Source organism: Paenibacillus sp. J22P51 (assembly GCF_059692215.1).
Map to the genome: position 1 here is coordinate 57,672 of NZ_JCAUAZ010000010.1, position 57,671 is coordinate 115,342.

Genomic DNA, 57,671 nt, shown 5'->3' on the forward strand with positions numbered 1-57,671 from the left:
ATTTAACTCGGGAACCGAAAGCCTAATGGTAATGGAAGGCTGAAATCGGCTCAACCATATTGGGAATTTCCCACATGTAACGTCCGAACAGCTGCAATTTGCAGTGATTTTTGGCATCGTCGTACCGTATACCAATATGATTGCGCCACATGAGCCATTTATTGACAGACCCGTGTTCGTCGTTCGGTGCACTTATTTGTTTTGTTTGGGGATTCATCCAGAATTGTACCCACGGAAATGAGATAGCATCCGCTTCTTTCTGGGCCATAAGTCGGGGCAAGGCATCACGGAAGCTTTCATCCATGATCTCATTCGCATCAATTGCCAGAATCCAATCTCCTACAGCTTGATCGACCAGGAAATTCCTTGCGACAGACTCGTTCCAATCTTCGGAGTAGGGTAAGCCGGACTGCTTATTATGGAACAGCCGAATATTCGCGCGGTTTTTCCACTCATTGATGATGTCTACACTGGCGTCGGTGCTACCTCCGTCCACGATCAGAATTTCATCCGCATAGGAAGCGACACTTCCTAGAAACAGTGGGAGAAACTGTTCCTCATTCAAGATCGGCACAATGACCGAAAGCTTGGGCTTCGGCTCCAATAGCGGAGCGTGCGGAACAGCCACCGGTTCATAAGCTAACCGTGCGTCTATGAAAGGAGGTTGCGGCTGCTTAGCCGGAGGAGTAGAACGTAAAGTTTTACGTTTGCTTCTTCGCATACGTTTTTTATAATTCCGCAGCGGACGCTTGCGGAATTTGACTGTTCTCCGCGTTCGTTTCATGTTAAGCCCAATTTTCCTGCGGCTTCTCTTACGAAGCTTTTGTTTTCGGTATGCTTTTGCGGACTTTCTAGCTACCTGCCGGAGAACTTTTTTCATAGAGGACCTCCTTCGTGGTATGGTTGAAACGATTTAGAATCACAAATTGTTTTACATGGCCATTCCTGTAATCCAACTTAGTATATTCAGCCGTCTCTGCCTACGAATGGACGAATAACTACATTTGAGTTTTTGCCAAATGTAGTTAGAAATTAATTTTGCACGTCATTCTCCCTATGTTCCATATAACGGATCTCCGCTCCAAATAACTTATCGGCGATTAAGTTGCCTTTCCTGTCAAAGGCTCGGATCGTCCAATTATCCTCTGTGTATGCATCTATTACGAATAAAGCATAATTCTTGCTAACCGTAGCGATGTGATAATGATCACGGTTTGCTTTCACATCATCCAAAGTCAATTTGTATGGAACCGATGGGGTTAATCCTTGTAAGTGATTCCCCAGCACGATATAGCTAATCGCTGATTCTGGTGCGGTTCTCACCCCTACGAGAAAACTGTCCACGGATCTTGACCCCGTCGATATTCCCGTTGCTAGAAAGGGTTTGCCTTCTTCAATGAAATTACCAATCGAACCTCCACCATATCGATAGAAGACCCCCAAAGATTTCTCTACTTTAGCAACACCAAATGTATGAGTAAGCGCATCTTCAAATAGCACTGCTTTTCCATATACCGTTTTGTCGGACATGACGATTTGAACATTGCCTGGCAGTGTGCTGGTTGGGGTTAAGCGATAACCGGTTAACAAACAGAACAGGGCAATCCCCGTTACAAAAATAGCGCCTATTACGAATAGCTTCTTCAATTTCTCCCTCGCTATCTTTGATTTTCTCTGTCAGGTAATTGTTGCGGCTTATTCAGGGATATGTTCGTTGGAGCTTTCGTAAGCATTTAGGATCGCATTGAGCAGACCTGGGAATCTTTCTTCTAAATCATCCTTTCGTAATGACAAGAAGCGTTGAGTCCCATGCACGCGGACGTTTACAACGCCGGCTTCACGCATCGTACGCACATGGTGGGACAAGGTCGACTTCACGATGGCAACCTCTATGCCACCACAGGTGCATTCTCCTAATTTGCGGATTTCCGAGACGATGGATAACCGGACGGGATCGCTTAACGCATAGAGGACGGACGAGAGATGCATATCTTTTTTGTCCGGGTGATATAGTATCTTCAGGATGCTTCCTCCTCGTGTAGGCGTAGTGATTGCATTTTAACATACTCCATGCTATATTTCTATTGTTCGATAATAATCGAACAAACGAATTAAATGCATTGAACGTATGTCATTTTGTAACCCTATAGAAAAATATGGAGTGGAGGAACAATCATGACGATTTCCAATACAAATCAAGAGACTCATTCTATCGAGGCGTTGTTCAAGCCTTTTACACTAGGAAATCTTAGCTTAACGAATCGAGTCGTGATGGCGCCGATGACGCGAAGCTTCTCACCGGGAGGCGTGCCTGGAGCGGATGTGGCGGATTATTACCGTCGTCGTGCGGAGAATGGCGTTGGCCTTATCATTACAGAAGGTACACTGATCAATCATCCTGCGGCAACCAACGATCCGCGAATCCCTAACTTCCATGGGGAAGCGGCGCTGGAGGGCTGGAAACGTGTTGCTGATGCTGTGCACGAAGCGGGAGGACGTATCATGCCTCAGCTCTGGCATATCGGGATGACTCGCCCGAATGGTTCACTTCCGCATCCGGAAGCACCATCGATTGGACCATCAGGCCGTAATTTAGCTGGTGAACAAGTGAATGAGTCGATGACACAGGCGGAAATCGAGCAAGTCGTGCAAGCTTATGCACAAGCAGCTGCTGATGCGAAACGGATTGGTTTCGACGGCATCGAGCTCCATGGCGCCCATGGCTACCTAATCGATCAATTCCTATGGGAGAAAACGAATCAACGCACGGATAAGTACGGTGGCAGTCTACTGGCTCGCACGCGGTTTGCCGTCGAAATCATCGAGGCTTGCCGCCGCGCGGTTGGCCCCGACTTTCCGATTATGATTCGGTTGTCACAGTGGAAATCCAGCGAATATACGGCCAAACTCGCCGCCACGCCAGAGCTGCTCGGACAAATGCTGGCGCCGCTCGTCGAAGCAGGCGTTGATATATTCCACTGCTCGACTCGGAGGTTCTGGGAACCAGAGTTCGAAGGATCTAACCTCAATTTCGCAGGCTGGGTGAAGCAGTTAACGGGTAAACCTACGATCACGGTTGGGTCGGTCGGTTTAGATGATGAATTCTTGGGTTCCTTCAGAGGGAAAAGCGCAGGCACGGCTGACATCAATGAGTTGCTTGTTCGCCTAGAGCAGAATGAGTTCGATCTCGTTGCGATTGGACGCGCGCTGTTGGTTGACCCTGCTTGGGCTGACAAGGTTCGGGGCGGTCGGTTCAATGAATTACTGCCGTTTTCACCTGACGCGCTGAAACGTTTGTACTGATTCGGATCTATGTATACAGAGAAAGAGATGACATTGCTGTCATCTCTTTTTGCATCTACTTAGTAATTCGTACGCGCAAACGTCGCATCACTCTTCACGGTTGCTGTGCTTGAAGCGTTGATGACCTCCACGCGCAGCACATAGTTGTAATGGCGGATGTAGTAGGTAGGTGCGCTGTAGGATTGGAACGAGACTTTGCTGCTGTCTGCCCAACCAGCAACGAGGTTGAAAGTAGCATCTTGATTAAAGGCAGTCGTGCCGTCAAATTGAGCAAGGACGATCTGATTACTGGCGTTTTTCCGGATGAAATAGCCCGGGAAATTAATGGACTCCAGTGAAACGCTAGACGCATTAGCTAAACCTGGCACCACACGGAACTGAGAATCCAGAGCAGGTGTAACGTTAGGATCGATTCGAAGCGTGTAGTTAGAGTGACGTATGAAATAAGTTGGGAAATTGTGAGAAGCAAATTTGCTGTAGCCTGTGGCATCGGCCGTCGATGGTCCGAAGAGACGAACCTCGTATAAGGTTGGCGTATACCAATTGCTCGGATTGTTGAACAAGACAGCATTCACGAGGTTAATCCGTACATACCGCGCCGTGAAATGTACCTTATCGGTCGTAAAGCCATAGGCGGTATTCGTTGTGCGATCAATCGTGGCGTAGTTCACGCCGTCGTTACTGATCTCGATTTTATACTTGTGATAGCCTTCCGAGCCTTTGTATAAAAACCAGGAGATATCGACCTCCGTAACCGTCTTCGGTGCTCCGAAATCGACCTGCCACCATGCTGGCCATGTGCTGCTGGAAGCGGCCCATGAGCTTTGGGCATTGCCATCCAGCGCATTGGCCGCGGAAGAACTGGCTGCTGTTGAGCTTGCCGTTGCTGTTTTGCCCGTAGCGTGATTGACGTGAGTTGGCAGTGTGACGGTGCCGGTTACGGCGTCAATATTCCAAGAGCTGTACCAGTTCAACGTGGCTGAGGCGCTCGTATCATTCAATGTCAGCGGCAGCCAAATGTATTTATGGTCACTCAAGTTCAGCGGGTTCCAACGGTCAGCCATATAAATGTAGCTGGTCGTCGAGCTGCCGGAGACCGTCATAATGTTTTCGATTTGCGTGGCGTAAGCCGCAGGGTCTCCAAACGGCGAAAGCGCAGACCAAGTGCCCGTCATGGATGAAGCCGTCGCATAAGCCCCTTGATTTGGATACCAGCCAGAGGCCTGTGAGGTGAACAGGTAGTAGGTATTGTTCTTTTTCACGACAGCAGGTGCTTCCCGATAGCCGTTCTCGAAAATCCAGCCGACGAAGGAAGACACGTTTGTATAGCTGGCGTTGAGCTGGAAGATAGCCATTGTGTCGTTGGCGCCGCCGTTTTTGCGAGAAGCGGTCACAAGGTAGGCTGAACCGTTGGTGTCAGCGAACACCGTCATATCACGGGATTCATAGTTAAGCGGGCGGAAGCTGCCTTGGTAGGTAAAGTTTCCGTTTGGTGTAGAGCTCGTAGCAACGGCCACTCGGCCTAAGCTATAATCGGTGCCATTTTCATAATGGGCCCATAAGACATACATGCCAGTTGAGGCATTGTAAATGACTTTCGGACGCTCGATTTTACTGGAGTTTAGCTCGGTCGCTGAATTTTTTGTGAGGATAGCATTGCTGAAGGTCCAATTCTTGAGATCCGTAGAGGTATACACGTTTACACTATCAAACGTTCCGCTCACCGCATGCTCGCCGTACCAGTAATACGTCGATCCCACCTTTAAAATATTACCGCTTCGCGCTTGAATCTCGTTGCCCGCCGTATCGGTCCAGGCCGTGCCATTCGTTATCGTGACACTTGCAGCGCTTGCTTGATGCGGGACAAGGGCAAGAAACAAGGCAGCCAACAGTGCATACATCAGTGCGGTGAGCGTCCGTCTTGTGTAGATATTCATTCGTTAATTTCCTCCTTCAATGTTTGGGATGACCGTTCTCAATATTTCTTGAGGGCTGGTCTCTACTTTATCGTACGCACTTATGTAAGCGGTTACAACTGAACGAAAGTGATATTCATGAACAATGTTGCGGAGCAGGGAGTGAATTTTTCATAGGTACCTATAAATAACTGATTTGTTGTCATCCTTCCCAGCCATGAATAACTCAATAGTCAACTAAACCATCCCTCGCCGCCAGGAATACTCAATAGTCATCCTCCCCAGCCCTCAGCCGCGATAACTGGAAAAACTACATCTATTTTTATAGTTTCCATAGGTTTATATCAAATAACTGGAAAATATGAAGTTAATATCAGCCAATCTCTCACTTTTCGCCGCATCAGACAGAATTAGCTGTATAATTTCCATCTAGTCCCAATTTATGGAGCGCTTCACCCGAATTAACTGTAGATTTTCCATCTAACTAGGGGAAGAGGGGCAGGGAGCAGGCTCGGTACGCTGTTACACCTATGGATAGCCATGCTCACAGACAAGATACTTCTCAGATTCAGGCCAGGCAACGCTTCTGAAATTCTCAGAACAATACTGCTGCCCAATACGCACGCCGGCTCCCTCCAAATAATCCCCTGAAAACAGATATATTCCAAGACCTTTTGGAAATCTATCTAGTTCTTTGGTTTCCTGCACAAATTTCCAAGTCTTTACAATAAAATAGCAAATTTCGCAATTATCCTATGGTAGAATAAGGTGGTTCTTAGATAGCTTGTCTGTCCGATAAGCTGCTGCTTATGTAGAAAGGTTTTGACTCAGCAAATAGGCTAAGGAGGAATTGTAATGAGTAGGCTCAAAGGATGGAAATCAAGATTATGGAAGACAACATTGGCGTTGACTGTAGCAATACCGTTCCAAGTGCTGGCAACAAGCAGCTGGCAGGCGGTGATGGCGGAGGGACCAACAGATCCAGCGCCGTTCATCGAAGCCAAAGTTGTGAATGGAAATGCAGGAAAGAAAGTACTCTTCGATAACACACACGAACAGACGGCAGGAGCAGCAGATTGGGTCATTGATGGGGCCTTTTCGGATTTCGGCAACGCGTTAGCGAATAATGGTTATTATGTAAAAGAACTGCGCAAAACGACGCCAATTACGTTGGCCGATTTGAGCGGTTATGATGTTTTTGTGGTAGCGGAGTCCAATGTTCCGTACAAAACAAGTGAGCAAGCAGCACTTTCCCAATATGTGCAGGGTGGCGGCAGTATTTTCTTCATCGGCGATCACTACAATGCCGACCGTAACAAAAACCGCTGGGATGGCTCCGAGGTTTTCAATGGATATCGTCGAGGTGCCTGGACGAATCCAGCAGCAGGGATGAGTGCGGAAGAGGCGGCCTCCTCAGCTATGCAGGATGTAGCAAGCTCGGATTGGCTGGCGACGCAGTTTGGTCTGCGTTTTCGATATAACGCATTAGGTGATATTAATGCGAATAACATCGTTGCGCCTGCGCAAGCTTTTGGCATCACGACAGGTGTCTCCAGTGTAGCGATGCATGCCGGATCCACGCTGGCTATTATCGATCCAACGAAAGCGAAGGGCATTGTGTACTTACCGCAAACGAATGAAGCTTGGGCGAGTGCAGTAGATCAAGGTGTCTACAACGGAGGCGGAGTGGCAGAAGGACCTTACGCAGCTGTTGCAAAAGCAGGCGCAGGGAAGGCTGCCTTCATCGGGGACTCCTCGCCGGTAGAAGATGCGACGCCGAAATACGTACGTGAAGATACAGGCGCGAAGAAGACGACGTATGATGGTTTTAAAGAAGTGGATGACGGAACGCTGCTTGTGAACATGGTGAACTGGCTTTCTACCAAAGAAAGCTATATCAGCTTCTCCGAAGTAAGCGGCTTGCAGCTTGATCAGCCGACAGCTTTGCTGCCTTTTGAAGCTCCAGCGGCATCGACGGAACCACAGCCAGAGCCTTGGGCGGCGCCAAACGCGGGCTACAAATGGTACGACCGCAGCACGTTCAAAGCCGGCTCGTATGGCGGACCTGCAGCTACAACGAATACGACTTACAGCTTCGTGAAACAAGCGGTATTGCCGAATGCTGTGGACTTCCCGATCAGAGTCGTTGTGGATAACTTGCCACCTTCGACTACGGTTACGGGGTTCAGCCTTGGGATCTATCTGGTCAGTGGCGGCTCGCAAATCGCCAAGGTGCAGAATGCAGACGGCACTTGGCCGACAGCTTATGCGTATAGCTCCACATTTAGTGTAACTGCAGATATCAATGGTCACGCGACGAAGGATTTGAATGTACGTGTTGTTCCAGGAACGACGGCTCCAGCGAATCTGCGTTTGCGTCTCAACGGTTCAAATATCAAAACCGAAAGTGTCACACTAGGAAATGTGCCTGCCGAAAACTTGCCGGAAGAGCAGAATCCGATTCCAGCCAAAATCGCCGTCTCCGAAGCACGTGCGAAAGCAGCAGGTACGTTGGTCACGGTTGAGGGTGTTGTTACGACGGAGCCGGGGGCTTTTGGCGGACAGGCTTTCTACTTACAAGATGCGACTGGCGGCTTGTATGTGTTCCAAAGCTTGAGTGGCTTCCACAAAGGCGATACAGTAAAAGTGACGGCGTCTACCGCACTTTTCAACACGGAGTTTGAGCTAACAGATCCAGTTGAAATCACCAAAACCGGTGTCGCTGAGCTCCCAACCCCAACCCCAGTATCCGCTGTGACTGTGGACAATCAAGGGCAGCTGCTCACACTTAGCGATGTGACGATCAGCAATATCATTACGGCGTCACCAACGGGTTCTTTTGAATTCGACGCTGTCAAAGACGCCGTAAGCAACCACATTCGTGTCGATACACGAACAGGTTTATCTTTAAGCACCTTCCCATACACAGCCGGGCAAAAGGTGACGATTCAAGGTGTTGGCGCTATTTTCAAAGGTGTCTATCAATTGAAGCCAAGGGGCTTGAGCGACTTCAGCATGACGGCTGATACCGCAGCACCTGTAACTACAGCTGCTTTATCGAGTTCTCCGAATGGAGCGGGTTGGATCAAGGATGACGTAACCGTTACGTTAACTGCAGTAGATGATCAAGCGGGTGCAGTAGTCACCCAATATGCCATTAACGGTGGAGCTTCAGCTGCCTACACAGCGCCAGTGGCTATCGGGAGCGAGGGCACAACAACGTTGAGCTATTCCTCTACGGATGCTGCGGGCAATGTGGAAACAGCGCAATCCCTGCAAGTGAAGCTGGATAAAACAGCGCCAGCAGCTACCCTAACCGAGTCGGGGCATGCGGTAACGGATGTGACGAACACGACGTCGTTGAGATTCGATTTGGTTAGCAGTGATGCACTTTCGGGTGTTGCGGAGCAAACCTTGACCTTGGACGGCAATGCGATTACAAGCGGTCAGACAATTGCCGCAGGTAGTCTGGCAGTAGGTCCACACACAGTGGTATACCTCGTAGTGGATGCAGCAGGTAACGCGACAAGTGCATCGCAGATATTTAACGTGGTTAAGCCATTATCCCTTGGCGCGCCTGGTCAGCCTGTTTTATCCTCCAATAACGGCTATTCTGGTCTAAAAGATGGCAACTACACGGTCACTATGAACATGTGGTGGGGAAATAATGGTACGATTTTCAAACTTTACGAAAACGGCGTTCTTATCAGCACGAAAACACTAGCAGATGCCTCCCCAGCGGCTCAAATCGCCAAAATGGATGTATCTGGTAAACCTAACGGCACCTACACCTACACAAGCGAACTTATTAATTTCTTCGGAACGACAGCTAGTCAGCCCCTCGTTGTAACCATCACAGATGCATCCCCAGGTAAGCCAGTCTTATCGCAGGATAATTGGGATGGAGATGGCACCTATCAAGTGAGCACGAATATGTGGTGGGGGACAAATGCAACAGGATACCGCCTCTTCGAGAACGGAGTGCTTATTGATAGCAAAAGCCTGCAAGCAGCTTCTCCTAGCGCACAGTCTGCAGTATCAGCCATTGCCGGTCGCGGCATTGGAGCTTATCAATATCGCGTGGAGCTATTCAACGCCGCAGGCGTGACAGCCAGCGATGTGTTGACAGTGACGGTTACGAAGTAACCGCGTAGAAGTGCAGCCCCTCAGGTCGTAGACCTGGGGGGTTGTTTGAATTCTGCGGCGGGGATAGTCTGCGTATGCGAACACGCATGCTGGAGGGGGAATACGAGCGAAACGGGAGCGCGAACCCAAGCCCAAGCCCAAGCCCAAGCCCAAGCCCAAGCCCAAGCCCAAGCCCACCCTCACCCGAAACCTAGGTCCCCCTCGCGAAAGGGAACTACAGGGCGGAATTACCTGAAATAGGAACTCCTTGAGTTCTTATTTCAGGTAGAAGCGGCACTTTTCGCCAGATAAGACCATGGCGAGTTCTTATTGGCTGTAATTTGGTGTTATTTCGCGGAATTACCTGAAATAGGAACTCCTTGAGTTCTTATTTCAGGTAGAAGCGGTACTTTTCGACAGATAAGACCATGGCGAGTTCTTATCTGGGTTTTTATGCTGTGTTTGAAGCCGAAATCGCACAAATAGCGCCCCACAGTTCCCTTACTTGTCCCCGCAAGCCTTACAATTTGCAGCTTCTCCCTTCACGCAGAACCATCTAGACAAAACCCTATCCCAGTGGTAGGTTAAATGAATTACTCAGGAAAGTTTGTGATCTCTTATGTCTATTGCTTCACAATCCAAAGAAATAGCGAGCGGCAACCGATTATGGATGGTGCTAGTGCTCGGTCTACTCGCATCCTTCGGGCCGCTTTCTCTAGATATGTATCTACCTGCGCTGCCCGTCATTGCGGATGATCTTCATACGACAACTTCGCTCGCACAAATGAGTCTAACCGCCTGCATGCTCGGTCTCTCGCTAGGCCAGCTCGTTGCTGGATCGGTGAGTGATGTGCGTGGGAGATGCTTGCCTCTATTAGTAGGACTCTTGATTTACGGCGCTGCTTCCGCACTTTGTATGATTGCTCCGTCCATCTGGGTATTCCTCGTCCTGCGCTTCGTGCAAGGGATGGCGGGAGCCGCAGGAATCGTGATTTCCCGAGCTATCGTTCGTGATATGTATGAAGGCGTGGCGTTGACGAAGTTTTTTGCGCTGCTGATGCTCGTGAATGGTTCGGCTCCTATTCTTGCTCCGATTATCGGGGGCCAGCTGCTGCAATTCACCTCATGGCGCGGTGTGTTCCTGGTGCTCAGCTTGATCGGTGTCGTAATGCTCATTATTGTTGTCCTTGGGCTAAAAGAAACCCATCCACCTGAACGCCGTACCAAAGGTGGGCTCACGAACACGCTGCGTATATTCCGCGGCCTGCTCACAGACCGTTTGTTCATGGGCTATGCGTTAACGCAGGGGCTCGTTTTTGCCGGTATGTTCGCTTATATTTCGGGGTCGCCGTTTGTTTTGCAGGATATTTTTGATGTTTCCCCACAAATGTTCAGTGTCATCTTCGCCGTGAATGGCGCAGGCGTGATCCTTGCTGGTCAAATAACGGGAAGACTAGCTGGCAAAGTAAGCAATCACCGTCTGCTAGCTGGAGGCTTAGCAGTAGCAGTTCTAGGAGGACTGCTGCTGCTCGTAGCAACGCTTAGCGGGGTAGGGCTCTATCTGATTTTGCCGGCATTTTTCCTCATCGTGTCCTGCATAGGTCCAGTTTCCGTATCAACCTCATCTCTGGCTCTGCAAAATCAAGGCAAAACAGCCGGCAGCGCCGCAGCCCTGCTAGGCTTAATGACCTTCGTCATCGGTGGCTTAGTAGCGCCGCTTGTTGGTCTTGGCGGTAGCCAGACAGCTATACCATTAGGTATCATCATAGCAGTTATGGAGCTTGGCGCCGTGCTTTGCTTCGTTCTCTTAACGCGAGAAAAAGCGTGAATCGGATCACTTTATTTTCAAAAATTCAAAGATTTTTCACAATTACCGTTTATACTGAAGAAGAATCGACCAATTATTGAAAAAGGTGGGTAACTCGCATGAAGCGCATTCATAAAACGTGGCTTATCGGCACACTAGCAGCTGGATTATTGATCAGTGGCGGCTTCGTACTTCAGCATAATCAAGCATTTGCTAACGACACAGACACGACGACACCTGCACCTAAGAAGTTTCAGGATAAACATAGATTTGAGAAGCATCCAGCGCCACCAAGGGGCGGTTTTGATTTCGGTAAGGGCGGCATCGGTGGAGCGCTGGATTTTGCATCCATCCTTGGCATCGATAAGAGCGTCCTTAAAGCGGAAATTGATGCGGGTAAAACCCTCGTTCAAATCGCGCAGGAGAAAGCCAATCTCAGTGAAGAAGCGCTGCTTGCCAAACTCACAGAGGCGGAAACGAAGAAAATCGATTCAGCACTTAGCGCGGGTAAAATCAAACAAGAGCAAGCGGATAAGCTGAAATCAGGTCTCGCCGATCGCTTGAAAAAAATCGTAGAAGCTAAGCCTCATGCAATGAACTTTGATAAAAAGCCTATGCCTCGCGGCGGCAATATGCCTAACATGCCTATGCCTGGCGGTGTATGGGGTGCTCCGCACGAAATCGCTGCGATTCTCGGCATCACCGAGGAAGAGCTGGCGGAAGCGCGTAAAGCAGGAAAGTCCCTTGCTGAGATCGCTGAAGCTAAAGGCATCACCGAAGATCAGCTAATCGCTAAGCTCAAAGACAGCATGACGGATAAGCTGAAAAGCTTCGTTGAACGCAAAGGCGGCGAACGCCCTGTGCCACAACCTCGTGGCGACGGCGGTTCGTTCAAAGGTAAGCCCGGCCGTGGCGGGGAGCACAGATCAGCTCCATCCGCTCCGCCGACGACGCCTTCAGCTACGTAATACATTGCTGGATTAGTAATTAAGCCAATATAGGAATAGCAAAAGGTTGCCACATTCGATAACATCGAGCGAGGCAACCTTTTTTGGTGACGAGTGGTGGAGCTGGAGGGAAGCAGCTAGGGAATGTAGAAGTTTTTCGCAAGCATATCGTGGTACACAGAATAGTTACGGAGGAGGATGAAATCGGATGGAGGAGCTCATCGGTCATTGTCGCATATGTGAGAAACCCATTTATTGTAAAATGGGATTTCTGGATGGCATCGTGCAGGAGGACAAGTCTTTATTATGCTTTGATTGCTCGGAGGAAGGACTTGAGGAAGCATTAGTTGTGGAACCGAGAGAGTGAAAGGCAACTTAATCCCACCACCTACCTCCCCCTCATCATTAGATGGAAAAAGTACATCAATATCCTAGTATTTTCGCCGAAATGAGCACTTAACTGGAAAAAGTACATCTAATAACCTCCGTTTTGCTCAAAAGAGTAGAATGCAGAGAAATTAACTACATAAAACCCAGTTAACGGGCTCAATAGCTGAAAATCGCCGAAAATAGCTGCATAAAATCCAGCTATTTTTCGCGAGGATCGTTTGCGCCGCCTCGATGTGGCAGGATCTGTGCCCGCGACCGGTGGCCAACGCCGCGGCGATCACGCCTCAGCGGCTGAAACCCGCGGCCGTCGCGGTGCCGCCGGCAACACCCCTAGCGCCGCGTCAATCAGCCGCGGCTAATACAGAACCCGCCACAAGTAAAACGTGGCGTAAGCTTCCCAGCCCTGCCAGCCCTCCGCAAGCTGGCGGATCTCTTCAAGCGAGGGCTTCGCTTCGAGCCCGAGCACATGCTTCAGCGCGTTATGCAGGCCGACGTCTGCCAACGGGAACGCGGCGGGGTTGCGCAGACAGCGCATCAGCACATAGTTGGCCGTCCAGGGGCCGATGCCGCGAATGCGCAGCAGGTCCTTTTCCATGGCCTGGAAATCGCTCATTCCAAGCAGCCCGGCTTTGGATAATGATCCTTCCGCCATGAGATTGGCAACGCCAATGAGGTATTCCGCTTTTTTACCCGTGAATTGTAAAGCGGTTAGATCCTCGGTCGTGAGCGCAGCGATCCGCTCCGGCGTTGGGAACGCCCAATACGTTCGATCCTCCCAATCTAGCGATGTACCGAAGGTTTCGACTAGACGCCTTTTGAGCGTATAGGCAAAAGCCAAATTAATCTGCTGCCCCATAATCCCCCAGCTCATCGCCTCAAACAAATCTGGAATCCCCATCAGGCGCAGCCCCCGGAACTCTTCCGTCACTTGACGCAGAATCGGATCCTCCATCTCATAAAAAGGCCTCAGATCCGTCGCCAAATCAAACCACTCCCACACATAGCGAGCGATATTTTCGCGGACCACAGAGGTTAGACTAGATCCACTATAGTGGATAATTCGGATGTGAAGTTCCACATCATCCTCACTGTGGACAGCAATAAGCGCTAGGTTATCCCCAATAGGCAGCAGCTTATAAATGCTGGAGTTATCCACAGCGAATAGGCACTCATTGGTGGAGCGACTTAAATATCCAATATTTTGCTCATATCGAAAAGGTTGCGGTAGAGCCAGCGTGAGCGTGCTCGTTTGTTCGTGCCATTTTAGGCTGGACGGGGTAAAAACTTGCAGATGTGGCATCGTCATTCTCCTTATCAATAGGAAGTTGTTACATGCATTATCGCCGAGAGTGGCTTTTGTAATCTTGCTTTCTCATCTCCCAATACTTACAACCGCAGGCCTGTTTGGGTATACTGAGCTTATAAAAGGTACACAAGGAAAGGGGCACTCGGTATGCAGGAGCGGTTTTGGCAAGCGATCGTTACAAATGATGCGGCGTATGATGGGACGTTTTATTATGCGGTGGCGACGACAGGGATTTTCTGCCGGCCTTCCTGTAAATCCAGGCTTCCGAAGCGGGAGCATGTACGTATTTTTCATCACAGCCACGCAGCCATTGCGGAAAGCTTTCGTCCTTGCAAAAGGTGTCGCCCTGACGGCATCAGGCTTCCCGATGAGGAATGGATCGAGCAAATGAAGGCGCATATCGAAGAACATTTCGCTGAGCCGCTGTCGTTAGCGACGCTTGCGGAGCATTTTTATGCGAGTACGTATCATCTGCAAAGGACTTTTAAACGAATAGCAGGCGTGACGCCGCTTATGTATATGCAACAGGCCCGTCTGGAGGCGGCTAAAAAGCTTTTGATCACCTCGGATACAGCCGTAAATGTGATCGGAGCGCAGGTGGGGATGGCGAATGCTGCTCATTTTGCTACGTTGTTCCAGAAGAAAACTGGGCTTACGCCCACAGAATTCCGTCAAAAGTTCGTTCATTAACCATAACCGACAGGGGATCGCTGATGCAACTTGTTGTTGGGGTATCGGAACTGAGCTGTGCGGTGGCAGACGGGATTGCGAGAGAGGAGTGGTTAGGCGTGAATACTGTGAGTAAGAAGAATGAGACGGAAGTCATTTACTGGGCAATGGTACGTTTAGAGGGAAGTGACTTTATGATGGCAGCGACTGAGCAAGGGCTTGGTTATTTGCAGTTTCAGGAGGGGCAAGCGGCTGAGGGTGTTGATGATGAGGCATGGCTGCAATTCAGCAAATGGGTCAATAAGAGCGGGCCGCAGGCTAACTTGATAAAAGATAGAGAAGCCCTGAAGCCATATATTCAGCAGTTGGAGGAGTATCTGAAAGGGGAACGGAGTGCGTTCTCGCTTCAAGTAGATTTACGCGGGACGGATTTCCAACAGGGGGTGTGGGCCGCTTTGAACGATATTTCACATGGTGAAACGATGAGTTATTCACAGGTAGCCCAGTCACTAGGGAGATCAAGTGCTGTGCGAGCTGTTGGGACCGCCATTGGCGCAAACCCGGTGCTTATTGTTGTGCCTTGCCACCGAGTTGTGGGGAAGGACGGGGCGCTGACTGGCTATCGCGGTGGACTGGCGAATAAGGAGAAGCTGTTGCGGTTGGAGCGGGAAGGGAAATAAAGAAGCGGCGGAACTAACTGGAAAACCTCCATCTATTTTCGTCTGAATTCACTCTTAATGAAAAATAACTGGATTTCCTGTAGCTAATTTTTCACATTATCGAATAAGTAGCCAAAAACAATGAAATTAACTACAGATTTTCCATCTAATTGTAGCTAGAAGGCGAAATGGGGAAGATTAACTGTAGTTTTTCCAGTTAGTGCTCGGGATGCTGCTTGGAAACACGTGTTGATGGGATGAGCATATTGAAGGGACAGTGGGAATGAGGCAACAGTGGAAGTTGAGGGGGAAGCAAGGGTGGTAAAGTAGCATGGTGGTGAGGAGATAGTTGCGATAAGTGAGAAGTAAGTAGATTGTAAGTAGAATGTAAGTAAAGATAGTAAGTAAAGATAGTGTAAGTAGCAATAGTGAGTGTTAAGTAATGAGTAACAGTATCGGTGAGCACTGACACAGGCAAGTAATTCGAAACAGGCAAAGGAGGTACATCCATGATCGATGTGCAGCGAAAGCAATCGAAGCAGCTATTGACGAAAGCGAGCGGCTTTCTCGAAGGCTACACGCACACACTCAACCCGTACACGGGCTGCGCCTTCGCCTGCTCCTATTGCTACGTGCGGCAAATGCCGGTGGCCTTATTCCGCAGCGAACCGTGGGGCACCTGGGTTGACGTGAAAGAGAACGCGTCTGCGCTACTCGCCAAGGAACTGGCGCGGGCCAAAAGCAAAGGGCCCGTCACGATCTTCTTCTCCTCGGCGACGGACCCGTATCAGCCGATCGAGTACAAGGAGCGGCTCACCCGCTCGCTCCTTGAGGTGATGTCCGTGCAGCAGCCGGACTTCTTGTTCGTGCAAACCCGCAGCCCGCTCGTGACGCGGGATGCGGACCTGCTTCAGCTGCTCGGCGAGCGCGTGCGAGTCAGCATGACGGTAGAGACGGACCGCGAGGACATCCGTCGCGCGTTCACCCCGGCCGCGCCACCGATCGCGGCGCGGCTAGAAGCACTCCGCGAGCTCGCCGCTCGCGGGATCCCGGTGCAGGCCACGATAGCGCCAGCGCTGCCAAGCTCGGAGGGCTTCGCCGAGCTGCTGGCGGGCATCGTGGATCGGGTGTGCATCGACGACTATTTCATGGGCGATGGTGGTGGAGGCAAGCGCACGGAACGTATCGGCGTGCGTGCCATTTATGACGCGCTGGAGCTGTCCGACTGGTACAGTCGGGATGCGTATCGGCGCGTGCACGAACAGCTCCTGCGGCATTTTCCGCAGGAGCGTGTATTTGTCTCTCAGGAGGGATTCCTCCCCTGATTATATCTCGCTGTTTTGAACGTTGTTCCCATCTCATTCACCGTTACTCTCACTGGTAACGCACGCTTTTACTCATTACACTTCTAGCTTACACTTGCAGCTCCGTCTGATCACGCAACCTCATCTTAAACTCCTTCGGCGAGCATTGGTTATATCGCTTGAACAGCTTGTAGAATTGAGCCATATTCTGAATGCCGGCTTCATAGCTGATTTCCATAATGCTGAGATCCCCTGTGAGCAGGAGGCGCTCGGCTTTTTTGATACGTTTGTAATTCACATAATCAATAAAGGATAGTCCCATCACTTTTTTAAAATACTTAATAAAGTAATGATAGCTCAAATTCAGAATGCGGCACACATCTTCGACCGTAATTCGTTCTGTCAAATGCTCGTCAATATAATTAAGCGCTGGCCGCAGGCGTGAGATACCGGAGTCCTCGGTCAGCCCTGCAAGATCACGTTTATCATTGCGCAGTAGAAGAAGCAGGAGGTTCTTAATGGCAGCAACAATGGCTAGCTCATAGCCGATTTGGCGAGATTGTGACTCCTCATAAATTTGCCGAATGAGCTGGAATGCGCTTGCTCTCACGGTCGCATTCGAACGAAAGAGCGCATTAAAAGGCTCAAGCGAGTGCGTCAGCTCCGAAAATAAATGCAAATAAGCGAGTGTACTCAGATCAAAATGCTGCGTTAGATCAATTTGAAATACAATTTGATGCAGGTGCTCTTCCGAGTATTTATGTGTGCGATGAGGCTGTGAGGAGCCGAGCAGCATGACATCCCCTGCCTCCATGATTGTATAGGCATCCTTGGTTTGGATGGCGAGTTGACCCTGGGTCACCACCAGAAACTCAACCTGCTTATGCCAATGCCATGTCCAAGGGTCGGGTAAGTCGTATTGGGGGTAGTCATGTTTGATTTCCCATATTTTTAAGAAAAGAAGCGGGTTCTGGTACACGACCTCTTCATTTCTGATTTCAGTTAAGTTTGTAGGACTAAGAGTAGGGTTCATAGGTAAGAATACCTCACTAGGACGAGACATTTTTGAATAGGCGAATCGTTAAGGATTATAAGAGTTAATCCCCTTAAGTATAACATTGCAGGGCAGTAGATGACACTATTGAATAAGAAGTCGGCACAATTCTGCCTTTCCTTGACGCTTGGGAAAACCTATACTCAGAAGTAAGAATGAATACGCTATCTTGGAGGGCATGTAAAATGAGTAAACCATTAAATGTAACCGTTTGGAATGAATTTCGTCATGAAAAAGAAAGTGAAATCGTCCGCGCTGCCTACCCGCAAGGTATCCACACGGCAATTGGTGAGGGCTTGAGCGGTTCTGTCCAAGTCACATATGCAACACTAGACGATCCCGAGCATGGTTTGTCCGAAGAAGTTTTGAACAATACGGATGTCCTGATTTGGTGGGGACACAAAGCACATGATGAGGTACAAGACGAAATCGTAGCTCGTGTTCAAAAGCGTGTTTGGCAAGGCATGGGCTTAATCGTCCTTCACTCCGGACACTTCTCTAAAGTGTTCAAAAGTCTCATGGGCACATCCTGTGATCTCAAATGGCGCGAAGCTGACGAGAAAGAACGTCTGTGGGTCGTTGCTCCAGGTCATCCAATTGTGGAAGGCATTGGCGAGTACATTGATCTTGAAGCAGAGGAGATGTACGGTGAGCATTTTGATATCCCACAACCGGATGAGCTCATCATGGTTTCTTGGTTCGAAGGCGGCGAAGTATTCCGCAGCGGTTGTACATTCCACCGTGGGAACGGGAAGATTTTCTACTTCCGCCCAGGTCACGAAACGTACCGCACGTACTACAATGATCAAATCCGCCGCGTGATCAGCAATGCGGTTCAGTGGGCTGCACCATCGACGCGTGAGTATCCCAAATATGGCAACCACAAGCCATTGGAAGAGATTAAAGCGAAGGTACGAGCTTAATATATCTAAGTTACTGAGCATGCTTCCCAACTATGGGGGCATGCTTTTCTAATGCTCAGCCCACCAAACCTGTCCAACCATACTCCCCCATAAGCTTGCTTCATTGGACAAATACAATGTAATCTCCTTTCGAAGGCTGATATCTGACATTTTATTGGATTTATACATTCGAGAGGACATAATTGGGGCGAAAAAGCGCGATTTTGGCGCGTTTGAGTGGATTTGTCCAATCAAATCGCTATTTGAGCTACTTGTACGAGCGATAAATTGGATTTATCCAATGGAGGGTATATGTTTAGCTTGTTTGGGATATGAGTTGGGATTGGAGTTGGATTGGGAGACGTGGACCTTAGGCATCATTGGTGCCGTGGCTATCGTGGTTAGCACGAGCAACCAGCTGCTAAGGTAGAGGCTTCTGTTTCTTCTATGTAATCTGTTGTAGATACAACAGAAAAGTGGTTCCGGCGAGTAACCGAGTCGCAGATTCCCTGTCTCAGCCAACCTCGGGTAGCAATCCCCGATGCGAACTGGAGATAATCACCCGCCACCACCTGCAGGTAGCCATCCGCACCAACCAAACCGAAGGTAGCCGCTGGAGTTTTGGAACATCAGTTCGCTATTCGCCTGAAATGGCTCGAATATCAAAAGTTACGGAACGACAGGACGCTATTCGAACAAATGACGCCAGTTTGAGGCCCAAAAAGCCAAAATAGCGGAATTACGTTCCGTAACTCTCGGTGATCCGTCGTTTTCTCCAAAATAGCGGATCTACGTTCCGCATTCACTGGGTGAGCATGAGCCGTTGGGTGGCAGAACCAACAGCTCCCCCAAAATCACAAAAAGCCTCCAACCTGAACACAACAGGTTTGGAGGCTTTTCTCACTGTTGTAACCATCAGCGCAAATCATTATAATGCTGCATCTTCATGAAATGAATGGTGACTGTGGTCCCCTCGCCCTCGGTCGACATAATCGACAGATCATGCCCCAGCTTGATCGCCATTTGCTTGGCCAAGTAGAGCCCCATCCCAGTAGAGCGGCTGTACGTTCGGCCATTTTTACCTGTGAAGCCTTTATCAAAAACACGGCCTAGGTCAGCCGAATCAATCCCTATCCCTGTATCTCGAATGATCAGCCGCTTCTCGGACTCCGATTCCTCTGAGCGGAAGGTGATACTGCCGCCATTCTCGGTATAGGTCAAAGCATTCGCCACAATCTGGTTCACGATGTAGCCCAACCACTTGCTGTCACTGTTCACATGATGTGTGAGCTCTTCCATGTCGGGACGTATCCGTTTGGCAATAAATAGCTTGGCGACCTTCTTGACACTATCCTTCACAAGGGTGGTCAGCGACAACTCTGAGATGAAATAATCTCTTGAGAAGGAGTCTATTCGCGAATAGTAGAGCGCTTGCTCCACATAGCTGTCGATCTTGCTTAGCTCGTCCTCGAGCTTGTCCACGAGATATTCGGCGGTCTTGCCAGCGCGGTTCTCCATGATCAGACGGCTGGCTGCAATGGGCAGCTTCACTTCATGAATCCAAGAGAGGATGAAGTCCTGATGGTTACGAATCTCCGCATGAAGGAGCTGCGTCTCATGAGCTTGATCTTTAGACAGCTGAGTTAACAGCTGGAGATAGAGCTCTTGCTCGTTGTTTTGAGGCTCGGGCATCGCCGCGATGGCCCAATCTTGATGTTGGTTTTTACCTAGAAATTCATAAAGTTCCTTATAGAAGGATTTGCGATAGAAGTAGCCAACTGTCACATAGGAAGCCGCAAATAGGAAACAACCCGCGTTCGTATAGGCGATATTATTAAGAGCAGCCTGACCCTTCACACTGACAAGCATGATCAGGGAAACGAATAGCATCGTCACCGCATACATCACCATGAAATATCGTTTATCCTTCAAATAGGAGAGAAAGCTCATGGGATCATGTACCCTTGCCCTTTCTTAGTTGTGATGAAATCGTCGCGTCCAAGTTCTGCAAGCTTTTTGCGCAGGCGGGTAATATTAACGGTTAACGTATTATCGTCGACGAAGCTCTCATCCTCCCAGAGACCACGCATCATCTGCTCACGGCTAACGATAGCACCTTGATGCTGCAGGAGAATCGTTAAAATCTTGAACTCATTTCGGGTGAGCTCCGCCTTCTGATCCCCGCAAGCAATGTCGCCATCCTTCAAATTAAGGACGATACCATTATGCGCCATCACATTGGCCGCTGTCTCCATGTAGGAGTAGGTTCTGCGAAGCAGAGCATTGATTTTCGCCACTAAGACGTCGGTGTAGAATGGCTTCTGGATAAAATCATCGCCACCCATATTCATCGACATGACCATATCCATAGGTGTATTTCGGGAGGAGAGGAAGAGAATCGGCACATTCGATATTTCCCTGATTTGGCGGCACCAGTAGAATCCGTCGAACGCCGGCAAATTAATATCCATTAGCACAAGTTGGGGATTTTCCTTCACATAGATGGTGAGTACGGCATCGAATTGTTCGACAATAACCGCTTCAAACCCCCAGCGGCCCAGTGCTTCAGCCACCGTATCCCGTATCGTTTTATCATCTTCCACGATCATAATTTTCACAGACAGTTCCATGCCTCCTCAACCTGACAAATGTCACTTCTCCAGAAATGGTAGCATAATCATGACAAAATTGTAAGGTAACGCAAAGGAGTTGTAAGTTACTTCGATGGTTGCGCAGACGCGTAGATAGTAGGATAGAGGTATTAAGAAACAAACCATGCTTATTGGAGGATTAACCGATATGAAAACCATTGTTGAAGCGAAGCAACTGAAGAAGGTATATGGATCTAAAGGAAATGTATTTACGGCGTTGCAGGATATCAATTTAACCATCACTGAGGGCGAATTCGTCGGCATTATGGGCCCATCCGGATCGGGCAAAACGACCTTGCTGAACATGTTAGCCACGATCGATCAGCCAACCTCGGGGGAAATCGTCGTTGACGGAATGAGTCTGATAAAGATGAAGGAGGCAGAGTTGGCGACCTTCCGCCGTGAGAAGCTGGGATTTATTTTTCAGGATTATAATCTGCTGGATACATTGACTGTGAAGGAGAATATCATACTCCCGCTTGCCTTAGCAAGAATGAATGTGGCTGAATTGGAGCGCCGCGTAGAGGTCATCAGCAAGAAGTTCGGCATCGATCCACTGCTGGATAAGTACCCGTACCAAATTTCAGGCGGGCAAAAACAGCGTACTGCCGCGTGTCGCGCCATCGTGTCGAACCCCAGTCTCGTGCTAGCCGATGAACCAACGGGGGCACTCGATTCCAAGTCGGCGACAGAGCTACTGGAAAGCTTACAGAGCTTGAACGTGCAGGATCAGTCAACGATCCTCATTGTGACACACGATGCTTTTGCAGCTAGCTATTGTACACGCGTTGTCTTTATTAAAGATGGTAAATTATTTACGGAGTTAAATAAGGGGACGTCTTCCCGGAAGGAATTTTTCAATAAGGTAATGGACGTGCTCTCGGTACTAGGGGGTGGAGCAAGTGACCTTATTTAGTCTGGCCAGAAGGAATGTCCTTGGAAATCTGAAGAACTATTTGATTTATTTCATTTCGATGATCTTCAGTGTCGTGATCTACTATACGTTCGTTTCCTTACGTTACAGCGAGGAGATTGCAGCAAATGTACAGAAATGGGAGGGCATGAAGTCCGTCTTTACACAAGCTTCGATCATTCTCATCCTATTTGCGGCTGTGTTTATCTGGTACTCGAACTCATTTTTCACTAAAAAGCGAAAGAAAGAAGTGGGCTTATACGCTTTACTTGGCGTGAGGAAACGTAAGATTGGCACGATGTTATTTTATGAAAATATGATGATGGGCATTGGCGCCGTTGCAGTGGGAATCGTTCTGGGCACTTTGCTGTCCAAGCTGTTTGCGATGATGTATCTCAAATTACTGGATTCTACCGTTGAAGTTAGTTTCAGTATTTCGACCGAGGCGATTGTGAACACACTGATCGTGTTTGCGATTATTATGGTGGTAACCTCGATCCATAGCTATCGCTTGATCTACCGCTTCCAGCTGGTCGAATTATTCAAAGCGGAGCAAGAAGGGGAGCAGGTACCGAAGCCGTCTGCTTTTTCAGCTGTTTTGGCCGTAGTGCTGCTGGTTATCGGGTACTGGGCGGTGTTCCAACCGATGACGACAGGGGCGCAAATGGGACGGAATTTCCTCATTATCTTCGGCACCTTGATCGCCGGTACCTATCTGCTATTTCGGTATGCACTCATCTACATTTTGAAAATCGCCCAAAAGACGAAGTCTCGTTATTATAGAGGCATGAATATGATCTCGACAGCACAATTGATTTATCGCATTCGAGGGAATACGCGGATGTTCACAATGATTGCGCTGCTAAGTGCGCTAACGCTTTGTGCGGTTACGGTTGGTTCAAGCTCTTATTTTACAGTAACAAAGGAAGCGGAGGAGGAAGCTCCTTTCAGCTACATGCACATTTCGCAAGGAGCTAACTTTGATGGGCAGGTTAGCGCCATTTTGGAGCAGGATAAAGATCATCCGATCACGACAAAACTTGATGTACCGATCATTCGAGTTACGGCGGATGTGACGAACTTCTTTTATCATCCATCTAGTTATTCACCTAGTTCAGTTCCCATTAAGCTGGTGTCTGCATCCATGTACAATCGTACCTCAGAGGTTCTAGACAGGCAGGGGCAGGTTACGCTCAAAGATAACGAAATCGCCGTTATTCAACCGAAGTATTCCACCTTTACCGAAAATGAAGTGAAAGGGAACACGATCAGCTTCAACTCATCGGCAGGCAGCCAAACCTTAACCGTCGAACAGCTTATTGTAGGAAGAATGCTTCCTTGGGGCTTCCCTGATCTCGTCTTCATCGTCAGTAACAGCTTGTATGCCAAGCTGCTCCCAGGATCAGAAGAAGTGACGTATAATGGATATGTCGTCAAGGATCAAGGGTCAACGAAGCTGACCAGCGATTCCCTAATAAAGCTGAAAACGGAACAGAACGGGATGTCCTCCTATTATTATCAATATCGGCAAAACATGGAGTCAGCTGGCTTGAACATATTCACGCTTGGCTTCCTAGGACTTGTTTTTCTGGCCGCGACGGGCTGCATGATTTACTTCAAACAGCTGACGGACGCCAACGAAGATAAAGAACGTTATGCGATGCTGCGCAAAATCGGCGTAAGCCGCAAGGAAATCCGGACGACGATTGCCAAACAGACGCTGTTCGTGTTCATGCTGCCTCTTTTACTTGGGGTTGTTCACAGCATCATGGTTCTCAAGGCCCTGGCGACGATCCAGCTAATTACAGGCAATCTTGTCGTCCCTATTTTAACTTCGACGATCCTCTATGCGGCCATTTATTTCTGCTACTATGTGCTATGTCTCGGGGCCTCCAACCGTATTGTTGGCAGGTAAAATGGTAAAAGTAACGCCCTCGCTTTCATTCACAGCACGAACGCTCATCCCATGATGATCCATAATTTGTTTCACAATGGCAAGGCCGAGACCGAATTGCCCCTTACCGCCGGTGCGGAACGGTTCAAACAGATTATCCGCGATGTCTTGATCTAGCAGCGGGCCGTCGTTATGCATCCGGATTTCAAAATGAGGAGCGGGCTTCACACGGATGCGAATACAGCTCTCGGCATAGCGAAGCTGGTTGTCGAGCATGTTTTCTAGGGCGATCTTCCATTGCTCTTGATCTCCGATGAGGGTATGGGTAGCTAAATCCAGCTCCCAGTTAATCTCGGGACGCTTGTAGCGGAGTCGTTCCACGACATCTTCGGTGACGGCTTTAATCTCAAAAGCATGGAATGGCTTCTCTTTGGCTGTGAAATAATTCAATTTATTCAGCAGTAGCAGATCGCGGATGCGCTTCTCTAGGCGTTCGCCTTCTTTCATAATGACACCAATACTGGCGCCCAAAGTGCCCTTCGGAAAAACACCGTCTTGGATAGATTGCGCGTAGCTGCGAATCACCATGACCGGTGTTTTTAGCTCGTGCGACGTATGCTGCAGGAAGAATTGCTGTGCGCGATCCTGCTTCACAAGCCGCTGACGCATCAATTCGATGGCTTTGCCGAGTCGGCCAATCTCATCATTGCGACGGCCTGTGTCCATGGGCTCATGCCAATCGCGCTCGGCCATTCGTCCCACATGTTGTTCCATCTGGACGAGTGGACGTGTGAAATAGCGCGCAAGCAATAAGCATGGCAGCCAGCTGACAACGATAAGGCCTACCATCAACAGTATCAGTCTGGCGAACATAGATATGATTAAATCATTGCGGTAGTTCCCCCAAGCATAGGAAACGATGAAGCTAGGTGCTCCTTGGACGATTTCTTTTCGGATCACATAAAAGATGCTGTTGTTATCTATATTACGCGTGTACTTCGCTACGGGCTGCATCTGGGCCAACGCATCCTTCTCCATGGCTGCGATGAACGGATCCGTGCTGGAGGTTGTTGTCGCGATAGCATGAGCAGCTTGTGCACCGTTAATCATAAAATGACGAATGGACGGGCCGGTTATTGTGGCCTGAACAGGCAAGGTGAGCTGCGTGGCCAACATAGAGGGATCTAACGCTACGCCAGTCTCCGTAAGAACCCCAGTTGATGCTGCTGTGACACTCACAATACTTGTACCGGTGATTTCTTCAGTTTTCGGAGGTGCGACGACCACACGGCTCTCTAAGGATTGAATCGATTTCGGTGTTATTTCCACGGGCTGAGGGGACAAAGGCAAAGCAAAAACAGGGCTCGACACCGCCTTCGTCGCTTCAACGTGGAGTCCGCTTTGGGTATCCATCAAAATATCATACAGCTGCTCGGTGAAAAACCCCTTTAGCGTCCAAGGTAATAGTACCGCTAGCAAGGTGAAAATCAGTAACGTTAATGCGGCGAAGGCTCCCCATAATTTTATGGCAAGCGGCCACTGGCCTAGTCGAAGTCTCATGCTTTCACCATCCTATATCCGTATCCGTATACGGTTTCTAAACGCATGTCCGGCAGCTTGCGGCGGAGTCTCCGCACTAAATCATCGACGACACGATCCGTGCCAAAGTAGTCGATGCCCCAAACCGCGCGAAGTACTTGTTCGCGTTCAAGCACTTGCCCTTGGTTTTGGGCGAAGTAGAGCAACAGCTCGAATTCCTTCGAAGTCAAATCGAGCGTGTTGCCAACGCTATCCGTAACTGTGCGCGCGGCCTCATCGATGGTGTAGGAAGCTAGCGTAGTGAGCTGCGCACGGCGCTCCATTGAAGCTGTCAGCACGCCATTTCCATAGACCCGTTCCAGCAGCTTTCGTGAACGAATCACAAGCTCTCGGGGCAAGAATGGCTTCGCCAAGTAGTCATCGCTTCCAAGCTCAAGGCCAATAATGCGATCGATATCGGCATCGCGGGCCGATATGAAGATCACCGGCTGCGATGGCTGGTCAGCTTTAATCTCACGTATGAGTTGGAAGCCATCTACGCCAGGTAACATAATATCGAGGACCCACAAGTCCGGCCGCTCCGAGATCGCTTCTCTTGCTGAGGTCCCATCGGGGAACGAACGCACTTGCCACCCCTCTTTCTCCAAATAGGCCGCTAGCACGCCTCTTAAATGCTCCTCATCTTCTACTAAATAGATACTATACATCGTATACCAGGCCTACTTTCCTAAATAACATGTGGAAAAGTGGAGCCGATTCGCCATTAAGTGCGATCGGTTCCACTCCATACAATCAAACTATTTTTTCTCAGCTTCCGTTGGTTGCTGTTCTTTGATTTTTTTACTCACTTCACGTAAAGATTCGGTTTCTTTCACATAATCCTTCAACAACTCTGGCAGTAAGCCGCGAATCGTTTCAGTATCATCAGCCTCAACGGCTTCGGCGAGCTTTTGCTGACGTTTAAAGGATTCAGGCAACTCCAATTCCATTATATCACCCGCGGCGGCAATGTCCTCAACTGGAAGAACTTGAGTAGACTGTTGTGGAGCCTGACCTTCAGCGGGAGCAGTACTGCTAGCATTAGCACGGAAGCTAAAGAAACCATTTTTTGAACCTTCCAGCAATTGTGGAGGTGAACTTAACACATCCATAGAGAGCATTTCACCTTTTGCATCATCTAGAGTGGAAGTGATAGTAACTGATGAAACAACATCACCATCACCATCACCATCCACTTTACCAGTTAAAGAAGCCTTGGAGATCGTTTCGCCCTTGGACAGGTTGAAGGAAGACTTCGGAAAATCAGTTTCTACTTGCTTCCGATCATCCAATGCTTTCTTCCAATCAGCAAGCGCATCTGGTGTGTATGTACTCGCTAGCATCTTCAAGTAGTTTCGCTCATGCGCTGGTTGGTTCAGCAAGCTTGCATTCGAAGAGCCGAAGAATACACCAGGCGTTGCTCCTATTGCTTTCACCATTTGAATAGCTTGAACTGGTTTCGCTTCAGTTGCCGTATCTGCCGCAGATGCACTTACAGCACCAAATGCGATGGTTGTCATAATAGCGAGCATGCTTGTTTGAACGGCGCGTTTTTTCCATGTTGTTTTCATCGTGAGAAAACTCCTTTCGATTTGTGTTGCGTGTAAGGGATGGTTGATTTCCCTTACACCCTTACTGTACCGAAACATTATGGACATCCTATCGCAACATTGTGGGAAATTATGTGTTTATGAGAAAAACACCACCCTTAAGGCATGGTGCTCCTCTTAGGTGGTGTCGTATGATCCATTCCAATATGAAAATGGGAAGACTGCAAATCTACAGGATTTTCGAGCCTTGAAGGTTCTCTAGTGAAGAATTCCTGCAAATATGCAGGTTGTTGAGAAGAAATTGCTCGCCAGCTCTTGAAAGAGTGATAATTCCTGCATAATCGTAGGAATTACCGCGATACGTGTAAATTGCAGCGAAAAAGATGCACAATCGCAGCAATTTGGATTGCCACATGCGCCAACCTTACATATTCAAATGCAGCTTACGTGTATTCAGCATCCCCGCAAGACCAGTGGGGTCTTGACTCACTTTGAACTGGACGAAAGCCTCCGCTTGCTCAGAAGTGCGAAGACGAAGCGGCTTAGGCTCCATCTCGGTCACGAGCTTCACGACAACATCGGCAACAGACTCTGGGGTTTGCGGCACCGAATTGCGTTTGGCGAACGTGTCCAAGTATTGGGTTATGATTGGTTTGTAGTCATCTTCCAAGATGCCGCCGGTTTTCTGCACATGGCCCAGTACGGTAGCGTTAAAGTTCGTCGCGATCGCCCCAGGCTCTAGTAGTGTGACATCGATATTGAAGGCAGGCTTATAGTAGGTAGCCAAGCTTTCAAGCAAACCCTCAACAGCGAATTTCGCTGCGCAGTAGATTTCATTGAAGGGTTGACCGACCAAGCCGCCAACACTCGTTGTCGTGATGAGATGAGCGGAATCCGATTTGCGAAGCAGGGGAAGGCCTGCCCGAATCGTATGCATCACCCCGTATACATTCGTATCGAATACAGCTTGAATCTCTTCGAAGCTAGCTTGACCAAGTGACCGGAGGAAGCCGAAGCCTGCATTACAGAACAGCACATCCAGATAGCCATGCTTCTCTTCTATAATCCCAAGAGCACGCTCCATAGATTGTGGTTCAGTCACTTCCATTTCCATAAAATAAAGATTCGCTACGTCTTTGTACTGCTCCTGATCACGAGCAACATTGCGCGTTCCAGCGTAGACAGTCCAGCCGAGCTCGGCAAATTTCAATGCCGTTGCCAGTCCGATACCTGATGAAGCTCCGGTAATCGCCATAATTCCATGCATATGAAACACTCCTTATGTGTTTAATTATTCAACTGTTTAGATACTAAACAATATACAATACGAACAAAACAGTCAACTGGAAATTAAAAATCCCAACCTAAGTTGGGATTTTAGACAGGCATTTTAGCTAATAGTTGTTGCAATGCAGCGATTTCATCCTTTGTATAGGAAGTGAAGAGTTGGTCGATTTTCGTATTATACGCAGCCAAGATGCTAACTATGAGCTCATTCCCTTTATCCGTCATCTGAAGCAAATGACTTCGTCGGCTGGTCGGATGAGGTTTGCGGACGAGCAAGCCTTGCTCCTCCATTTTATCCAGTAGTTGTGTAATCGCTCCGCGGGTTAGCCCGAATTCGTTGGCTATATCCACCGCGATGCAATCGGGATGCTTGCGCAGGTACTCTAAGACATACATCATGATCGGTGATATCTGGAATTGAGGCAGCACCTGCGTTAAGTAGGAGGAAATGACATTCTTGATCTCGCGAAATTTGGTCGTCATCCATTCATGTTCAGGTGTCATGCGAGGCCGCCCTTATTAGTTAGTGTTTAAAACCTAGTATGCCAAAAAAAATGACCCACAGCAACGGGCTGTGGGTCTAAGTTTATATATTTTAAAGGGGGGTTGGTCTTTATTATAGGCATTGTACATTAAAACAACATGAAGGTTAGATTTCATTTTCATTACAAATTTGACAGTGGTAAAATAAGTTGGAAAGCTTAGCAAAAGCTTGAGATGGAGAGCGGGGTATTTTCATATTGAAGCATTATTCCATGAGGTCACATTTAACGATCACATTTGCCCTAATGGCCTTGATTCCGATATTGATTCTAGGCGGCTTCCAGGTTTCACAAATTAAGCATATTACGCAGGAAACGAACCAAAATCAACGGCAGACGACGTATCGCCTCGGAGACGCGGTAGAAGCGTATATGTATTATCGTCGCAACGCGGTTGAAACATTAGCGGCTACGATTTCGGCTTCGGATTCGGCCTTCAGGACCCGAGAGAGTCTGACGCTGAAGCTGCAATCTCTTCAAGAGAATTTGGAGGGGTTTACGGGCATTTATGTAGTGGATGATAAAGGAACCATTAAAGCTACACATCAGATGTCCACGGACTTGATTGCTGCGGATGTCAATGATCGGGACTATACAGCACGTGTGAAGGCTGGTCAGAAAGCTATTATTTCTTCGTTATTTAAGGGTCCCGAAAGCTTAAATCAACCAGCTATAGCGATTGCCGTACCGATTTACAAGGGCAGCAAGCAGGTGGATGGCTTCGTGCTGGCTGTTCTAGAATTAGCGCCAATTAAGACGCTCGTTACGAAATATGATTATGGTACAGAGGCCTATCCTGTCGTGCTGGATCACGCAGGCAAGCCCATTTATCATCCGAATGCGGCACTGACGGAATCGATGGCGGATTTATCCAAGGAACCTGTCGTAGCGGATGCCAAAATGCAAAAACAAGGCGAAGGCACCTACACGTTAAGCACCTCCGCACATAAAGAGCTTATTACCTTTAAGCTGATTCCTGACTTGAATCTCATTGTATGGGTCAGCAGGTCGACAGCGGCCGTGAATGCGGCATTCATAGAATCTTTACGGATCACGCTGTTTTTACTCGTGTTCACGCTCATCTTAACTGTGATGCTCGGCAGTCTGCTGGCCAGAAGATTGAATGGCACGATCCATGCATTAGTCGGCTATACACAGCGACTGGCTGGGGGATCATTCGCGCAGCCTGACCAGAAAGTCGTACCGCGCGGAGCGCCATTGGAGCTGCATCAGCTCGCGGAGCATTTCTTCCGGATGGCGGCGCAGATCAAGGAGAACCAAGGCGCCTTGCTCCAACTGAATAGCGAGCTTGAGCATCGCGTAGAAGAGCGAACACAACGATTGCAGGACGAGCATGCCACGTTGAATGCCGTATTAGAGAGCATGTCCGATGCGATAGTGCTCATAGATGTGCAGCATAATGTGCTGTATGCCAATCATCAGATGGCCGAAAGCTTCGCAATTCCTATGGGGGAATTGTCACACATGCCAGAGGCTGACTTATTTGAGCGAATCGCCGAGCTTTTGACTGACACTCAGGATGAACGCCAGTTGAGTAAGCTGAGGGCAGAGCCAAGGGTACAGAGTGCTGTGACGGTGAAAACAGTGCAAGGCAAGCCGCGATTTATGATGGTATCCGCGTTTCAAGTCGCGCGCGAGGGGCGGGTATTTGGCCGCGGCTATGTGTGGCGAGATAGGACGAAGGAGCATGAAATCGACGCCCTCAAAAATGATCTTATCTCACTAGCTTCGCATGAATTCAAAACACCCATTACGAGCATTCGAGGCGGTGTAGAAACCTTGCTGCGCAGTGATGCTAACTGGGATGAGGAGTTCAAATTAGAGCTGCTCGAAGGTATTCATGAAGATATAGGCCGTATCCAAGATCTCATCGATGAGTGGCTGGATATATCGAAAATTGAATCGGGTGCGATGGGGATTCATCCGCAACCGTTGAAGCTAGCCGCAGTCATCGAAAGCGCTAGAAATAGATTGCCAGAGGAGATTAGCGCTGCTCGGCCTCAGCTCGAGGTTGAGCTGCCTTCCAATACACCTCTTGTCAATGCGGATAAACTCCGTATGGAGCAGGTTTTCTTGAACTTGTTCATCAATGCGGTTCGATATAATGAGCGACAACCGATCATTAGGGTGACCACCCATGAGGATGATCAGTATGTGTATGTTCACGTTCAGGATAATGGGATCGGAATTGCTGCGGAGCATTTGGCTAAACTATTTGATCGTTTTTATCGTGTGGATGTGTCTTCCAGCCGTCAAACGGGGGGAACAGGGCTTGGTTTGGCGATTTGCAAAGGGATTATGGAAGCCCACGGTGGAACTATTAAGGTTGAAAGCCAGCTTGGCGAGGGAAGCCGATTCACACTGATGATTCCGCGCTTTAAGGAGGAGAAGAGCTAGCATGAGCACGAAAAAAATTATGATCGTCGACGATGAACCCAAAATCATTCGTTTCATCGCTGCGAATCTTAAATCCTTGGGTTTCGAGACGGTGGCCTGTCAAAGTGGGGGCGAAGCGTTAGAGAAGGCGGAAGCTGTGGACCCGGATTTGATTTTATTAGATCTGATGATGCCGGGGATGGATGGCTTTGAAGTATTAAGAAGACTGCGCACCTATTCCAGTGTGCCTGTGATCATGCTAACAGCAAGGAGTAATGGCGCGGATAAAGTGCAGGGGTTGAATCTCGGCGCGGATGATTATTTGACCAAGCCGTTCTCGTTGGACGAGCTGTTCGCCAGAGTCAATGCAGTCCTTCGTCGTTTGGATGGACGCATGCCAGCACCTAACACCGTTAGCGAATTAACCGTTGGGCCGGTGAATGTCAATTTAGCTCAGCGACGTATCCGACTGAATGGAGTGGAAGTGAAATTCACTGAGACAGAGTATAATCTGTTCGTTCTTCTCTTGCAGCATGAAGGCAAAGTGATGACGCATGAACAGCTGTTGAGCGAGATTTGGGGAAGTGAGTATCGCGATGAGGTGGAATATTTACGCGTTACGATTGCGCGGATTCGGCAAAAGCTGAAGGCCCACACCGAAGGGCAGGAGCTGATTGTGACCTACCCTGGTGTTGGTTATATGGCGAAAGGGGATTAAGGCGTTGTGTTCGTCAGAAGCTGTACATCAAGCGGATAATCAGGCAGCTCGAATTCGCGAGTTGTGCCTGCTGTGAGGTCGACCACCGTCATCCCATTCCAGCCAGTATCGGCATAAGTAACGCCCCCTGTCAGATAGGCATAACGACCATCGGCACTGCTGGCGACCATTTGGTGCATGCGACTTAACGGGAGGACCTTCTCTTTATAAGTGTTCACATCGAGTACGGTCAAATTAGGCTTGCCCGTTGCGCTGCCTGCCGAACCGATGCCAACAATCAGCAGATGCTTACCGTCAGGTGTTAGTGTAACGCCTTCTTGATGTGTGTTGCCCGTCAAAGGTTCAGTCTTATTGCTGCCGCTCTTCGGGTCAAGGACCACAAGACCACGTCCTTGGTAAGGCAGAAGTAAGCGGCCATCTGCGCGGACGGCGGCATAGTGTGGCTTCTCGAAGCCGCCTTTACCGAAGGGAGCAGCTTCTAACGTGCGACCTTTTAGGTTAAAAGGATCGACAGCAGTTACGGTATATCCGTCGTGGTCAATACTGTACACCTCAAGGCCGTCAAGGCTGGTCACGACATCAAAAGGTCGAACGCCGACAGGAACACGCCCCGTCATTGCGAGCTTTTCCGTATCTAAGATTTCTAATTGACTCTTGCCGCCATCGAGATAGACACCGACATAAGCAAATTTACCATCTGGCGATACCGCAATTCCCATGCCTCCCGAGCGATATTCTCCGAAGCTGGGTTTACCCACATTGGACTGATAAGGGACAAGTACGATCCGTTTACGGAGGTTCGTATCAATAACGGCTACACCCTCAGCTGTCGACACATAAGCCCGATGGTTTGGCCCCTCTGCGATGGCAAAAGGGGCTTTCCCTACAACAAGCTTCTCAAACCGGCCTGAAGCGGGATCGAGGAAGGACATATAATCACTCTTCGAATGAGTTACCATTAAGGTCGTAGTCGTCGCAGGGGAAGTGGTCGCATCTGCAGGGGATGAACTTGTCGCGGGCGTTTGTGTTGCAGCTGCTGCGGTAGGAGATGGTGTTGATGTCTTCGGCGGATTGAGGCTGGAAACCGAATTCGATTGCTGGCTGCCGCACCCAACTAAGAGAAGAAACAGCGTGAGCGGCGTTAATCGTGCGAATAGGGAACTATTTTTCAGTAACATAGATGGTCACCTCTGGATTTAGGATGTAAGAATTTAAGTAAATAGTACCTGTGGATAAGTTTAGCAAACAAAGGAAAGGAAGAGAACCTGATCACAGGTCATCTTCCTTATCTTTTTATCATTCAATTGTACAATCAACGATTACTTCTTCAAGTTCAAAGTTACACCAGATGAAGTAGCCCATGCACCCACTGGCGCAACTGTATAAGTCGTATCTGGAGCTAGCTGAGCATTGTTCAGGAGCGTAAACGTCCCAACAGCACCTTTGCGAGTCGTCAAGCTGTATTCAGCAGTCAGTACGGTACCATCGGCAGCAGTTAGGGATACACGGCGTGAAACGAAGATTTCATCCTTCGGATCTTGCGTGAGCGTGACTGCAATCGTCTTTGCATCTACTGCAGCGGCGGATTGAAGCTGGAGCGGAGCGATTTCTTTTGCCGTAAAAGTAGGGTTCTTCAGTGTCGCCCAGTCTGCGGAAACCGTATATGTCACACCAGGGTGGAAGGTCTCTCCGTTTGGTAAAATGAATTTAGGCGCTTGGCGACCATCCGTTGCTTGCGTGAAAGGCAAGTAGTTAGCCGTCATCGTTGCACCACCCTCAGGAGTGATCTGTACTTGACGACTCCGCATGGAGGATAGGATTTGATACGTCGTGCCGTTATAACGATTCCCTGCGTCAACGATAAATGAACCAGGACGGCCTTTGCTGTAAGCGGCAATGACATAACCATAATCCGCGACACCGTCAGATAGATGGGATTCAACTTCAAATAGATCATTGGCAACCTGAGCTGTGGAATCCAGTCGAATACGCTCTGTGCTAGCTGTGAAAGTGACAGCAGGTTGACCTTTATAAGTTAGTGAGTATGTTGTACCCGCTTTCTGTGTTGGGACTGGAACAATATAAGTAGATACGGAGCCTGTTTTCAGGCGTGGTACGTTATTGATGGCAAGACCGTTGTCAAAAACAAAGTTTTTGGACGCAGGCTCCAGCTCTAATTCTGCCGCAGGAATCGGTGCGGAGAATGTCACTTGCAGGGAAATAGCATTCAAAGCCTCCAGCTTCGTTATGCGAACCGGTGCCACTTTCTGTGCTTCAACAAGGAGCAAAGCAGCTTGACCGCGGGTAACTTGGCTGCTTAGTGAAGCGTAGCTTGGCAACTGACGAATCGTTGCAGCGTCTACCTTAAGCACCGTAGCAATGATGCTGCTTAGCTGTTCGGAAGTGATCGTTTGCGCCCCAGCGAATTGCTGGCTAGCCACACCATTCATCGCACCGAGTGCTTGCATGGAAATTGCATAGCTATAATACCAATCTTTCGAAGTCACATCCTGAAAAGGACTTGACGTCGCTGCATCCACCGTCGTATTCACGTGGAACGCAAGGGCTACCATTTTGGCAATCTCACTGCGCGTGACAGCATGATCTGGTTTAAACGAATGGTTCTCATAGCCAGATAGTACTTGTTGCTGGGCTAACAGCTCAATAGCGGACTGTATTTGAGTGGAACTTGCTGAATCCGTGAATGGACTGGCTGCTAGGGCATGGTAAGGAAGAAGAGCGGATAATCCGACAGTTGCTGAAATGGTGAGAGCAGCAAGAACTTTATTGTTATTTTTCATCGAGAAACACTCCTCAAGTTTATTGGATTTGTTTGTTGCGCTGTTGTCTACAGGACTAAGCTTACTTGTTCGCGCATAACAATCGCATAAAAATGAGAGGCGAGACATTACAATTTCGTAAAAATAAAAAAAGAGCAATCCTCAAGTAGTTATAGCTACTTTGAGGACAGCCCTTAGCTTTTTTGAACGAAAATGGTGTTATCTAGTTAATGAGTGCATCCTGTTTATTCTCATTTTGAACGATGCTGTGTGAAGAAGAACCGGTCAGACGTTGCGGAGGGAAGACTTGACGAACAGGCGCAATGATAAGCGCAGCTACGACAGCTTTAATTGCATCTCCAGGAAGGAATGGATAGCAGGCAGCAAACATTGCCTTCTCAAGCGTATAGGAAGGAACCTTATACATTAACCACGGTACGCCGGCCAAATAAAGAAACAGGGAGCCGAAAACTTCAAGAACAAGGAACGCAGCGACATAGCCCATGATGCCATTTAAGCGAATACGAGGTAAAATAAGACCAATGAGCATCGCGGATATCGGCCAGATCATGATAAAGCCGCCGGTAGGTCCGAGGACAATACCTAGACCTCCACTGCCATGAAGAAGTGGGAAACCAACTGCAGTAAGCACAACGACAAGGGCCATACTTAGGAATCCGTATCTCGCGCCAAGTAAACCTCCAGCAAGCATAACAGCTAATGTTTGTAGGGTAATAGGTACTTCTGTGCCAACTGAGATTTTGAAAAAGCTGAATAACACGAGAATAGCTGCAAATAAAGCACTGAAAATAACACCACGTAGCGTAAGTTTCATATTGTTGACCACTCCTGTTTCTGGTATTGTTAATCTATTGTAAACCAAATGAATCGTTATTAAGTTGACAATACAGATAATAGCACAACTGCTAGAAAAGTGAAAGGGACTTTTTACATATGTCTATAAGTGAGAAATTAATGTCATTAAGGAATGCTTCTATCGTCTATCGAATGGAGTCGGGAGAAGGGCGGCGCGTGTGGTCAGGCGTTTCACTAGACATTCATAGAGGTGAGTGGATAGCTGTCGTGGGACCAAATGGAAGCGGGAAAAGTACACTTGCTAGCGTGTTGCTAGGCTTGAACCCGTTGTCGGAAGGGCAAATTCAACGCAGAACCAACGATGTGGCTTCGACGATAAGAGGCGTACTCCAGTTGCCAGATGCGCAGTTCATAGGAGAAACAATAGCGGAAGAACTAGACTTAATGCCGCAAGCGCAGCAGTTATCGGCTGAGGAACGCAGGGGCTGGTATGTGGATGTGTTATCGGCCGTAGGCTTATCACTTTCGCCAGATCGCACGATGGCTACCTTATCAGGTGGACAGAAGCAGCTAGTAAATCTCGCTGTAGCACTAGCATCTCGTCCAGAGATCCTTCTTTTGGATGAACCGACGGCAATGCTGGATCCTGCTTCACGCAAGGATGTTCGTGAAGTTGTACGTCAAGCGCATCAGCGTGGAACGACGATTGTTTGGATTTCACACCGGTTGGAAGAGGTGGCGGATGCGACCCGTGTAGTTGGTTTTGGTGCGGGTAGGATTACCTTTGACGGGGAGCCGCGCAAGTTCTTTTACGGAGAAGCTGAGAAGAAATTATCGCCTTGTGTGGAGCTTGGCTTTGATCCGCCTTTTGTGATACAAACGGCGATGAATCTGCTAGAGCAGGGACTTACCTTGCAACACTTTCCGCTGAATATGGAAGAACTAGCGGAGGCGATCTCATGTCGATAGCATTGAAAGGAATAAGGATAACAGCTCCGGATTCGTCGGATGTGACACTCCTTCAAGATATAAGCTTTACATTGCAAGAGGGAACCGTGACGTTGCTGATCGGCCATGCAGGATCAGGGAAATCTACGCTGCTGCAAGTGATGTCGGGTTTACTGAAACCACATGCTGGAATGATTACATTGGATGAGCAGCCCATTTGGCTCAAACCTACGAAGGTGGATCCCAAGCAGTTGCTTCGCTTCGGCTTAACGTTCCAATTTCCGGAGCAGCAGTTGTTCGCACGAAGCATACGCCAAGAATTTGCCTATTCGCTCAGGCCGTACAAGCTGCCAACGGATGAACGAGAACGCCGCATCCGCGATGCGACTCATGCACTGGATCCTCATGGCGCATTCGCCATGGATCGCTCGCCCTTCGCGCTCAGCGGAGGCGAGCAGCGCCGGCTCGCGCTGGCGACGACCTTCGCCACGGCTCCGGGTTGGCTCCTCATAGATGAGCCAACCGCCGGCCTCGAGGCGGCCGCCGTGCGCGAGCTGCTGCGCATGCTGCGCGCGCGAACCCGTGGCGGAATCGTCATCGCCACGCACGACCTGGACACGTTCTTTCCGCTAGCGGACCGTGTCCTCGTTCTAGACCAAGGCGAGCTTGTCTTCGACGGCTCGCCGCAAGAGCTCTGCCGCGCGCCCGAGGTGCTGGTGCGCGCTGGGGTTGGCCTCCCGAGCTGCGCGGAGGCCGCACAAGAGCTGGCACGCGTTGGCATCGCCATCACGCCGGATCAGCTCACGCCGGCGCTTGCCGCGTCGGCGATCTTGGCTGCGCTGCGCGAAGGAGGCAGCAGCGCCTCGGCGCCTGCGGAAGTGGCGCCGCCAGCTGCCACGCGCGCAGCAAGCGTGACGCAGCCACCGCAGCGGCCGCAGGTGCAACCACCCAAGCCGCAGGCAGGGTGGTTGCGGCTGGATCCGCGCGCGAAGTGGCTGCTCTATCTGCTGCTCGCCATCGGTACGATGGGGCAGCAGGGGTGGGGCGGCGTCGCGGTGGCCGCAGGGCTCGTCGGCTGCGCGTTTCTCGGCCTCCCGCGCAGTGTCGTGCGCGGAATCCTCAAAGTCGCAACGTCCTATGCGATTTTCTTGATCTTTTCTGTCGCGCTGGCGGGGATTGAGTTCTCTCCGCTAGGCTACGCAGCCGACAACGGCTGGAGCACAACCTTCATACTGACACGTTTATTTGTCGTCTTGATGGCAGGTTATTGGCTTGCCATGTCGACCCCTTACGGTCAGCTCGTACAGGGGCTAAACTGGGCGTTGAAATACTTATACAAGGTGAAGCTGCCAGTGGCATCCTTCTCCTTGGCGGTTTCGTTTGTTTTTCGTTTCATTCCGCTCATCCTACGGGAGTGGCAGCAATTTGCGACAATCGTACGAGCCCGGGGCAAAGCCTCTGTCCGTCAAGGCAGTGTTCGGGTGCGCGACATTCCTGCATTGGTCGTTCCACTCTTACTAGGGATGTTCCACAAAGCGGAGCAAATGACCGTTGCGATGGAAATGAAACAAATGGATGGCAAGACATTGCTGTTGAGGAAGAATACGCTGAAATGGCAGCTAGCTGATACATTCTTAGTGGTAGGTGCTCTTCTCGCATGGGGAATACTGCTTTATACGTAATTACTCGACTAGTAAAAAGCTAACGGACATAAGAGAAGTTATTTGATAATATGCAGCCGTTTGATAAGCTAACGGACACATCGGACGCTATTCACCTTCATTCAGAGCGTTTTCGGGTAGCTAAGCCTAATTAACGGCTGTAGTGTCCGTTCGTTCCTGAAAAGAACTATTCTAGCCCAATTAACGTCTTCAGTGTCCGTTAGGAGGGGAAGATTTCGTCATACAGCCCATTAGCACCCGCAATGATCTAATCTCACGAAATATCCCACCTAAGGCTCGCATTAGCAAGCCTTGGGTTCTTATTCTGCGCTAAAACTGCCGCCCATCCGAATCTAGGAATAATTCTCTCAACCATTGCTTACAAATAGAGTAATAGACTATTACTCTAGAAATGGTTGGTGAGCTATGAACATCCAAAGAAAGAGAATCTTATTTTACTCGCTACTAGCTGGCCTCTTTACCTTGCTATTTCTCCTTTACATGAGTGGGCTTAACCCCTCATCCGAACAGATTCTCATAGAAGCACAAGCCGAGGAGTTAATCGAATCTCCCGCGCCAGCACCGTCGTTTGAGGTTCAAATCATTACACCGGACAAGCTCGAGCAGCCTCTCCAAGTCCAAGCCGACCCAGCCCCACTGCAAACATCATCTGTCCCAGTGGACACGCCCCCATCAGTTCCAGTGGACATACCACCACCTCAGACAACATCCGTTACAGCGGTCACTTACGTTCCACCGTCCAGAATCAGCATCCCCGTCCTCAACTACCATAGCGTCACAATTGACCCGGGAAATGTTGTCGTTATTTCCCCAGCAAAGCTGGAGGAGCAGATGAAATATCTGGATGACCATGGATACACCCCGATTACACTCGCAACCTTTACTAGCCTTATAGAGGGTGAAGGTGGGCAAACGGCGCCACAGAAGCCAGTATTGCTCACTTTTGATGACGGCTATGTGGATAATGTGGAAGAGGCCATGCCTATTCTGGCCAAATACGCGTTCCCTGCGACACTCTTTATGTCACCAGGCATGGTCGAGCACGATGGTTATTTGAATTGGGAACAGATCAAGCAACTGCAAGATACCGGCTGGGACATTCAGCCTCATGGCATGACACACCCGCATCTCCCTCAGCTTCCAGCGGAACAACAAGCGTTCGAGATCACGGAAGCTAGAAAGTTAATTGAGGAAAAGCTAGGCACACAAGCGGACGTATTCTGCTATCCCTATGGTGAATATAACAAAACAACGTTAAAGCTCTTAAAGGATCACGGCTTTCGGTACGCTTTTACGATCGATCAAGGTTACACAACCAATCAGCAGTCCCCATACCTACTCAAAAGGCTGTTTATCAACGGGGAAGAAAACCTGAACGCATTCATTCGCAAGCTCCCAAAAACTAATTAGGGGAACAGCCTTTTGAGTACAGTCGCTCATTTATCCCATCCGACCCACCAGTCACCTTGAGCCCCTTCTCGCGGTATATTATACTTAAACGAACAATGACAAAGGGCGGCGGTGGGGCAATGGATCAAGGGTATACCATTTACGAGCAGCAGATGCAGAGAAAGCTCAAGCGCTGGGAAATACGTCTGCAAAAGCAACCCAACTTGATTGAGCGCGCCTCCAAATCCGTTCAAAACCGCATCAACCAAGTGATCCCAGAGAAAATCCACAATACGATCACGGCAACGGTCAAAGGGATTGTGCAAACGACTCTTTTTGGCATCAATTATATGCCTGCGACTGAGCCACTAAAGGGCGTATCTATATCCATGGCAGATCGCGATGCGAAAGCAGAGGAACTGCTGTCTCTTTACAAAAAGATCGCCGCCGCCGAGGGCGCTGGTGCGGGAGCGGGTGGTATTCTGCTGGGGCTTGCTGATTTTCCGATTCTGATCGGGATTAAGCTGAAATTCCTTTTTGAATTAGCGCATATTTACGGGTATTCGACCCGGGATTATAGAGAAAGATTGTTCATTCTGTATGTGTTTCAATTGGCCTTTTCGAGCACGAAGAAGAAGCCGGAGCTGCTCCACACGATAAAAAATTGGCCTGCCATCTCGCGGACCTTTCCTCCTGCCGCAGATTATATGAATCAAGTGAATTGGCTGCAGCTTCAGCAGGAGTATCGGGATACGATTGATTTTCGTAAAATGCTCCAGCTCATCCCCGGCATCGGGGCTGTAGTGGGCGCATGGGCCAACTTTGGCTTGCTCGAGGAGCTTGGCGTGGCAGGCATGAACTGCTATCGGCTGCGCAATTTGCAAGACAAAGCGGCAGAGTTGGACGCAAACTTTGAGGCGTAGTAGGCGCTATGGATCGGCTTGCTTTTCACGCCTTATTTTCATAAATAGTCAAACCGACAGTTATTTCTTTGAAAATCACGCATACACTATAAGAGAGTCGGTAACCGGCTTCTCTTGTGAAGATTTGTGATTATTTTCACAAGCATATATGTGATTAATTTCACAACTGGAGGAGTGTTGAGGCAAATGAGTAAACCCAGAATCGTTATTCTAGGCGCAGGCTACGGCGGACTTGTCACAGCGATAAGGCTGCAGAAAAAGATGAGAAGGAATGAGATGGACGTCACATTGGTCAATAAGCATGACTATCACTTTATTACGACACATCTGCATATGCCGGCTGCCGGTACAGATCACCATGATAACGCGCGTGTAACCATTTCGGATTTGATTGATGAACAGAAGATTCGGTTCGTGAAGTCGACGGTTAGAGAGATTTTGCCTAGTGATAAGAAGATTGTGCTGGAAGAGGCTACGCTCGATTATGACTATCTCGTCATTGGATTAGGAAGTGAGACGGAAACCTTCGGTATTCCGGGCATGAATGAGTATGCTATGTCTATAAAAAGCATTAACAGTGTCCGCTTCATTCGGCAGCATATTGAATATATGTTTGCCAAGTCCAAGATGGCTCCAAAGCGCAAGGATTATCTAACCTTCGTTGTTGGCGGCGCGGGATTTACAGGTACGGAGTTTGTCGGAGAGCTGGCGGACCGCGTTCCTATTCTATGTAAAACCTACGATGTCGATCCAGCGGATGTTCGTATTTATAATGTGGAAGCTTCCTCATCAGCGCTGCCTCCCGGTCTTCCGGAGGATTTGATCGAGTATGGGATGGAAGTGATGCGCCGCAAAGGGGTGCAATATAAGCTATCCACCGCGATCAAGGCATGTACGCCAGAAGGGGTGATTCTCGGCAACGGCGAGTTCATTCGTGCAGGCACGGTCGTGTGGTCGGGGGGGATTCGCGGCAATTCCTTGCTGCAGCAAGCGGGGTTCGATGTTCAGCGTGGCCGGGTCAAAGTAGATAGCTGCTTACGTTCGTATCAATTTCCAGAGATCTTCATTACCGGTGATTGCTCGATTGTTACAAGCCCAGAAGGTACGCCATATCCTGCGAATGCCCAAATTGCTGTCCAACAGGGCTATAATGCAGCTAGGAATCTCATTCAGTCTGTTCGAGGCAAAGAGTTGAAGCCTTTTGTATATGATTTCAAAGGCACGGTAGCATCCTTAGGCCGCGGGGAGGCTGTTGGTTTGCTCAAAGTCAAGAAAGTGAAGGGCCGCTTGGCCTCATTTATCAAAAAAATGATCGATGCCCGCTATTTATACCTTATCGGCGGTATTCCACTCATTTGGAAGAAAATGATTTGGAAGCAAAAATCCACAACCCGCAATTATCATGTACCGAATTAATGTTCAGTAACATACCAAAAAAGCTGAAATGAGACGCAGTGGCAATAACCACAGCTCTCAAATCAGCTTTTTTTATTTATTCAGCTGCAGTCGCAGGAACAGCTGCTCTTCCTGCCGTCTCCGTTGCTGAGGGCTTCTTTTTTGCATAACTCCTGTATAAGATGGAGCTGCCTATCGTTAGGAGCGCAATAACCGCTATACCCCAGATCAGGTTGTCAAAAGCACGTTCGAGCGGCAGCGACTTCTGCCAGACTAGCGCACTGCCCGAGAGCGCGACGGCGAATGCGCCGCTGAAAAATTGCAACAATTGGAACAAGCCCATCCCTGAGCCGACGCGTTCTTTGGTCAATTGCCGAGATAGTTCATTAGATACAGCGCTGGAAAGTGTTGTGAAGCTGATGCTGACTAAGATGTAGAGCGCGGCAATCCAGTAATAGGAATAGCTGGCAGTCAGGGCTAGCAGTACGGTAGAAAGTAACATCAACCATGGCACGTAGCGCAGCAAATCAGTATTGCCATAACGGTCAATGATGCGACCGACACGGTTCGACACCAGCATGGCAATCAGAGCGCCTGGGAAGAGCAATAGTCCCGAAGTGAGCGGAGCTAAACCGAAAACTCGAGCAAGCATCTGAGGCGCAAGGAACAGGAAGCCGAAGCTGATCATATAGGAAGTTACGCCAATTGCGCCAAGCGCCATATAAGGCTTGTCGCCGAAAAGGGCAGGCAGCACGAACGGTTGAGAGGCTCGGCGAATGCGCAGCGCGAACAGGGCAAGCGCAATCAATCCCACGAGGAGGGCAACGACACTCTTCGAAGTTAGGAAGAGCAGCAACCCCGTCGTCCCAATCCCTAGAAGCAGCGCACCGATGAAATCGAACGAGCCGCTTTCTGCTTTTTCTTTTGGGAGTAAGATAAGAAATATAGGGATAAGCAGAAGCGTAACACCGGTAATGACGAACAGGAAGTGCCATCCCAAATACTGAACGATGGATCCGCCTGCGACGGGACCGAGTCCTAAGCCAAGTGAAGCAGCGGAAAGGATGAGCGACATGGCTCTGCCTCTACGAGACAAAGGAATGTAGCGGGTTACGAGAACGATACCAAGCGATGGAATCGCGCCTGCGCCAGATGCTTGAATCAGCCTTGTAAGCAGCAATAGCTCGAAGCTGTTCGTGAACAGCCCAAGGATGGATGCGCCGCCGAGCGAAAGCAGGGCAATGACGTAGAGCCTGCGAATGGGCACAAAGTCGGACAAGCGGCTGTAGGTGATCGAAGCGATAGCGAAAACGATCGAATACCCCGTGACAATCCATGATGCCGTTGAGGGGCTAAGTTCGAATTGTACGGAAATTTTGGGCAAAGCCAGATTGAACATCATCGTGTTCATGATCACCAGTACAATGGTAAAACAGAGCAACCAGGAGACAGGAGTTTCTCGTAAGCGGCTAGGTAACTCTGATTGAGCGTGCGTAGTTCCTTTATTAGAAGTGATTGCGTTGTTTGACATTTTCACCATCCGATCTAAAACTATAATACATTTTGTTACAGTTTAGCATGGTGGTTACGGTGTGTCAATGAATTGGCCATGGTTAAAATTAGTTGATGATTGAATATTTATTCGTTAAAATGTATTATTATTCATAAAATGCAGGGGGGTAATCTAGTGGAACATACGATAAGAAAGGCAGAAATGAAAGATTTGGAGGCATTAAAAGAGCTGATGGTTGGCTATATTGTAGGCTTTTATAAGAAGCCGCGGCCCGAGTCCGCTGATATCCATCGTCTGATCAGTACCTTACTTCAGGAACAAGGCGGTATTCAGTTTGTTGCCGTAAAAGAAGGCGAGCTCGTTGGCTTTGCGACTCTGTATTTTGCATGGAGTACGATGAAGGCTAGTCCCATTACGATCATGAACGACCTGTTCCTTCTCGAACCATTTCGGGGAACTACTGTGGAAGAAGACTTGTTCCGGGAATGCCAAAGCTACTCCAAGGAAAACGGCTATGCCTACATGTCTTGGATCACCGCACCGGACAATCATCGTGCACAACAGTTTTTTGATAAAAGGGGTGGAACTCGCGTGGATTGGGTGAATTACACCATGAACTGGAGTATTTCCAACTAATTACTTCGTTTTAACCTGGTATGTTCGTTCTAGCACGCCACTTTTCACAAAATACCTCGAGTCCCTACGAAAATGGAAGATAATCAACGAATCAGGTAATTGTAAGCGAATTATTGGGGGAATCACGAGGTGGAAGAGAGCTTTTTACGTTTATTCCCACCTTTACTATGTTGGTAGAAGAGAGTAGTATTCAACACGTACATGAACAGTTGAATATTTCGCTTAATTTTCTTTTAAGAAAAGCGGGGGAACCACGAGTAACATGGGGTGAATAATGGTACTGATATGATGTACCTTTTAGGGCAGATTTCTCGCGGCCCGAACCCGGCAGCTAACCTCGTAAGCGATCGTGAGAAAGGAGAACATGTGTTTAAAACACAAGGTCGATCCTTGTGTTTTTTTGCGTCCATTTTACAAATGAGATCTATGAGATTAGCTTTAATTGGAGGAACGACCACGAAATGACAAGTGATTCATTGAAGAAAATTGTGTTTGGTAAGCCGCTAAAGTCGAGTGAGATTGAGTCGGAGAAAATGCCTGTCTGGAAAGCGCTCCCCATCCTGTCTTCTGATGCCTTATCTTCTGTATCGTATGGGACGGAGCAAATTCTGTTAGAACTCGCAACAGTGGGGATTGCTGCATTTGCATTCTCCTTGCCGATTGCGATTTCGATCATCGCATTGATTTTATTGCTCGTGTTGAGCTATAGGCAAGTGATTGAGGCCTACCCTATGGGTGGCGGCGCTTATATGGTTACCAAAGAAAATTTAGGAATGGTATGGGGACGACTAACAGGTGTCTCACTGCTGATCGATTATACCTTGACCGTGGCCGTTTCGATCTCGGCAGGTGTGCAGGCGATTACTTCGGCTTTTCCTTCTGCAGTACCGTATATTGTTCCGCTTACCATCTTTCTGGTTTGGATTATGGTCTGGATTAATTTGCGAGGCACTTCCGAATCAGGCACAGTTTTTGCGATTCCGACGTACTTTTTCATCCTTTGTATTCTATTGTTAGTGGGTAAAGGTATCTTCGATTTAATGACGGGCTCACTCAATACGCATGCCATTGATTTCACACCAAGCGCAGCGACGAACTCATTAACCTTATTCGTACTTCTTAAGGCATTCTCGTCTGGTTGTTCAGCTGTAACGGGAATCGAAGCGATTTCCGATGCCGTTCCGCATTTCCGAACGCCATCAGTCAAAAATGCCAAACGTACGCTCCTCTCCTTAGGCGGCCTGTTGGCGATCGTCTTCGGCGGTGTAACGCTGATCGCCTTAGGGTATGGGATTGCCCCAGATCATAATGGGCACACTTCGGTTCTGTCGATGGTGACGGAGCAAGCTTTTGGCCGTGGCGTTATGTACTATGCGACCCAAATCGCTACAATGCTAATTCTAGTGCTGGCGGCCAATACGAGCTTTAATGGCTTCCCCATCTTGGCGTCGATCATGGCCCAAGACAAGAACTTCCCGCGCATGTTCTCATTCCGTGGGGATCGACTTTCGTATCATTATGGCATCATCACGCTTGGCGTGCTGGCAAGTTTTCTACTGGTTGGCTTTAAGGGTAAGACCGATGCACTTATTCCGCTTTATGCGATCGGCGTATTTTTATCTTTTACACTAGCTCAGGCGGGTTTGGTGCGTAAATGGTTAAAGGAGCGCGTATCCGGCTGGATCGGCAAATTAATCATTAACGGCCTTGGCGGCATCGTCTCCTTTGCAGTTCTTATCATTTTCTCTGTGACTAAATTTAGCGAGGGTGCTTGGATCGTCATTATCGTGACACCGATTCTACTCTGGTTAATTACGAAGATCAGTCACCATTACGATGACGTAGCCAACCAGCTGCGCATTGATATCACACAAGACCGCGTTTGTACCAAAGAACCCGTCATTATCGTACCCGTGGCTGGGATTCACCGTGCTGTAGAGCAATCGCTGAACTATGCGAAGTCACTCTCGCCTAACGTTATCGCCTTCTATGTCTCCTTCTCGGATGAAGATGAGGAATCGATGCAGGAGAAGTGGCAGATCTGGGATCCAGGTGTTCGACTGGTTGTGTTCAAATCACGGTATAGAACGATCCTGAAGCCGCTAGCTGAATTCATTGACCGAATCGACACGCACGTATCAGAGAAGCAGTCTATCATGGTTATTCTCCCTCAATTCATGCCGAAAAAATGGTGGCACCGTCTGCTCCATAATCAGTCCGCTGCGCGTATCCGCTCGAAGCTTCAAGCCGATAAGGATATCGTTGTTGCGACAGTGCCGTATCATTTACACCAATAGACGTGTACGTGTACAATAATAGGGAGAACATGTAGACGAGGTGACCTTATTATGGTGAAAAAGAAAGCTAAAATGACGCCAGCTGCGGCTAGCGTGCAAGATAAACCAGCAACCCTGAAGGATCTGCTGCGTCCGGAAATTTTGGAAGGACTCAAAGCCCAGGCTGACGCGATGAAAGCGGAAGAGCAAGCAAAGAAGGACGCAGAGAGGGCCAGGGTAGAGGCGGCTCGCAAGGCGGAAGAGAAGCGCCTTGAAAATGATTTTGCTTATCAGCTGGAGAAAAGTAAATTGGATTGGCGGAAACACAAATGAGGGGGCGCACGATGTGCCTCCTTTTATTTTTAAGTGCGATGATAGCGCTTGCAGGGTGTGTGGGATCGGCTGCCTTAACAACGCCACTGCCTGATTCTGCTCAAGTAGTTATGGCAACACCAACACCGACACCGACACCGACGCCAACCGGCTCGGCGTCTACAGCCTCATCAGACTTGGTAGATCCCACGTCCGTCCCGGCATTTGCATCGCTGGAAAAGAATCTGATCGACCGCTACGCAGCAAGCATTCCAACCAAATGGGGGGAGAATGTCCCTGGTGTGCAAACGCATTTGGTAACGGAGGAACGAGTCATAGCCTTGACCTTCGATGCTTGCGGGGGAACAGAAGGCAGCGGTTACGATGAGAAACTGATCGACTATTTGATCAAGGAAAATATCCCGGCGACGCTATTTATCAATGCGAGATGGATCGCCGCCCAACCGGGTATTTTTGCAGCGTTGGCGGCAAATCCGTTGTTTGAGATCGAAAATCACGGAACTGAGCACAGGCCCTTATCCGTGAGCGGCAAGCCGGCCTATGGCATCGCAGGAACGAAGAACGTCATGGATGTCATTCATGAAGTGAAGGACAATGCGGATCAGATTGAGAAGCTGACGGGGAGACGGCCCTTATTTTTCCGTTCGGGTACTGCCTTTTACGATGATGTTGCAGCGTCTGTCGTTCATGATCTAGGCTTGAAAATTGCAGGGTACAACGTGCTCGGCGATGCAGGCGCAACCTACAACACAGAGCAGGTGTACAGAGCACTAATCAAGGCGCAAAGCGGCGCTATCGTACTCGCCCATATGAACCATCCAGAGAAAGATACAGCCGAGGGATTTATCAAAGCGATACCAGAGCTGCGAAAAGCAGGTTTTCGATTTGTGCAGCTCGCTTCTATAGATACTAAAGGACTCTAATAGAGTTCCGGTGGAAAGATGCCCTACAAATATGCCTTTTTCTTTGAAATAGCCAAGAAAGCTGCGTTACTAGCAGCAGGAGATCATCCTAAAATATTTAATAATGATAATATGGGTATTTAGAATTACACAACACGCTTAAGGACGGTGTAGTAACGTTGATTAGTAAAAACAATCAGATTCAGAGCTATCTCGATCGCATCGGTTTTAATGGTTCACTTGATGGCAGCGCAAAGACGCTTGGCGATCTGCAAGAACGACATCTGTACACGGTTCCATATGAGAATTTGGATATTCTGGAGAGTAAAGCTTTATCGTTGGATCCGCAGGATCTATATCATAAGATTGTATTACGCCAGCGCGGCGGGTACTGCTTTGAGTTAAATGCCTTATTCGGCTGGCTGTTGCGGGAACTTGGTTACACGGTTACTGATTTGGTTGCCCGATTTTGGCGCGACGGCACTGATCTTCCACCAAAAAGGCGCCATCACGTCCTGAAGGTAGAAGCCGAAGGCGTCAACTATCTGTGCGATGTTGGTGTAGGCGGGATAGTACCCCGCAGACCGATTTCCTTGATCGAAGGTCTTGTACAGCAACAAGGAGAAGAGTTCTACCGCCTCGAAAATGATCCCTATTATGGCTGGGCGCTTTGCGAACAGAAGGACAGCGGATGGAATCGCATTTACTCCTTTACAGAGGAACCACAGCTGCCGAAAGACTATATATTTGCAAGTTTCTGGTGTGAACATGCTCCGGATTCCATTTTCAACAAAACCCCGATTGTTGCGATTCGCACGCCGGAGGGACGGCATACACTCGCTGACCGCGAGTTCCGCATTTTCAGCGCTGAGGGTGTAAGGACCTACACTCCACAGACAAATGAGGCGTATAAAGAAGCTTTGTTAACCTATTTTGGTCTTAATCTTTCACATTAGTAATGTTAAACGCTAACTGAATAAGCACCTATTAAAAGGCTACCGTGTCAATCAATGAACGGTAGCTTTTCTCCATTTGCAGCCTAGTGAAGGATGGGGCGGAAATGCGTAATAAATAGTTTACAAGAAAGCGTTTTCATGGTACTATCGTCCTAATTTGTTATATTCTTATCTATGGGGTTGTTGCCAGCATGAATAGACTGAAATTGGAAAATCCAATGAATTTGGCGTTTACTTTTGTGTTAGTTTCTAGCGTTTTATTTGGTCTTTATGTTTTATTGCCTACGACATCGCCGAAGTCCTTGGAGCAGACAACAATGCCAGAACAAGTAATAAGCGAAGAACAACTTGTGCCTTCTTATGAGCAGTTAGCAGAACAAGTAGCAGAACAAGAAGTAAAACAAGAAGTAAAACAAGAAGTAAAACAAGTAGTACAACAATTAGAAATTGAAACGCAACAACCCCAACAGTATCAAGTAAATGCGCTATCTTTTAATCAAGCAGATTATAGTAAACAAAAGGTTCATTACACAGATAAAGTCATTGTACTGACCTATCATCACATTGATGAAAAAGAAAACGGGATTACAATCTCCCCAAAAAGATTTAAAAGTCACATGCAAAGATTGAAGAAAGAAGGATACAATGTAATCAGCATGGAACATTTTATTCATTTCATGAAGAGTGAGGCTCAAGTTCCTCAAAATGCGGTTTTAATCACTTTTGATGATGGATATGAATCATTTTATACCCATGCGTATCCTGAATTACTTAGCTTAGGTTTCCATGCTACAAAATTTATCGTAGTCGAATCCATTGATCATCCTAAGGCACCGCGACTAACATGGGATCAGATGAGAGAAATGAAACAGAATGGGATGAGTTTTTATTCTCATACATACGATCATCATGACAAAGTCAAGGCGAGTTCAAGCAATACACTAATGCCAATGCTTACAAATCCCATTTATTTGGAAAATGAAAAAAGAATGGAAACCGACACTGAGTATCGAAATAGAATTAAACACGATCTGATAACGGCTGAAAGCCGTATTGAGGAAGAGTTAGGACCTCAGTATCGTCTACTTGCGTTTCCTTTTGGTGCCTATAATGAAACTGTAATTGGAGTAGGAAAGGAATTGGGAATTGAACTTTTCTTTACGACCAAAGAGGGAATAAATAGCAAAGGAAGTAATGAGATCTTTAGAGTCCATGCAGGCACAGCGTATATGTCAGAAGATGATTTGATGTGGAAAATGAAGTTATATGATAAAAAGTAAAGTGAAACATAGCTAGGAGCCGCATTGAAGCGGCTTCTTTTTTGTTCACGCAGCAGGAGCCCTATCTTCTTTTCATCTCAAAAAACTCACAAGCGGCCCTATCATAATAGGTTAAATCGCTGACGCGCGTTTGCACGACGACTGTCGTATCACTGAAGCGTAGAACAACCGCATTGGAATCGACGATATGGTCATCTTTAAAAATGCGAACAACACCCTGTCGATCAATGACCTCCTGAAAATCTGAATCTGAATGTAAACGTTGATTCCTTGCCATGCTAGATTCTCCCCTTACTTCGTTAAAATAGCTTTTAATATTGTACCACAAGGTGGCGAAATGCCCGAATTTAGACGAACGCCTACGCCTAGCCGAGCATACAATGTAGCACCAATTGCTGCTTGGGCTGAGAGGGTGTGTGGTGCAGGATGGATATTCAACTTTTACCGATTCATTGGGTCTATTTAGTGTTCATAGGTTTTATTCTTACGCTTCTAGTTAAACGCAGAGATACGACGATGATTTGTGTGGTGGGTATTTTTACACTAGGGTTGCTAGCAACGGAAACGTTGAGCGGCTCTGTATCCGGAGTGTTTAACAGCTTTATTTATGCTACCAAAGAGTTGATGGGAACGATTATGATCATCTCGATTATCGTAGCCATGAGCCGTGTCTTAATTCGCACGGGGATCAATGAAACGATGGTGGCGCCGCTGACTAAGTTTCTGAGAACGCCAGCACTGGCTTTCTGGGGTATCGGCATCATTATGATGGTGACGTCCTGGTTTTTTTGGCCTTCACCTGGGGTTGCGCTGATTGGCGCTGTGCTCTTGCCAGTGGCTGTTCGTGTTGGATTGCCGGCACTCGGTGCCGCTATGGCGATGAACCTCTTCGGACACGGGATTGCGCTATCCGGGGATTACATTATTCAAGGGGCGCCCAAATTGACAGCGGATGCAGCAGGATTGCCGGTTTCCTCTGTCATGGAAGCGAGCATTCCGCTCGTCATTGTGATGGGACTTGTTACGACGATAACAGCTTTCTGGCTGATGCGGCGCGATATGAAAAATGGCAAATGGCGCAGCGGGCTCATCGATAGCCGATTAGAGGAAAGTGGCGGTCTTGTTACCGCCTCGGAAGAGGGCAAAGTGCTGATCGGCGAGCGATTAAAGAGAAGTTTAGCGATTGCGATTCCCGTATTATTTGCTTTAGATGTCATTGCTATGTTTATTTTGAACCTGCAAGGTGGCGATGCAACCGCTCTCGTTGGCGGTACAGCGGTGTTTATCCTAATCGCAGTCACATTGATCGCTCATCGTAATGCTGGCGTGGAGAAAATCACCTCCTATTTAATCGAGGGATTTGTGTTTGGCTTCAAAGTCTTCGGACCCGTCATCCCGATTGCGGCGTTCTTCTATTTAGGAGACTCTGCCATCACGGAGCTATTTGGTAAAATATTGCCAGAAGGTTCACACGGCATCGTGAACGATCTAGGCGTGGCACTCGCAGGTGTCGTACCGCTGAATGGGGCAATTGGTGCCGTGACGTTAACCGTCGTCGGCGCCATTACCGGCCTCGACGGCTCCGGATTCTCGGGTATTTCTTTGGCGGGCTCCATCGCGCAGCTGTTCGCGACCGCCATCGGCTCTGGCGCAGCGGTGCTGACCGCGCTCGGGCAAGTTGCCGCCATCTGGGTTGGCGGCGGGACCTTGATCCCGTGGGCGCTCATTCCGGCTGCGGCCATCTGCGGTGTGAGTCCGTTCGAGCTGGCGCGACGGAATCTGAAGCCCGTGCTTATCGGCTTAGCTGTGACAACGATAGTGGCGATGTTTTTGGTGTAGGTTGCGGGTTGGGAAGGAAAGGCACGGCTGGAGCACCTCCATGGTGGAGGTGCTCTTTGGTGTGGGCCCTCCCGCGAAACCTCGAAATTCAGCGATAACCCAACACATACGACGCATCCCACTCTAATTTCACGCAAAACGACCAGTCAACGCGGCTATATGGAGTTGCCTATTGTCCATCATTCGCAGTAAGCTTGCATATAGATGATTTAGATGATGGATGACCAAAGGGAGCTGAGACAGATGGAAGCCAAATTTTGCATGAGCTGTGGAGCTGCCATGGAGACGCGTGATGTGGACGGAACGGAGAGAAGAGCTTGCACAGCGTGTAGCTTTGTCCATTGGGGGAACTACAGTATCGGTGTCGGCGCATTGGTGATGAAGGATGAGAAGATTTTGCTTGTGCGCAGAGCGCAAGAACCCGGGAAAGGAAGATGGACGAACCCAGGTGGATATATTGAGCAGCATGAACTGATTCAAGATACCATCGTGCGAGAAGTCTTGGAAGAATGCGGAGTCGAGGCGTCTGTCTCGCGGTTGGTAGCGGTGCGTGATCAACCGAGAAACATACATAATGTATACATCGCTTTCGAAATGTCTTACATCGACGGAACCCCTCAGCCGGATGGCGTGGAGGTAGATGCGGCAGGTTTTTATAGCTTGGAAGAAATGGCTTCTATGCCAGTGGCCGATTTCACCAAGTGGCTCATTGATGTTGCCTTGCACTCCAAAGGGGATGGCCTCGTCGAGGACAAAGAACCTGTCATTACGATGGCTGGATACGGATTGTACCGTGTGCCGAGGGTCAACAACGTATGATCCAACTTCGCGGACATCATCTGCTCTGTTTATTAGGTTACCGAGGGATGGGCTATTCCCCAGCGTTTTGTGAGAATATGACGACAGTATATGAGCAGCTGCGAACAGAGCCTGAGACGATGATTCGCGTCGTGCTCGGACCTGATGATTTGTGCGCTGCGTTTCCGCAGGATCAAGTTGCGCATTGCGAGAACCGAACGGTGTATCAGCGCGATGCGGAGATTGTTGCCAAGCTTGGCTTGGAGGTAGGTATGGAGCGGACCTGGTCCACCATTTGCGGGCAAATTGCCCTTGAAGTGAAGCCGGTAGACATCAACCACCTCTGTGCGACATGCCGTTGGGAACCATATGGCGTATGCGCGGATGGTGTACGAATAATCGGAGAAGGTGGCGTCCTGCCGCCTGTTCCCAAAAAGTAAAAGGACCTGCGCCTAGGCGCAAGTCCTCTTTTTTATACAAAAATACTCACATCAGCACCCATTTCCAGCTTCTCAGATGGGGATGTAAGAATATTAGCGACCATCCGCATTTCGTCGATGGGTTGCAGATAGGATCTCAACTGACGGCTGTCCTTCTGGTCGGGCTGCAGCCACTTCTCCATTTGTTCCTCGTCGAGAATGGCGGGCATACTGGCTTGGTAAGGAGAGACGACGGAATTCGATTCCGTCATAAGCATCATGCACGTACGCAGCTCCTCTTCACCAGATGGTGCCTGCCAAATGTCGTACAGCCCAGCTATGCCGAACGTGCCGCTCCGCATTTTGAATCGAATCCACTCGGTCTCCTTGCCCTGTGTTATCCCCACATAGAAGCTGCTGCATGGGATCACACAACGTTGCTTTTTGACAATGCGCTCGAACACAATGTTGGAGAAGATGGAGTTGCGCTCGCCGCATACCGCATCCTTCGCCCAGAAGGGCATCAATCCCCAGCGGAACTCATCCAACAGGCGCTCACCCTTGCGATTGATCATCACAGCAGACACAGATTCAGTAGGGCGCACCTCATAGCGATTGGAACTATAGGATAAGAGCCGATCGACGCGAAATTGCTTCATGACTTCTTGAACATCAGCCAGAATGGCTATGGAATGACACATCATTATCACCTCATTTGATTTTGGTTACCACATAAGTAAGCTCTAAGTTTTCGGCTTCCGAAAACCGCTTGCTTATTGGCGATAAAACCTACCTCTAGACGCGGTCGCTCATCTTCGAATGGCCTCGATAGTGGTTCTTCTCATTATTTTCCTAATGCAACCAATTCATGTATGAGGTTTAACACTTTTTTCCACGGAAGCTTCCAAATCAAAAAACCAGGAGCACTTCGCTCCTGGTTCTAATCTCATTCAGCTACAGGCAATTGAATGTCTGCGGCATGCACGTGTATGCGGTTCTTGCCATTGCGTTTGGCGGTGTACAAGCATTCATCGACAAGCTGAAACCACGCCTTTTTCATCGTATTACGATTATAGGTCGCGAGCCCAATGCTCATCGTCAGCTTCTGGTCCGGCATTTCAGGAATGACGGTATCGCGTATCGTTTCCATAATCTTTTCACAAATGGTCAGTACTTCCTGATGGGATCTCCCTACGAACAACACGGCAAATTCCTCGCCGCCATAGCGAAAAGACATATCATCCGGGCCAAGCACGTCTTTGAGAAGGGTACCGATGGTTTTGAGAACAACATCTCCGACCCAATGTCCATAATTATCATTAATGAGCTTGAAATTATCGATGTCCATCAGCGCAAGCTCCAGAGGTGTATCAACAGGCATATGCGAAATAAGGTGGTCTGTATGCTCTTGAAAGGAACGATGATTAAATAGCTCAGTAAGCGCATCGACTTTGGAAAGACGGTCAATCATGACATTGCGAATCAGCAGATCTTGCTCGCGTACGACCGAATTCTTAAGCTGGGCAAGCAGGTCGAGCCCTCGGCCCATGATGGCAAAACAAAGCATTGACGTTGCAGTTAATATGGTGATGGAAGCAATAATTTCGTAAGGGTTCGTTGTTTGCCCTCTAGCCATCTGGGTAAGAAGTAGGATGAGTAAACAAGCGATACCTAGACTGTAGGCGAAAACAACATATTTTTTCTGAAAATAGATCGAAGCCAACAAAATAGGCATACTGATTAGTTCATAACTACGCGTCATTTCAGGAATATAAAGGATGAATATACTAACCATGGTCATGGTCCATATGATCATGATAAACTCACTATAGTACTTTAGGTAGTACATCGCTAAATAGCCTGTGCCCATGAGAAGAAGCTGTAATGTGGTGGGAATAAGTTGAATGTGTATAAAGCTATTAAACCAATTCGTAGGCTGCTCCTGTACTCTAATGAATAGCGCAATCGTAGCAGCTACTTCATAAATGATGAGGATCCACCATAACATTAGAATGAGTTTTCGATTCCAAGTAGGATCATTTGCGGGAAATTGTTCCATCAGAAGGTGGCCACTTTCCTTTCGGGGCAGTAGGTTCGAACCGTTTTGTGCCTTACCTTGATATTGTAAAGAATAACCCCCTGTTTAGGCAAGCTATTAATGTAGTTATCGTTTCGTTTTGAAAATATATATACGTCGATATTCCGATTGACCCTTTCACGAAGATTGCTGTGTCTCCTTTCGGGCGATCCATGAAGAGCTTCTTCTACTCGGGTGAAATTGTACACGGACTCGGTGAGGGAAATGTGTTGATTATCACGAGCCTGGAAGAGCGAAGCGGCGATGCCTTCTCGGATATACTATCTAGCGGAGATCGCGTATATGGCGGCTCCTCGGAAGTGTTCAAAGGCAGTGAATTTGAACCTGATGCACCAGAGGTGAAAATCGGTACGATTGCGTACCGCAAAAAGGTACATTCCGTATCGGTGTGAAAGTGCAGCAAACAGGCGAGCAAGGCAATGTATGTGTGCGTTGGTGGGCGTATAGCGCTGAGATGGCGAGTGCGGTGCAAGGTAGTGGCGGAAGCGGTGTCCGCACTGCGGGAAGCGGCTTCGGCGGGTAGTGACGCGGAGTAGATAGATAAGACCGTTCTGAACAAGTTAACTTGTTCGGGACGGTCTTATTTGTTGTGAAGGAGATTTGTTGTGAAGGAGATTTGTTGTGAAGGAGTAAGTAGCTATCAGCTCCATTGGATAAATCCAGTGTATGGCGCTTAAAAGCACAAAAATTAGTCATTTGATTGGACAAATCCACTCAAACTAGGTAAGTAAGGCCGTTTTGAGGTGATTCCAGTGGATATATCCAATGTAGAAGAACATTCTGGCTCACAGGGTGAGAAAACAGTGTATTTATCCAATGGAGCTAGGGGGTGGTGTTAGTTATTCAATCTAGGCGAGAAACGAGACGGTATAGGTATGCGCATAAGGAGAATAAAAAAGAGGCCTAAGAAGGCCTCTCCTTGAGTCAATTACTATTTGTTCAACAACCGGTAAATCACAACTGCTGCTTGCGCTCTTGAAGCATGTTCGGAAGGTGCGAATTGTCCCCCGCTCGTTCCACTCAATAGGCCTAGGGCAGAAGCAATTCGGACATAGGATCTAGCCCAAGCACTGATCGTTCCTTCGTCCGCATATTTGACTTCTTGCGTGGTAACGATGTCTTCAAGTTTTTTACCTGTTGCATGTAAATAGGCATTAACCATGGTAATGGCCATCTGTTCTCTTGTGATCGGAGCATCCGGAGAAAAGGTATGCTCGTTCAAGCCGCTAATAATACCTGCCGAATAAGCAGCATAAACGGAACTATGATACCAAGCACTGTTTGGCACATCATTGAACATTGAAGCTTTGCCATCATCTTGTAATTTTAACGCTTTGGCAATGATGGTCACGAACTGTGCCCTTGTCATTGTTCCATCAGGTTGAAAGGTGTCATTATCGATCCCATCAATAATGTCTCTGCCTGCTAAGTCTTCAATTTCTTTTTGGGCCCAATGGTTTTGAATATCCTTAAGGTTCGTATTCGTTTGTTTTTCAAGAACGGCGTATTTGGAGAAATGCGCAAGTGAAGCCGTAATCGTACCATCGGAATTGACGGTGCCGCCGATAGGGGTCCAGTCACTTAATTGTTCATCGAATAGAAATACGCTTAGATTGTGAGCATCCTGAACTTTGCTCTTATTGAAAGGAAAGGTAACCAGTAAAGGTGTAGAAAATTCACTGATTTTAACACCGTTCTCTGTTAAAGAGAAATTATAAATAGATGACGCCGCTGTGAAATTAGGCATATCTGATGCAGTTTCATTGGACACCGTGAGTACAACTTTACTGTCTGAAAGCTTTGTCGGTAATGCATTAGGCGGGATTTTTACGGAAATATCATTGGTATTAATAATAATCGGTCTGTTGAGTTTACCAGCTGAACGAATGATATCACTATCGACCTCGACAGATAACACATTTATGTTTTCCTTCGTTTTTGCATCTAGGATTAGCTCGTTAGCATCCTTATTTAATGAAATAATGAGATCTAAATGATCAGGTTTGAAAGCATAGGCCATTTTCCCATCGGCATTTCGGGATGGAGGCTGTTGACTACTGCCGCCACCGCCACCGCCACCACCACCACCGCCGCCGCCAACAGGGGATTTAGGAGGTGTGATTACATATTGATAGTAGGCATCTTCGCTAAATACGATATTGTGGAGAGTAGCTACGGTTAGAAGAGAATCTTGGGTAATTTTTAGCTGCCCGCCGTTAATATTGATCGTTCCTTCTTGCGTCTTTTTATCCTTCGTCTGAATCCGATAATAAATTAAGCCTTCGGAATAAGAGGATGAGATTGTGACTGTTTGTTCACCGACATATGTTCCCGATTGCAAGCTTACTCTAGGAGCAGTAGGAAGGATGTGAAATGTAAATATGTTCGAACGATGGTAGTAAAATCCTCCGGAGGGAGCAGGCTCCCCCCAAGTACCAAAAACATAAATATGATGTACAGGTTCGTTATTACTTATTGTAGCTGATAACTGCTTGATACCGTTCTGAAGATGCGCATTAATCTCACTTCCATATGCGTAGCTTGCATCTTGTTCTCTATCTATGGAAGTTTCGTAGTAGTTCTTTGCCTCAAGGGCAACTGAATAGGTAGCATTAACGACCGAATTATGAACATCTAACAGGGCAAAGTCATAGCTAACTGACCTATCTGTGGGATAATTCACAGAAACCGGCTTCATTTGAAGCCGTGGTATTTTGAAGGCACGAACCCCATCAATTAAGCCATCTCCGTAGGCCATTGTTTTAGATACATGGTC

The 57,671-nt window shown here is 48.4% G+C and carries 50 protein-coding genes and 1 riboswitch (1 of these 51 only partly in view); of the genes, 29 read left to right on the forward strand and 21 right to left on the reverse strand.

The annotated features are described in order from the left end of the window. Positions 1 to 22: 22 nt before the first annotated feature. The 3 genes from AC58QC_RS20525 to AC58QC_RS20535 all read right to left on the reverse strand — a co-directional run bounded on the left by AC58QC_RS20525 (position 23) and on the right by AC58QC_RS20535 (position 2,022). Positions 23 to 880 (reverse strand): glycosyltransferase, encoded by an 858-nt coding sequence (locus tag AC58QC_RS20525; protein ID WP_497416936.1) that lies wholly within the window; start codon positions 878 to 880, stop codon positions 23 to 25. A 152-nt stretch (positions 881 to 1,032) separates the two neighbouring features. Next, the gene (locus tag AC58QC_RS20530) at positions 1,033 to 1,647 is read right to left on the reverse strand and encodes a hypothetical protein (protein WP_497416937.1); all 615 of its coding nucleotides are present in this window, start codon (positions 1,645 to 1,647) and stop codon (positions 1,033 to 1,035) included. 48 nt (positions 1,648 to 1,695) lie between these two features. Then, on the reverse strand, positions 1,696 to 2,022 hold the full coding sequence (locus tag AC58QC_RS20535) for an ArsR/SmtB family transcription factor (RefSeq protein ID WP_497417069.1): 327 nt from the start codon (positions 2,020 to 2,022) through the stop codon (positions 1,696 to 1,698). 153 nt (positions 2,023 to 2,175) lie between these two features. On the opposite strand from AC58QC_RS20535, the gene AC58QC_RS20540 reads away from it, so the two are divergent. After that, the gene (locus AC58QC_RS20540) at positions 2,176 to 3,303 is read left to right on the forward strand and encodes an NADH:flavin oxidoreductase (RefSeq protein WP_497416938.1); all 1,128 of its coding nucleotides are present in this window, start codon (positions 2,176 to 2,178) and stop codon (positions 3,301 to 3,303) included. Between the two features lie 59 nt (positions 3,304 to 3,362). On the opposite strand, the gene AC58QC_RS20545 is transcribed toward AC58QC_RS20540, so the two are convergent. After that, complete coding sequence (locus AC58QC_RS20545; protein WP_497417070.1) at positions 3,363 to 5,204, reverse strand: AbfB domain-containing protein; 1,842 nt, start codon at positions 5,202 to 5,204, stop codon at positions 3,363 to 3,365. Positions 5,205 to 6,074: 870 nt separating this feature from the next. On the opposite strand from AC58QC_RS20545, the gene AC58QC_RS20550 reads away from it, so the two are divergent. The 4 genes from AC58QC_RS20550 to AC58QC_RS20565 all read left to right on the forward strand — a co-directional run bounded on the left by AC58QC_RS20550 (position 6,075) and on the right by AC58QC_RS20565 (position 12,465). Beyond that, complete coding sequence (locus AC58QC_RS20550; RefSeq protein WP_497416939.1) at positions 6,075 to 9,365, forward strand: OmpL47-type beta-barrel domain-containing protein; 3,291 nt, start codon at positions 6,075 to 6,077, stop codon at positions 9,363 to 9,365. 598 nt (positions 9,366 to 9,963) lie between these two features. Further along, on the forward strand, positions 9,964 to 11,172 hold the full coding sequence (locus AC58QC_RS20555) for a multidrug effflux MFS transporter (protein WP_497416940.1): 1,209 nt from the start codon (positions 9,964 to 9,966) through the stop codon (positions 11,170 to 11,172). Positions 11,173 to 11,270: 98 nt separating this feature from the next. Then, complete coding sequence (locus AC58QC_RS20560; RefSeq protein ID WP_497416941.1) at positions 11,271 to 12,119, forward strand: hypothetical protein; 849 nt, start codon at positions 11,271 to 11,273, stop codon at positions 12,117 to 12,119. Positions 12,120 to 12,306: 187 nt separating this feature from the next. Next, positions 12,307 to 12,465 (forward strand): hypothetical protein, encoded by a 159-nt coding sequence (locus tag AC58QC_RS20565; protein WP_497416942.1) that lies wholly within the window; start codon positions 12,307 to 12,309, stop codon positions 12,463 to 12,465. Positions 12,466 to 12,843: 378 nt separating this feature from the next. Here the strand turns inward: AC58QC_RS20565 and AC58QC_RS20570 are convergent, their stop codons facing one another. Next, positions 12,844 to 13,788, reverse strand: coding sequence for a DNA-3-methyladenine glycosylase family protein (locus AC58QC_RS20570; RefSeq protein WP_497416943.1), 945 nt, complete (start codon positions 13,786 to 13,788; stop codon positions 12,844 to 12,846). Positions 13,789 to 13,941: 153 nt separating this feature from the next. On the opposite strand from AC58QC_RS20570, the gene AC58QC_RS20575 reads away from it, so the two are divergent. The 3 genes from AC58QC_RS20575 (at position 13,942) to AC58QC_RS20585 (ending at position 16,447) form a co-directional block, all read left to right on the forward strand. Then, positions 13,942 to 14,484, forward strand: coding sequence for a bifunctional transcriptional activator/DNA repair enzyme AdaA (locus AC58QC_RS20575; protein WP_497416944.1), 543 nt, complete (start codon positions 13,942 to 13,944; stop codon positions 14,482 to 14,484). Between the two features lie 23 nt (positions 14,485 to 14,507). After that, positions 14,508 to 15,143 (forward strand): methylated-DNA--[protein]-cysteine S-methyltransferase, encoded by a 636-nt coding sequence (locus AC58QC_RS20580; protein ID WP_497416945.1) that lies wholly within the window; start codon positions 14,508 to 14,510, stop codon positions 15,141 to 15,143. 488 nt (positions 15,144 to 15,631) lie between these two features. Next, on the forward strand, positions 15,632 to 16,447 hold the full coding sequence (locus AC58QC_RS20585) for an SPL family radical SAM protein (protein WP_497416946.1): 816 nt from the start codon (positions 15,632 to 15,634) through the stop codon (positions 16,445 to 16,447). 88 nt (positions 16,448 to 16,535) lie between these two features. Here the strand turns inward: AC58QC_RS20585 and AC58QC_RS20590 are convergent, their stop codons facing one another. After that, entirely contained in the window at positions 16,536 to 17,459 is a 924-nt protein-coding gene (locus tag AC58QC_RS20590; protein WP_497416947.1) for a helix-turn-helix domain-containing protein, read from the reverse strand. 206 nt (positions 17,460 to 17,665) lie between these two features. On the opposite strand from AC58QC_RS20590, the gene AC58QC_RS20595 reads away from it, so the two are divergent. Next, complete coding sequence (locus AC58QC_RS20595; protein WP_497416948.1) at positions 17,666 to 18,403, forward strand: ThuA domain-containing protein; 738 nt, start codon at positions 17,666 to 17,668, stop codon at positions 18,401 to 18,403. A gap of 894 nt (positions 18,404 to 19,297) precedes the next feature. Here AC58QC_RS20595 and AC58QC_RS20600 read toward each other — a convergent pair. Continuing rightward, positions 19,298 to 20,332, reverse strand: a complete 1,035-nt coding sequence (locus tag AC58QC_RS20600; RefSeq protein ID WP_497416949.1) for a sensor histidine kinase — start codon at positions 20,330 to 20,332, stop codon at positions 19,298 to 19,300. Continuing rightward, positions 20,329 to 21,000: a response regulator transcription factor gene (locus tag AC58QC_RS20605; RefSeq protein WP_497416950.1), complete on the reverse strand. Its 672-nt coding sequence runs from the start codon at positions 20,998 to 21,000 to the stop codon at positions 20,329 to 20,331. The genes AC58QC_RS20600 and AC58QC_RS20605 overlap by 4 nt, the downstream gene beginning before the upstream one ends. Before the next feature lie 181 nt (positions 21,001 to 21,181). Here AC58QC_RS20605 and AC58QC_RS20610 point away from each other — a divergent pair, with 181 nt between their 5' ends. After that, positions 21,182 to 21,949, forward strand: a complete 768-nt coding sequence (locus tag AC58QC_RS20610) for an ABC transporter ATP-binding protein (protein ID WP_497416951.1) — start codon at positions 21,182 to 21,184, stop codon at positions 21,947 to 21,949. Beyond that, positions 21,936 to 23,861 carry an ABC transporter permease gene (locus tag AC58QC_RS20615; protein WP_497416952.1) on the forward strand — a complete coding sequence of 642 codons (1,926 nt, stop codon included), beginning with the start codon at positions 21,936 to 21,938 and terminating at the stop codon, positions 23,859 to 23,861. Before AC58QC_RS20610 ends, AC58QC_RS20615 begins: the two co-directional genes overlap by 14 nt. On the opposite strand, the gene AC58QC_RS20620 is transcribed toward AC58QC_RS20615, so the two are convergent. The 5 genes from AC58QC_RS20620 to AC58QC_RS20640 all read right to left on the reverse strand — a co-directional run bounded on the left by AC58QC_RS20620 (position 23,823) and on the right by AC58QC_RS20640 (position 28,759). Further along, positions 23,823 to 25,400, reverse strand: coding sequence for a sensor histidine kinase (locus AC58QC_RS20620; RefSeq protein WP_497416953.1), 1,578 nt, complete (start codon positions 25,398 to 25,400; stop codon positions 23,823 to 23,825). The genes AC58QC_RS20615 and AC58QC_RS20620 overlap by 39 nt on opposite strands. After that, positions 25,397 to 26,086 carry a response regulator transcription factor gene (locus AC58QC_RS20625; protein WP_497416954.1) on the reverse strand — a complete coding sequence of 230 codons (690 nt, stop codon included), beginning with the start codon at positions 26,084 to 26,086 and terminating at the stop codon, positions 25,397 to 25,399. The genes AC58QC_RS20620 and AC58QC_RS20625 overlap by 4 nt, the downstream gene beginning before the upstream one ends. A gap of 90 nt (positions 26,087 to 26,176) precedes the next feature. Beyond that, positions 26,177 to 26,989 (reverse strand): hypothetical protein, encoded by an 813-nt coding sequence (locus tag AC58QC_RS20630; RefSeq protein ID WP_497416955.1) that lies wholly within the window; start codon positions 26,987 to 26,989, stop codon positions 26,177 to 26,179. A gap of 403 nt (positions 26,990 to 27,392) precedes the next feature. Beyond that, a complete protein-coding gene (locus AC58QC_RS20635; RefSeq protein WP_497416956.1) occupies positions 27,393 to 28,235 on the reverse strand; it encodes an SDR family oxidoreductase in 843 nt (280 codons plus the stop codon). Between the two features lie 110 nt (positions 28,236 to 28,345). Then, positions 28,346 to 28,759: a MarR family winged helix-turn-helix transcriptional regulator gene (locus tag AC58QC_RS20640; protein WP_497416957.1), complete on the reverse strand. Its 414-nt coding sequence runs from the start codon at positions 28,757 to 28,759 to the stop codon at positions 28,346 to 28,348. A 251-nt stretch (positions 28,760 to 29,010) separates the two neighbouring features. On the opposite strand from AC58QC_RS20640, the gene AC58QC_RS20645 reads away from it, so the two are divergent. Together AC58QC_RS20645 and AC58QC_RS20650 are read left to right on the forward strand one after the other, a co-directional pair. Further along, the gene (locus AC58QC_RS20645; protein WP_497416958.1) at positions 29,011 to 31,215 is read left to right on the forward strand and encodes an ATP-binding protein; all 2,205 of its coding nucleotides are present in this window, start codon (positions 29,011 to 29,013) and stop codon (positions 31,213 to 31,215) included. A 1-nt stretch (position 31,216) separates the two neighbouring features. After that, on the forward strand, positions 31,217 to 31,912 hold the full coding sequence (locus tag AC58QC_RS20650) for a response regulator transcription factor (protein WP_497416959.1): 696 nt from the start codon (positions 31,217 to 31,219) through the stop codon (positions 31,910 to 31,912). Here the strand turns inward: AC58QC_RS20650 and AC58QC_RS20655 are convergent. From AC58QC_RS20655 to AC58QC_RS20665, 3 genes are all read right to left on the reverse strand, one after another. Next, entirely contained in the window at positions 31,909 to 33,090 is a 1,182-nt protein-coding gene (locus tag AC58QC_RS20655) for a YncE family protein (protein ID WP_497416960.1), read from the reverse strand. The two genes, AC58QC_RS20650 and AC58QC_RS20655, sit on opposite strands and share 4 nt — an antisense overlap. Positions 33,091 to 33,231: 141 nt before the next feature. Further along, positions 33,232 to 34,713 carry an S-layer homology domain-containing protein gene (locus AC58QC_RS20660; protein WP_497416961.1) on the reverse strand — a complete coding sequence of 494 codons (1,482 nt, stop codon included), beginning with the start codon at positions 34,711 to 34,713 and terminating at the stop codon, positions 33,232 to 33,234. Between the two features lie 202 nt (positions 34,714 to 34,915). Further along, entirely contained in the window at positions 34,916 to 35,527 is a 612-nt protein-coding gene (locus tag AC58QC_RS20665) for a biotin transporter BioY (RefSeq protein WP_497416962.1), read from the reverse strand. Positions 35,528 to 35,667: 140 nt separating this feature from the next. Between AC58QC_RS20665 and AC58QC_RS20670 the strand changes: the two genes are divergently transcribed. The 5 genes from AC58QC_RS20670 to AC58QC_RS20690 all read left to right on the forward strand — a co-directional run bounded on the left by AC58QC_RS20670 (position 35,668) and on the right by AC58QC_RS20690 (position 41,866). Continuing rightward, complete coding sequence (locus AC58QC_RS20670; RefSeq protein ID WP_497416963.1) at positions 35,668 to 36,477, forward strand: ATP-binding cassette domain-containing protein; 810 nt, start codon at positions 35,668 to 35,670, stop codon at positions 36,475 to 36,477. Continuing rightward, complete coding sequence (locus AC58QC_RS20675) at positions 36,468 to 38,138, forward strand: ATP-binding cassette domain-containing protein (RefSeq protein ID WP_497416964.1); 1,671 nt, start codon at positions 36,468 to 36,470, stop codon at positions 38,136 to 38,138. The genes AC58QC_RS20670 and AC58QC_RS20675 overlap by 10 nt, the downstream gene beginning before the upstream one ends. A gap of 405 nt (positions 38,139 to 38,543) precedes the next feature. Continuing rightward, positions 38,544 to 39,548 carry a polysaccharide deacetylase family protein gene (locus tag AC58QC_RS20680; protein ID WP_497416965.1) on the forward strand — a complete coding sequence of 335 codons (1,005 nt, stop codon included), beginning with the start codon at positions 38,544 to 38,546 and terminating at the stop codon, positions 39,546 to 39,548. A gap of 119 nt (positions 39,549 to 39,667) precedes the next feature. After that, positions 39,668 to 40,450 (forward strand): EcsC family protein, encoded by a 783-nt coding sequence (locus AC58QC_RS20685; RefSeq protein ID WP_497416966.1) that lies wholly within the window; start codon positions 39,668 to 39,670, stop codon positions 40,448 to 40,450. Positions 40,451 to 40,636: 186 nt separating this feature from the next. After that, positions 40,637 to 41,866 (forward strand): NAD(P)/FAD-dependent oxidoreductase, encoded by a 1,230-nt coding sequence (locus AC58QC_RS20690; RefSeq protein WP_497416967.1) that lies wholly within the window; start codon positions 40,637 to 40,639, stop codon positions 41,864 to 41,866. Between the two features lie 76 nt (positions 41,867 to 41,942). Here the strand turns inward: AC58QC_RS20690 and AC58QC_RS20695 are convergent, their stop codons facing one another. Beyond that, on the reverse strand, positions 41,943 to 43,376 hold the full coding sequence (locus tag AC58QC_RS20695; protein WP_497416968.1) for an MFS transporter: 1,434 nt from the start codon (positions 43,374 to 43,376) through the stop codon (positions 41,943 to 41,945). Between the two features lie 183 nt (positions 43,377 to 43,559). On the opposite strand from AC58QC_RS20695, the gene AC58QC_RS20700 reads away from it, so the two are divergent. From AC58QC_RS20700 to AC58QC_RS20725, 6 genes are all read left to right on the forward strand, one after another. After that, positions 43,560 to 43,994, forward strand: a complete 435-nt coding sequence (locus tag AC58QC_RS20700) for a GNAT family N-acetyltransferase (RefSeq protein ID WP_497417071.1) — start codon at positions 43,560 to 43,562, stop codon at positions 43,992 to 43,994. A gap of 209 nt (positions 43,995 to 44,203) precedes the next feature. Then, positions 44,204 to 44,355, forward strand: a riboswitch (cyclic di-AMP (ydaO/yuaA leader). 100 nt (positions 44,356 to 44,455) lie between these two features. After that, positions 44,456 to 46,291 (forward strand): APC family permease, encoded by a 1,836-nt coding sequence (locus AC58QC_RS20705; RefSeq protein ID WP_497416969.1) that lies wholly within the window; start codon positions 44,456 to 44,458, stop codon positions 46,289 to 46,291. Between the two features lie 51 nt (positions 46,292 to 46,342). Next, entirely contained in the window at positions 46,343 to 46,603 is a 261-nt protein-coding gene (locus AC58QC_RS20710; protein ID WP_497253117.1) for a YqkE family protein, read from the forward strand. 11 nt (positions 46,604 to 46,614) lie between these two features. After that, a complete protein-coding gene (locus AC58QC_RS20715) occupies positions 46,615 to 47,526 on the forward strand; it encodes a polysaccharide deacetylase family protein (RefSeq protein WP_497416970.1) in 912 nt (303 codons plus the stop codon). Between the two features lie 161 nt (positions 47,527 to 47,687). Beyond that, on the forward strand, positions 47,688 to 48,461 hold the full coding sequence (locus AC58QC_RS20720; RefSeq protein ID WP_497417072.1) for an arylamine N-acetyltransferase family protein: 774 nt from the start codon (positions 47,688 to 47,690) through the stop codon (positions 48,459 to 48,461). A gap of 191 nt (positions 48,462 to 48,652) precedes the next feature. Next, positions 48,653 to 49,741 (forward strand): polysaccharide deacetylase family protein, encoded by a 1,089-nt coding sequence (locus AC58QC_RS20725; RefSeq protein ID WP_497416971.1) that lies wholly within the window; start codon positions 48,653 to 48,655, stop codon positions 49,739 to 49,741. 61 nt (positions 49,742 to 49,802) lie between these two features. Here AC58QC_RS20725 and AC58QC_RS20730 read toward each other — a convergent pair whose 3' ends face one another. Then, positions 49,803 to 50,018, reverse strand: a complete 216-nt coding sequence (locus AC58QC_RS20730; RefSeq protein WP_497243757.1) for a hypothetical protein — start codon at positions 50,016 to 50,018, stop codon at positions 49,803 to 49,805. A 149-nt stretch (positions 50,019 to 50,167) separates the two neighbouring features. Between AC58QC_RS20730 and AC58QC_RS20735 the strand changes: the two genes are divergently transcribed. From AC58QC_RS20735 to AC58QC_RS20745, 3 genes are all read left to right on the forward strand, one after another. Beyond that, complete coding sequence (locus AC58QC_RS20735; protein WP_497416972.1) at positions 50,168 to 51,580, forward strand: hypothetical protein; 1,413 nt, start codon at positions 50,168 to 50,170, stop codon at positions 51,578 to 51,580. A 243-nt stretch (positions 51,581 to 51,823) separates the two neighbouring features. Continuing rightward, positions 51,824 to 52,399 carry an NUDIX domain-containing protein gene (locus AC58QC_RS20740; protein WP_497416973.1) on the forward strand — a complete coding sequence of 192 codons (576 nt, stop codon included), beginning with the start codon at positions 51,824 to 51,826 and terminating at the stop codon, positions 52,397 to 52,399. Then, entirely contained in the window at positions 52,396 to 52,818 is a 423-nt protein-coding gene (locus AC58QC_RS20745) for a DUF1284 domain-containing protein (RefSeq protein ID WP_497416974.1), read from the forward strand. The genes AC58QC_RS20740 and AC58QC_RS20745 overlap by 4 nt, the downstream gene beginning before the upstream one ends. Before the next feature lie 32 nt (positions 52,819 to 52,850). On the opposite strand, the gene AC58QC_RS20750 is transcribed toward AC58QC_RS20745, so the two are convergent. Together AC58QC_RS20750 and AC58QC_RS20755 are read right to left on the reverse strand one after the other, a co-directional pair. After that, positions 52,851 to 53,498 carry an SOS response-associated peptidase gene (locus AC58QC_RS20750; RefSeq protein WP_497416975.1) on the reverse strand — a complete coding sequence of 216 codons (648 nt, stop codon included), beginning with the start codon at positions 53,496 to 53,498 and terminating at the stop codon, positions 52,851 to 52,853. 245 nt (positions 53,499 to 53,743) lie between these two features. Next, positions 53,744 to 54,856: a GGDEF domain-containing protein gene (locus AC58QC_RS20755; RefSeq protein ID WP_497416976.1), complete on the reverse strand. Its 1,113-nt coding sequence runs from the start codon at positions 54,854 to 54,856 to the stop codon at positions 53,744 to 53,746. 248 nt (positions 54,857 to 55,104) lie between these two features. Here AC58QC_RS20755 and AC58QC_RS20760 point away from each other — a divergent pair, with 248 nt between their 5' ends. Both AC58QC_RS20760 and AC58QC_RS20765 read left to right on the forward strand, forming a co-directional pair. Next, on the forward strand, positions 55,105 to 55,287 hold the full coding sequence (locus AC58QC_RS20760; RefSeq protein ID WP_497416977.1) for a hypothetical protein: 183 nt from the start codon (positions 55,105 to 55,107) through the stop codon (positions 55,285 to 55,287). Positions 55,288 to 55,289: 2 nt separating this feature from the next. After that, complete coding sequence (locus AC58QC_RS20765) at positions 55,290 to 55,418, forward strand: hypothetical protein (RefSeq protein WP_497416978.1); 129 nt, start codon at positions 55,290 to 55,292, stop codon at positions 55,416 to 55,418. A 408-nt stretch (positions 55,419 to 55,826) separates the two neighbouring features. Here the strand turns inward: AC58QC_RS20765 and AC58QC_RS20770 are convergent, their stop codons facing one another. Continuing rightward, a protein-coding gene (locus AC58QC_RS20770; protein ID WP_497416979.1) for a S8 family serine peptidase crosses the window boundary here: on the reverse strand, positions 55,827 to 57,671 show its 3' portion. 1,299 nt of this gene lie beyond the right edge of the window; the window shows 1,845 of its 3,144 coding nt (coding positions 1,300-3,144); its start codon lies off the right edge, out of view — the gene reads right to left on this strand; it ends in the stop codon at positions 55,827 to 55,829.

Coding starts and splice junctions, on each gene's coding strand:
- AC58QC_RS20525 (WP_497416936.1), bottom strand. CDS start 880: ATGAAAAAAGTTCTCCGGCAGGTAGCTAGAAAGTCCGCAAAAGCATAC.
- AC58QC_RS20540 (WP_497416938.1), top strand. CDS start 2,176: ATGACGATTTCCAATACAAATCAAGAGACTCATTCTATCGAGGCGTTG.
- AC58QC_RS20545 (WP_497417070.1), bottom strand. CDS start 5,204: ATGTATGCACTGTTGGCTGCCTTGTTTCTTGCCCTTGTCCCGCATCAA.
- AC58QC_RS20550 (WP_497416939.1), top strand. CDS start 6,075: ATGAGTAGGCTCAAAGGATGGAAATCAAGATTATGGAAGACAACATTG.
- AC58QC_RS20555 (WP_497416940.1), top strand. CDS start 9,964: ATGTCTATTGCTTCACAATCCAAAGAAATAGCGAGCGGCAACCGATTA.
- AC58QC_RS20560 (WP_497416941.1), top strand. CDS start 11,271: ATGAAGCGCATTCATAAAACGTGGCTTATCGGCACACTAGCAGCTGGA.
- AC58QC_RS20565 (WP_497416942.1), top strand. CDS start 12,307: ATGGAGGAGCTCATCGGTCATTGTCGCATATGTGAGAAACCCATTTAT.
- AC58QC_RS20570 (WP_497416943.1), bottom strand. CDS start 13,788: ATGCCACATCTGCAAGTTTTTACCCCGTCCAGCCTAAAATGGCACGAA.
- AC58QC_RS20575 (WP_497416944.1), top strand. CDS start 13,942: ATGCAGGAGCGGTTTTGGCAAGCGATCGTTACAAATGATGCGGCGTAT.
- AC58QC_RS20580 (WP_497416945.1), top strand. CDS start 14,508: ATGCAACTTGTTGTTGGGGTATCGGAACTGAGCTGTGCGGTGGCAGAC.
- AC58QC_RS20585 (WP_497416946.1), top strand. CDS start 15,632: ATGATCGATGTGCAGCGAAAGCAATCGAAGCAGCTATTGACGAAAGCG.
- AC58QC_RS20590 (WP_497416947.1), bottom strand. CDS start 17,459: ATGAACCCTACTCTTAGTCCTACAAACTTAACTGAAATCAGAAATGAA.
- AC58QC_RS20595 (WP_497416948.1), top strand. CDS start 17,666: ATGAGTAAACCATTAAATGTAACCGTTTGGAATGAATTTCGTCATGAA.
- AC58QC_RS20600 (WP_497416949.1), bottom strand. CDS start 20,332: ATGAGCTTTCTCTCCTATTTGAAGGATAAACGATATTTCATGGTGATG.
- AC58QC_RS20610 (WP_497416951.1), top strand. CDS start 21,182: ATGAAAACCATTGTTGAAGCGAAGCAACTGAAGAAGGTATATGGATCT.
- AC58QC_RS20620 (WP_497416953.1), bottom strand. CDS start 25,400: ATGAGACTTCGACTAGGCCAGTGGCCGCTTGCCATAAAATTATGGGGA.
- AC58QC_RS20625 (WP_497416954.1), bottom strand. CDS start 26,086: ATGTATAGTATCTATTTAGTAGAAGATGAGGAGCATTTAAGAGGCGTG.
- AC58QC_RS20630 (WP_497416955.1), bottom strand. CDS start 26,989: ATGAAAACAACATGGAAAAAACGCGCCGTTCAAACAAGCATGCTCGCT.
- AC58QC_RS20635 (WP_497416956.1), bottom strand. CDS start 28,235: ATGCATGGAATTATGGCGATTACCGGAGCTTCATCAGGTATCGGACTG.
- AC58QC_RS20640 (WP_497416957.1), bottom strand. CDS start 28,759: ATGACACCTGAACATGAATGGATGACGACCAAATTTCGCGAGATCAAG.
- AC58QC_RS20645 (WP_497416958.1), top strand. CDS start 29,011: ATGAGGTCACATTTAACGATCACATTTGCCCTAATGGCCTTGATTCCG.
- AC58QC_RS20650 (WP_497416959.1), top strand. CDS start 31,217: ATGAGCACGAAAAAAATTATGATCGTCGACGATGAACCCAAAATCATT.
- AC58QC_RS20655 (WP_497416960.1), bottom strand. CDS start 33,090: ATGTTACTGAAAAATAGTTCCCTATTCGCACGATTAACGCCGCTCACG.
- AC58QC_RS20660 (WP_497416961.1), bottom strand. CDS start 34,713: ATGAAAAATAACAATAAAGTTCTTGCTGCTCTCACCATTTCAGCAACT.
- AC58QC_RS20665 (WP_497416962.1), bottom strand. CDS start 35,527: ATGAAACTTACGCTACGTGGTGTTATTTTCAGTGCTTTATTTGCAGCT.
- AC58QC_RS20670 (WP_497416963.1), top strand. CDS start 35,668: ATGTCATTAAGGAATGCTTCTATCGTCTATCGAATGGAGTCGGGAGAA.
- AC58QC_RS20675 (WP_497416964.1), top strand. CDS start 36,468: ATGTCGATAGCATTGAAAGGAATAAGGATAACAGCTCCGGATTCGTCG.
- AC58QC_RS20680 (WP_497416965.1), top strand. CDS start 38,544: ATGAACATCCAAAGAAAGAGAATCTTATTTTACTCGCTACTAGCTGGC.
- AC58QC_RS20685 (WP_497416966.1), top strand. CDS start 39,668: ATGGATCAAGGGTATACCATTTACGAGCAGCAGATGCAGAGAAAGCTC.
- AC58QC_RS20690 (WP_497416967.1), top strand. CDS start 40,637: ATGAGTAAACCCAGAATCGTTATTCTAGGCGCAGGCTACGGCGGACTT.
- AC58QC_RS20695 (WP_497416968.1), bottom strand. CDS start 43,376: ATGTCAAACAACGCAATCACTTCTAATAAAGGAACTACGCACGCTCAA.
- AC58QC_RS20700 (WP_497417071.1), top strand. CDS start 43,560: ATGAAAGATTTGGAGGCATTAAAAGAGCTGATGGTTGGCTATATTGTA.
- AC58QC_RS20705 (WP_497416969.1), top strand. CDS start 44,456: ATGACAAGTGATTCATTGAAGAAAATTGTGTTTGGTAAGCCGCTAAAG.
- AC58QC_RS20710 (WP_497253117.1), top strand. CDS start 46,343: ATGGTGAAAAAGAAAGCTAAAATGACGCCAGCTGCGGCTAGCGTGCAA.
- AC58QC_RS20715 (WP_497416970.1), top strand. CDS start 46,615: ATGTGCCTCCTTTTATTTTTAAGTGCGATGATAGCGCTTGCAGGGTGT.
- AC58QC_RS20725 (WP_497416971.1), top strand. CDS start 48,653: ATGAATAGACTGAAATTGGAAAATCCAATGAATTTGGCGTTTACTTTT.
- AC58QC_RS20730 (WP_497243757.1), bottom strand. CDS start 50,018: ATGGCAAGGAATCAACGTTTACATTCAGATTCAGATTTTCAGGAGGTC.
- AC58QC_RS20735 (WP_497416972.1), top strand. CDS start 50,168: ATGGATATTCAACTTTTACCGATTCATTGGGTCTATTTAGTGTTCATA.
- AC58QC_RS20740 (WP_497416973.1), top strand. CDS start 51,824: ATGGAAGCCAAATTTTGCATGAGCTGTGGAGCTGCCATGGAGACGCGT.
- AC58QC_RS20745 (WP_497416974.1), top strand. CDS start 52,396: ATGATCCAACTTCGCGGACATCATCTGCTCTGTTTATTAGGTTACCGA.
- AC58QC_RS20750 (WP_497416975.1), bottom strand. CDS start 53,498: ATGTGTCATTCCATAGCCATTCTGGCTGATGTTCAAGAAGTCATGAAG.
- AC58QC_RS20755 (WP_497416976.1), bottom strand. CDS start 54,856: ATGGAACAATTTCCCGCAAATGATCCTACTTGGAATCGAAAACTCATT.